Raw genomic sequence first — 56,518 nt, 5'->3', positions numbered from 1 at the left:
CAGGTCGGCGCCATGATGCAGGTTGTGTGATGGCAACGGTGATGGCAAGATCTTGCTTGCCTCGAGCCGTTCCATTCGGAACGCAGAGGAAACCCTGTCTGTCGTTGCGCCGCCCGGCTGGATGCGCCACGGGCTGCCCATGCGCCCGCGGCACTTCCCCGGCAGGAGCCGCGCGTTCGCGTCCTTGCCACGCCGCACCCCGCCGTCCGACAACCCAACCCACTGTCCCACCACGACCGGATCCCCCATGCAGGCCTACCGCGCCCTCGAAGCCACCTTCGCCCGCATCAGCGCCCTCGAGGACGCCTCCGGCATCCTCGGCTGGGATGCCCAGACCCTGATGCCGGACGGGGCGGCGGAGGGGCGCGGCGACCAGATCGCGGTGCTGCGCGGGCTCGCCCACGACCTCCTCACCGATCCCGCCACCGCCGACCGGCTCGCGGCGGCGGCGGAGGAGGGCGGGCTCGACGACTGGCAGCGGGCGAACCTCGCCGAGATGCGCCGGGCCTACATCCATGCCGCGGCGGTGCCGCGCGACCTCGTCGAGGCCAGCTCGCGGGCGGTATCGCGGTCCGAGATGACCTGGCGCGAGGCGCGCCGCACCTCCGATTTCGCCCTGCTGCGGCCCGACCTCGCCGAGGTGCTGCGGCTCCAGCGCGAGATCGGCCGGGCGAAGGGCGCTGCCTTGGGGCTCGCCCCCTACGACGCCCTCCTCGACAGCTACGATCCGGGCCTGCGCCAGGACGCGATCGACCCGCTCTTCGCGGTGCTCGAGGCCGAGTTGCCGGGACTGATCGCGCAAGCCCGGGCGCGCCAGGCGTCGGCCGGGCCGGCTCCGATCGCCGAGGGGCCGTTCCCGGTCGAGACCCAGCGCCAGGTTGGGCTCGCGCTGATGCGGGCGGCGGGGTTTGACTTCGCCCGGGGCCGGCTCGACGTCAGCCTGCATCCGTTCTGCGGCGGCGCCACCGACGACGTGCGCATCACCACCCGGTACGACGAGCAGGACTTCGCCCGCGCCCTGATGGGCGTGCTGCACGAGACCGGCCACGCCCTCTACGAGCAGGGCCGCCCCGCCGCCTGGCGCCGCCAGCCCGTGGGCGCCGCCCGCGGCATGAGCATGCACGAGAGCCAGTCGCTCACCCTGGAGATGCAGGCCGGCCGCAGCCGCGAGTTCGTTGCCTACCTGGCGCCGCTGGTGCGCGAGGCCTTCGGGGGCACCGGCCCGGCCTGGGAGGCCGACGCGCTCTACTGCACCTACACGCGGGTCGCCCCCGGCTTCATCCGGGTCGATGCCGACGAGTGCACCTATCCGGCCCATATCCTGCTGCGCTACCGGCTGGAGCGGGCCCTGATCCGCGGCGAGATGGAGATCGGCGACCTGCCGGGGGCCTTCAACGACGGGATGCACCGGCTCCTCGGCCTCACCGTGCCGGACGACGCGCGGGGCTGCCTGCAGGACATCCACTGGCCCGGCGGCGCCTGGGGCTATTTCCCGACCTACACCCTCGGGGCGATGATGGCGGCGCAGCTGTTCGAGTCCGCCTGCCGGGCCGAGCCGGCCTTGCGCCCCGGCCTCGCCCGCGGCGACTTCGCCCCGCTCGTCGGCTGGCTGCGCGCCAACGTGCACCGGAAGGGCAGCGCCCTCGGGACGCAGGAGATCCTGCAGGCCGCGACCGGGCGGCCGCTCTCGGCCGAGATCTTCCTCGGCCACCTGCGCCGGCGCTACCTCGATGCGTGACGGCACCGCGGCAGGTTGGGAATCGATGCCTGCGATCGGTTGTATTTGACGTAATCTCGGAAGATATGAGATACGATTCTCGCGCTTCCGGGATGTCTTCGATAAAATTTTTTAATTTCGACATAAAAGCATCATAATGATCGGTGTCCGACTAAGTTTAAACTTGCATCAATCTCTGTCGTCGTATGGGCGCCGCGTGAGATCCATTCGCGGTGCGTTCCATGCGCTTTCAATCCTTGCGCTTTACCCTGGGCGGCAAGCTCGGCATCGTCGTCGGGCTGCCGATCCTGGTCGCCGTCGGCATCGCCGCCTTCGCGGTCTCCCTCTCGCACAACGAGCAGGGCCGCACCGCCGCGGTGGAGGCGGCCTGGGAGGCGGCGCTCCACACCCGCACCCTGGCGCAGGGCATCGAGCACGTCGTGGTGACGGTGCAGGCGCTGGCGGCGTCCGAGGACGTCGCGGAGGCAAAGCAGAAATTCGGGGCCCTGCGCCGGGCGCTGTCGGCGGTCGAGGCCGAGCGCCCGGCCTTCTTCGCGGCGCTCAAGCCCTATCTCGATGAGGACGAAGCGCGAAAACTGTCGCTGACCTTGCAGGAATTCCTCGCCTACCAGCGCGATACGGCCGAACTCGGCCAGACGCTGTCGCCCAAGGCGGCGCAGATCCAGGCCGCCGACGCGGCGACGATTGCGAGCCGCGAGCGGATGGTGGCGCGGATCCTCACCCTCGGCGATGCGGTGCTGGCGCGCCTGCAGGAGCAGCGCGAGGATGTGCGGCAATCGCGCCGCCGCGAGGCGGTGGCCCTCGTCGCGGTGCCGGCCCTCGGGCTCCTCGTCGCCCTCGCCGGCGCGGCCTGGGTGAGCCTGGCCCAGGTGCAGCACCCGCTTCAGGCCCTGCGCCGCACCATGCAAGCCCTCACCGCGGGGGATCTGGCGGTCGCGGTGCCGTTCACCCGGCGGCGCGACGAGATCGGCGAGATGGCGGGGGCCATCGCGGTGTTCCAGGGCGCTCTGCGCGACCGGGAGACGGCGCAGGCCCTGGAGCGGGCTCGCATGGCGATCGAATCGCAGCGGGCCGAGCGGCTGGATGCGGCCTGCCGCGCCTTCGAGGCCCGGGCCTCGCAGGCCGCGGGAGCGCTCAACGCCTCGACCCGCGAGATGGAGCTGACCGCCGACGTGCTGTCGCGGGCCGCGCACGAGGTCGAGGAGCAGTCGGAGGCCGTCACCGGCGCCTCCGGGGTGGCGGCGCAGGCGGTCGGGGCGGTCGACGGCGCCTTCCGGCTGTTCGCGGACTCCGCCGCCGGCGTCGGCGATCGGGTCGGCCGGGCGAGCGAGATGGCGAGCGCGACCCTCGCCCGCAGCCGCTCGACCGCCGCGACGGTGGAGCGGCTGGTCGACGCCTCGGGCGAGATCGGCGAGGCCGCCGGCCTGATCCGCAGCATCGCCGGGCAGACCAACCTGCTCGCGCTCAATGCCGCGATCGAGGCGGCCCGGGCCGGAGCGGCGGGCCGCGGCTTCGCCGTGGTGGCCGCCGAGGTCAAGGCGCTCGCCGGCCAGACGGCGGCCGCGACCGACCGGATCGCCGCCCAGATCGCCGCGATCCAGGGCGCGACCCGCCACACCGCCGAGGAGATCGGCGCGATCATCGACGCGGTGGCGGAGACGAGCCGCCTCGCCGACGAGATCCGGGGCGCGATGCAGGACCAGGCGGCGGCGAGCCAGGGGATCGGCCGCAACATCGACCGCGCCGGTGCCGAGGCCCGCAGCGTCGCCGACAGCATCGACCAGGTCCGTGCCGCCTCGCTGGCGAGCGCCGCGCAGTCGGATCAGGTCCGGGCGGTGGCCGGGCTGCTGGCCCAGAACTCGGCGCTGCTCTCCGAATCGGTGGCGGCGTTCCTCGGGGAGGTGCGGGCGGCGTGAGGCCGGGCATCTCGACCCCGCAGGGAGGCGTCAGGCGGCCGGTGTTCCGGACTCGAGGCCCAGCAGCCGGCGCGCCTGCCGCACGCGCTCGTCGGTCAGCGCCGGATCGCCGTCCTCCATCGCGATGTAGCCGTAGATCTGCCGGTTGTCGAAATACTGCACGATGCCCGCCGCTCGGGCCCGCCGCGAGAAGATGACGTAGTCGAGGGCGTCCGTGCCGTCGGTATGGCCCAGGCGCGGGATCACGTCGGCCCGCACAAGGTAGGTGCAGCGGACCACCGGCATCTCGATCAGCCCGGTCACGTGCCGGAACAGCACCGGCTCGTAGAGGTCGCCGTCCTTGAAGTAGCCCGCCTCGTCGACCGCCGCGTGGTAGTTCGAGAAAAGCTGCGCCGGCTCGACGTGGCGCAGGAGCGGCGCCACGATCGGCAGGCCCGTCGCGACGAGGTTGCGCAGCGTGCACGGGCGGATGAGGTTGTCGCACTCGGCCGTGAAGTAATAGGCGCAGCCATGCCGGGTGGTCGCGGTCAGGCCCAGATCCTTCGCCCGACCCAGATTCTTCGCCGGATCGCACGCCTCGGCGCCGTCCTGGTCGATCGCCGCGTAGTCCCCGCCTACCCGCGCGAGCCAGGCATCCAGGATGTCCCGCGTCCGGTCGGAACCGTCGACGATGCGCACATACAGCACGATCGCCGATTTCGGATAGTCGAGCGCGTCGATGCAGTCGAGGAACAGCGGCAGCACCGTGTCCCGGTTCCCGGCCAGGATCGCCAGCAGCACGCGGGGCTCGGGCTCGGGCAGGGCGGCATCGAGGGAACGCGGGATCGTGAGCGCGTGGTCGCCGTTGGCCGACGCCGCCATGCCGCGATCGAGCCGGTCCAAGGCGAAGCGGGCATTCGCCAGGAACCGCGCACGCTGGTCGTCCGGCACCGCGCCGGAGGCCAGGGCGCGCAGGCCGGCATCGAGGCTGTCGCGGACGTCGCCGGACCAGTAGGCGTTGATGGCGTATTCGTCGAGCGCGCCGTACTCGTAGATCCAGCGCTCCAGGAACAGGCCCCGCCCCGGCATCGGCATGGCGGCGGCGGCCTTGGCGTAGCCGGTGCCGCGCCGGTGCTCGGCATGCATCCGGCAGGCGGCGCTCGCGGCGTGCGGCGCCTCGGCGCGCCGGGGCCGCAGCGCCATCGCCCGCTCCAGGGGCGCCAGCACCTCGGCCAGGGGCCGCCCGGCCAGCAGCCTATGCCGCCCGGCCTCCAGCAGCGATACGTAGACCTCCTCGCGCGCGAAGCCCTGGTCCGCCCGCTCCAGGAACCGCGCGATCGCGGCGTCCGTCTCGCCGCGATCGCGATGGCGCTGGGCGAGGTGGAAGGTGTAGCGCGCGGCCAGCAGCGGGGTGGGCGCGTCCGCCAGGGCGCGCGCGATCACCACCGGGTCGAGCCGGTCGGTGCCCGGCGCCCGCCCCCATTCCGGGCCGGCGCGCAGGACCGGGCCCGGCAGGTGCGCGAGGGTCCCGGCTTCCTCGCAGCCGAGGGATTCGTGGATCGCCCCGTCGTAGCGCCAGGGCAAGGCGCTGCGCAGGAGCTGCAGGCGGCGGCAGAGCGAGGCTCCGGAGGCGACGCCGAGGGTGTAGCCGTCGGCGGTCAGCGCCGGCAGCGCGTAGCCCGGCGGCGCGTCGAGCCGGTCCCCGGCCTCGACGACGAGGCTGTAGCGGCCGTGCCGGCGGGCGAGGTCCAGCGCCTCGCTGCGGGTCTCGGCGAAGCCGCGCCACGGGCGCTCGGACAGGGTGCCGGGCAGGTCGGCCAGCGCCCGCCGGACGATGTCCTGCGTGCCGTCGGTGGAGCCGGTATCGACGACGACCCAGGCGTCGATCAGCGGGCGCAGGCTCTCGAGGCAGGCGCGGATGATCGGCGCCTCGTTCCGGACGACCATGCAGAGGCACACGATCCGGCCGGAATCCGGATCGTCGGCAGGACGGTCCGGTCCGTCCCGCGGCGGTCCTGGGGGTACGGCGACGGCGTCGTGGGACGGGGCGGTCCTCTCGTCGGGCACCCCGGCAGCGGACGACACTCCCCGGGAGGGTGAGGGCAGTGCCAGAATGGCGTCGCAGGCCTTGGCGACGCCGTTCTCGGCCCGCATCAGCCCCTGCACCTCGCGGCAGGCCGCCGCCACCGCGGGCGAGTGCAGCAGCGCCTCCACCGCCCGCCGCGCCCGCTGCGGGGTGAAGCGCCAGCGCGCGAGCGAGGTCCCGACCCCGAGCCGCACCACCCGCTCGGCCTCGTCGGCATGGTCGAAGGCCACCGGCACGATCAGCTGCGGGCAGCCCGCCGCCAGAGCCTGCGCCACCGTGCCGACCCCGCCATGGTGGACCAGGGCCGCGCAGGCCGGCAGCAGCCGGCTCAAGGGGGCATAAGGCACGTGCAGGATGCCCGGCGGCAGGTCGACGGGGATCTCCCCGGCCCGGCCGGCGAGGAGGAGGCCGCGGCGCCCGGTGAGCCGGCAGATCTCGACGGCGGTGGCGAAGAAGCGTTGCGCGCCCGCCATCGCCGAGCCGTAGGTGAAGACCAGCGGCGGCGGACCGTCGCGCAGGAAGGCGGCGAGATCGGACGCGAGGTCCCCGGCATCGCCGAAGGTGTCGGCGAGGGGAAACCCGGTCTGCGTCACCTGGGCCGGCCAGTCGGGCTGGGGCGGGGCGTACCAGTCGGGCACCGCGAGCAGGACCCGCTCGGGGCTGTGCCACCAGTGGCGCAGGCGCTTGACCGGGTCGAGGCCCAGGCCGGCCCGGAAGGCATTGAGCGGCGGCAGCGCGGCGGGGCCGAGGACGAAGCGATCGGCGCCGCGGCCGAGGGCGTGGCGCCAGCGCGCCGGCATCAGGCGGGGGAGCGGCAGACCCGGCAGGCGGGGCGGGGCGAGGCGGCTCTCGAGCAGCATCGGCATCAGGTGAAGGGTGGTGAGGGACAGGCCGAGGCGCTCCTGCGCCACGCGGGCACCCAGCGCCAGGGTCGAGGCGACGACGAGGTCGGCGGGCGTCGCCTCCGCCTCCAGCCAGCGATAGGTCGGCTCGGTCGCCTCCGCGACGGCGGCGAGCATCGCCCTCGCGCCGCGGACCGGCCGCCACAGGGCCGGCTGGGCGACAGCCCGGGCGAAATCGCCCGGCGTGCCGAGGGGGTGGAAGGCGAGGCCGGCGCGATCCGCCAGCGGCCAGTACGGTCCCGGCGCCGCGACCTGCACCCGGTATCCCCGTTCCTGGAGCGCCGCCGCGATGGCGATCATCGGCAGGATATCGCCATGTGTGCCCAGAGCCGCGAGAAATACGCGCCGCCTCACGTCGCCCGACCTGCCCGTCCCGAGAAAGGATGCGGGACGCCCCGCATCGTCGGAGCCGCACGCCTGAGGCCGTGTCTCGCCATCTCCCTGGGAGAGTCTTGCTTCCCGGGAAGGCCTTGCGCTCGGCGATGCCTTGCCACCCGTATCTCTGGGCGCTTGCACCGGACGACGCAAGGAGAATTTCAGATCTGAGGGGGGAAATTAGGTGACAACAATGATGCTTGTGTGATTATTGATTTTATCAAAACAATTATATATTTGATACGATTCTCGCAATTGCATCTTATAATAATGTTGTAAAAATATAGATTGAGGGATTTCGTGATCGATCCTGAAGCAATTTATTATTCTGGCGATCCCACAATGCCGTCCATGGGGTGCCAGGGCCGATCCATAGGTCGCGGGGGCGTGCGGCCTGGATGGACACCGGCTCTCCGGAGCGACCGTGATCGCCTCGCATTGCAAAGGATATCATCGACGCAAGTCTGCGCTGCTCGAGGCGGAGATCGGTCGATGCCGCGACGATGTTTCGCCCACGAGGGACGGCGAATCGGGCGAAGAACGGATGCGAGTTCCGATGGGTCCGTTCCGGGCTCGGCGAAGCACGTGATCCCTCTCCCGGATCGTACGGCGATACTGGGCAAGCCCGGCTCGCCTGGAGAGGGGAGGCGCGGCCCTTACTCGGACAGGCCCGTCCGAAAGCGCATGAAGCAGGCCTTCCCCGGGCTGCAGGCCGTCACGGGGCGCCCGCCGGTCCCGGATCGTCCGGAAGGTTGTCCTCAGGCCGCCGCCCGCCGGTCCTCCGTCTCCGGCCCGACCACCCGCACCGGTTGGCCCGGGCGGGCGAGCAGCGTGCCGCCCTTCGGCACCTCGGACCAGCCGGCGCGCAGGCCGTCGATCGGCTCGGAGACGACGGCGAGGCCGGTGCCGGTCTGGCGCCAGTACAGGCTCGGCGGGCGGCCGTCGCAGGCCCAGCGATAGGCGGTCAGGCTCTCGCCGTCGGTGAGCACGCCGGTGAAGCGCAAGGGCTCGTCGATGCCGGCCTCGCGCATCAGGCCGCGGGCGGTCGACACGCTCGCCGCCATGGCGCCGACGGGATCGTGCTCGAGGCCGTTCGCGAGGGCCAGCAGGAAGAGCGCCTCCGAATCGGTCGAGCCCTGGCGCGCCTCGTAGAGCCCGTCCGGGATCAGCGCCTCGAGCCTCCGGCGGATCCGGCCGTACCCGCCGATCTGGCCGTTATGCATGAACAGGTGGCGGCCGTGGGAGAAGGGGTGGCAGTTCGCCCGCGTGGTCGCCGTGCCGGTCGAGGCCCGGACATGGGCGAAGAAGGTGCGGGCGCGGATCTGCCGGGAGAGGCTGCGCAGGTTCTCGTCGGACCAGGCCGGCCGCACGTCGCGGTAGAGGCCCGGCTCCGGCCGCTCGCCGTACCAGCCGATGCCGAACCCGTCGCCGTTGGTCTCGGTCTGGGCCTCCGCTGCGTGCAGCGACTGGTGCACGAGGGAATGGGTCGGCGCACAGACCAGCTCGTCGAGATAGACCGGATCGCCGTGGTAGGCGAGGAAGCGGCACATCGGCTCTTCACCCCCCGCGGCGTGTGCCGGTCCCGCTCCGGGCCGTGCCTGATCCGCCGCCGTCATCGAAAAGTAACATTCTGCGCAGGACGGTGAACAGCCCGTTAATGCGCCGCGGCAGGCCAGGAGCGCTGCAGCATGCCCACCAGGCGGGCAATAGCCTAAGGGAACGGTCCGCCATGCGCGCGGCGCATCATCCGCCGCGCGAAGGTAGACCTATGGGCGGGATCAATGTCAGCATTGAGTCGTTGATGCTCACGCAGGCGTGTTCGCGTAGCCGGCTTGCGTCCGCGTTCCCCGGTTGGCGTGTCACGCCGGGCCCGATCCCCGTTCCGTCGGTTCTCCTCGTCCCCGCCCGGGAGGCGATGGCGCGATTCGTCGGGCGGCCGGTCGATCAGCATTCGTCCCGAGCATTCACGAGGACCCGGGCATTCAGACACCAACAGTCGAAGACTGACAGGAGGCTTCATGGGCAGAGCAGCACCCACCGCGCCGATCGCCGTCGTGGTGGAGGACGATGAATCCGTAAGGGACTTCGCCGCGGCGATCCTGGAGGAGACCGACCTCGCGGTCATCACCTGCGACAGCGCCGCCGGCGCCCTGGCGGTGATGCGCGAGCACGGCTCCGAGGTCGCGCTGCTGTTCACGGAGATGCAGCTCTCCGGCGAGATGGACGGTGCCGCCCTGGCCCGTACCGTCGAGCGGGACTGGCCGGACGTGCGGCTGGTGGTGACATCGCGGCCGGGGGCGGCGAAGGCCGTGCCGGACCATGCCGTCTACATGCAGAAGCCCTGGCGGCCCCTCGACGTGCTGGTCGAGGCCGAGCGCGCGGCCACCGGCGCCGCGGCCTGACCAAACGCGAAGAGCCCGTACGCCTCGCGGCGTCGGGCTCGACGATTCGGGATGGGCCCCGCCGCACGTGCGGACGGGGCTCAGCCGGGTGCTTACGCGTTGGCGGCCGGAGCGGCGGCCGGGGCCGGGGCCGACGGGGCCATGCCGGGACGGCGGGGAGCGCCGACGCGGGGCTTGGGCTTCGGCGCAGCGATCAGACCCTCGCGGATCGCGGTCTTGCGGGCCTGCTTGCGGGCGCGGCGCACGGCCTCCGCCTTCTCGCGGGCCTTGCGCACCGACGGCTTCTCGTAAGCCTTGCGCTGCTTCATCTCGCGGAAGATGCCCTCGCGCTGCATCTTCTTCTTGAGGACGCGGAGAGCCTGATCGACGTTGTTGTCCCGAACGAGTACCTGCAAGGGTGTATGTCCTCTTGTCTAAATCCGAAATCGTGGCCGACCTTGCGCGGAACGCGCCCGGATGGCTGCCTGCCCGGCAAACCGAAATGCACCCCACGCCCCGGACCTGGAAGGACCGGGAGGGGCCTAGATCGCATCGCGGTCGCACCGGAGCCCGGCGCAAGCTGTCGGCGCACGGTATGCGCCTGATCGCGGCCTTACACCACTCCGCTACGACTTCCAACCGGGGAGTGGCCGCCTGACCGAAATTTGAGCGGCTGCGGGCCTCGAACGGGCCTCGGTGTCGGGGCCTCCGGCCGGGATGCCGCCGCATCTAGGCGACGGCTTGGCGCAATCAAGCGTTGGCCTGGATGAAGCTGCGCACCTGCGGGTAGGTCTGCGCCTCCCACTTGCGGCCGGAGAAGACGCCGTAATGGCCGACGCCGGGCTGCAGGTGGTGGCGCTTGCGGAAGGGTTTCAGGCCGCTGCAGAGGTCGTGCGCCGCCACCGTCTGGCCGACGGAGCAGATGTCGTCGCGCTCGCCCTCGACCGTCATCAGGGCGGTCCTGCGGATCGCCCGTGTGTCGATGGGATTGCCGCGGAAGGTCAGCGCGTTCCGCGCCAGGGTCGCGTCCTGGAACACGGTCTTGACCGTCTCGAGATAGAATTCCGCCGCGAGGTCGAGCACCGCGAAATACTCGTCGTAGAAGGTCTCGATCTGTGCCGCCTTGGCCTGGGCCTCCTTCGCCTGGGCGCCCTCGCCCTCGGCGAGGTGCCAGTAGAGGTCGAGATGGCCGTGCATGTGGCGCGCGGCGTTCATCGACATGAAGGCGCCGACCTGCATGAAGCCCGGATAGACCCGGCGCCCGGCCCCGGCATGGCGGCGCGGCACGGTGGCGATCAGGTTGCGCTCGAACCACGCGATCGGGCGGGAGGTGGCGAGCTCGTTCACCTTGGTCGGGTTGACCCGGGTGTCGACCGGGCCGGCCATCAGGGTCATGCTCGCCGGATGCGCCGCGTTGCGGCTCTCGGCCATCACCGCCGCCGCGGCGAGCGCCTGCACGCAGGGCTGGCACACCGCGACGATGTGGGCGCCCTCGCCGATCGTCTCCAGGAACTGCATCAGGTGGGCGACGTAATCGTCGAAGCCGAAGCGGCCGGCGCTCAGCGGCACGTCGCGGGCATTGTGCCAGTCGGTGATGTAGACGTCGTGGTCGCTGAGGAGGGTGCGCACGGTCCCGCGCAGGAGCGTGCCGAAATGACCCGACAGGGGTGCGACAACCAGCACCCGCGGCTGCTCGCGGACGACGTCCTTGCGGAAGCGCAGCAGGGTGCCGAAGGGGGTCGAGAGCACCGGCTCCTCGGTCACCGACACCTCGCGGTTGCCGACCCGCACCGCGTCGATCCCGTAGGAGGGCCGGGCATGGGTGAGGCCGGCCCGCATCATCATCCGGGCCGCGGCCGAGACCCAGGTCGCCGGCGCGCCGTAGCCGGCCCGGATCCAGGGCGACGTGCCGTCGTGGAGCACGCGGCCCCAGGCGCGGGTGGCGCTGGCGATGTCCGACTGGACCTCGAAGGCATCATAGAGCATCGGCCCGGGCACTCCCTCACGGACACGCGCTGGATGCGGCCCGCCGGCAAGCGTAAGGCACGGCTTCGTCCTGCCGCGACCGGACTTTCGGCGGAACGCGACGGCAGCCGTCCTCGATCCCGGCGAGATGCGACCCTCGTGCCAAATCGATTTCGCACGCGGCCGAGTCTGCTTCGGCCGACTTGTGCGAAGATTGCGCCCGAACGACCCCGGGCCGTCTCCCGGCGGCACGAGTCTTGGATCGCGAGGGCGCAAACCCAGGGGAAGACGGGCCGCGCTGCCGGCCGGGGAGGACGGGATGGCCGAGGCGACGCTGACGATCTCAAGCCGCAACTATTCGTCCTGGTCGCTGCGGGGCTGGCTGCTCTGCCGCATGGCGGGGCTCGACCTCGACCTGGAGGTCCTGTCCGGCGACCCGGCGAGCCGGGCCGAACTCCTGCACCTCACGCCCTCGTTCCTGGTGCCGCGGCTGACCCACGGGGCGGTGCGGGTCTGGGACGTGCTCGCCATCGCCCAGTACCTCACCGAGGTCCGGCCGCAGGCCGGCCTCCTGCCCGACGACCTCGCCACCCGGTCCTGGTCGCGCTCGATCTCGGGCGAGATGCATGGCGGCTTCATCAACCTGCGCTCGGCCCTGCCGATGAACCTGCGCGCCCGCTACGCCGACTTCACGGTCTGGGGCGGCGCCCAGGCCGACATCGCCCGGGTGATCGAGATCTGGCAGGAGGCGCTGAAAGCTCATGGCGGGCCGTTCCTGTTCGGCGAGCGGCCGGTGGTGGCGGATGCGATGTACGCCCCCGTCTGTACCCGCTTCGTTACCTACGGCGTCGCCCTGCCGCCCGATTGCGCCGCCTACCGCGACACGATCATGGACTGGGACCTGATGCGCGACTGGATCGCCGCGGCGGCCGACGAGCCGGAGGAGATCGAGGAGCTGGACATGGAGTTTTGACGTTTCGGAGTTTTGCCGTTTCGGAGTTTTGAAGACGTTCTTCGGTTTCACGACCGTGATTCAAACCCGTCTCGTCGTTCCGGGGTCGCGAAACGGGGCCCGGTATCCAGAATCGCAGGATATCCGGAATGGAGCGGGATGCGTTCCGCCTCGTCCGGCACCGCCTGCGGTTCCGGCTCCCGGGCTCTCGCCTGCGGCGAGGCCCGGGATGACCCTGTGCGGCGTGGCACGAAGTGCCGGACCTGTTCGCGCGACGATCCGCGCCGTCAGATCAGACCCGCCAGCCGCAAGCCCACCCCCGCCGCCGCACAAGCCCCGAGCACCGGGATCATTCCGACCCGGAAGCGGAACACTGCGACGGCCGCGGCGAGCGCCAGGGCCAGCGCGAAGGGATCGACGCTGGTCAGCACCGGTACGTCGAACCTCACCGGCCCGAAGGCCACCGGGCGCAGGCTCCGAAACAGCGTGTGGAGCGCGAACCAGACTGCGAGGTTCAGGATCACGCCGACCACCGCCGCGGTGATCGCCGAAAGGGCACCGGCGAGCGCCCGGTTGCCGCGCAGGCGCTCGACGTAAGGAGCGCCGACGAAGATCCACAGGAAGCACGGCGCGAAGGTGACCCAGGTGGTGAGCAGCCCGCCCAGCGTGCCGGCGACGAGCGGCGGCAGCGTGCCGGGCGCCCGGAAGGCGGCGAGGAAGCCGACGAACTGCGTCACCATGATCAGCGGCCCGGGCGTGGTCTCGGCCATGCCGAGCCCGTCGAGCATCTCGCCGGGCCGCATCCAGCCATACTGCTCCACCGCCGCCTGCGCCACGTAGGCCAGCGCCGCGTAGGCGCCGCCGAAGGTCACCAGCGCCATCTTGGAGAAGAACACCGCGATCCGCGAGAAGACGTCGCCCGGCCCGAGGACCAGGAGGAGCCCGGCGACGGGCACGAGCCAGATCGCCGCCCAGACGAGCAGGGTCGCGAGGCTGTCGCGCCAGGCTGCCCGCTCGCGCGGCAGGGCGTCGTCGCCGAACAGGTAGGGACCGTCGGTCGCCCCCGCCGCATGCCCCCCGCCGGGGCGGAAATCCGGATGCCCGGCCCGGCCGCCGAGGAACCCGACGAGGCCCGCCGCCACGACGATGAGCGGGAACGGCACGTCGAGAAAAAAGATGCCTACGAAAGCGGCAGCGGCGAGCCCGGCCATCACCCGGCCGCGCAGGGCGCGGCGGCCGATGCGCTGCACCGCCTCGATCACGATGGCGAGCACCGCCGCCTTGAGGCCGAAGAACAGCCCGGCGACCGGGCCGGCCTGCCCGTAGAGGACGTAGATCCAGCTCAGGGCCATGATGGCGAGAAGCCCCGGCAGCACGAACAGCCCGCCGGCGAGAAGGCCGCCCCGGGGCCCGTGCATCAGCCAGCCGACATAGGTCGCGAGCTGCTGCGCCTCCGGGCCGGGCAGGAGCGTGCAGAAATTGAGGGCATGCAGGAAGCGGTTCTCGGAGATCCAGCGCCGCTCCTCGACCAGGACCCGATGCATCACGGCGATCTGCCCGGCCGGCCCGCCGAAGGACAGGGCGGCGACCCGCAGCCAGACCGGGAGGGCCTCGGCCAGGGTGACGGGCCGGGGCGGTGCCTGCCGAAGCGCCGCGGGCTCGATCGTCGTCACGGGGCGGGTCTCCTGATGGGGTGCGCCGCAGCGTAGCGCGATCGGTCGCGTTGTGCGACAGAACCCAGCGATTACATCCGGGACGCGGGCGCCGCCGGCCTCGCGCCGCGAAGACACACGCCGTCAGGTCCCGCTTGAGCAAGTCCAAAGCCCTCCTCACCCCCGAGCGCCGCGAGGACGACCCCGACGCCTCGATCCGGCCGCTCAGCCTCGCCGATTTCACCGGCCAGAAAGCGGCGCGCGCCAACCTCCAGGTGTTCATCGACGCCGCCAAGAAGACCGGCCAGGCCCTCGACCACGTGCTGTTCGTCGGGCCTCCCGGTCTCGGCAAGACCACGCTGGCGCAGATCGTCGCCCGCGAACTCGGGGTGAACTTCCGCTCGACCTCCGGCCCGGTGATCGCCAAGGCCGGCGACCTCGCCGCGCAGCTCACCAATCTCGAAGAGCGCGACGTCCTGTTCATCGACGAGATCCACCGCCTCAACCCGGCGGTGGAGGAGATCCTCTATCCGGCGATGGAGGATTACCAGCTGGACCTCATCATCGGCGAGGGCCCGGCCGCCCGCTCGGTGAAGATCGAATTGCCCAAGTTCACGCTGGTGGCCGCCACCACAAGGGCGGGGCTCCTCACCACCCCCTTGCGCGACCGGTTCGGCATTCCGGTCCGGCTCGAATTCTACGACATCGACGAACTCGAACTGATCGTCAGCCGCGGCGCCCGGGTGCTCGGCATCGGCATGGCGCCGGACGGCGCCAACGAGATCGCCAAGCGCGCGCGGGGCACGCCCCGCATCGCCGGGCGGCTCCTGCGGCGGGTGCGCGACTTCGCCATCGTGGAGGACGCCCCGACCATCACCCGGGCCATCGCCGACCGGGCGCTCCGGCTCCTCGACGTCGATCCCGCCGGCCTCGACACGATGGACCGGAAGTACCTCAGCATCATCGCCCATTCGTTCAACGGCGGGCCGGTCGGGGTCGAGACGATCGCGGCGGCGCTCTCCGAGCCGCGCGACGCGATCGAGGAGATCATCGAGCCCTACCTGATCCAGAAGGGCTTCGTGCAGCGCACGCCGCGGGGCCGGGTGCTGACGGCCCACGCCTTCCGCCATCTCGGCCTGCCGGAGCCGAACCGCGACGCGACGGTGCAGTTCGGCCTGTTCACCGGGGACGAGGATGCGTGAGGAGGGGAGGGGGTACCGCCCCTTCACCCGCCGCCGCGTGCTCCAGGGGGCCGGCGCCGTCGCGCTTTCCGGGATCGGCACCGGCGCCTACGCCACCGGCATCGAGCCGTTCCGGCAGGTCGTGACGCGCTACGCGATCGAGCCGAATCCCGCCGCGCCCTGGCCGGCGGCGCTGACGTTGCGCATCGCCGTCCTCACCGACATCCATGCCTGCGACCCCTGGATGGGCGTCGAGCGCATCGCCGGCATCGTCGACGCCACCAACGCGCTCCAGGCCGACCTGGTGGTGCTGGTCGGCGACTTCGTGGCCGGCCAGCGCTACGTCACCCGCTATGTCCCGGCTGCCGAATGGGCGCCGGTCCTGGGCCGGCTCGCGGCGCCTCTCGGCGTCTACGCGGTGCTCGGCAACCACGATTGGTGGGAGGACAAGGACGCCCAGAAGCGCGGCGCCGGACCGACCATCGCCGGCACGGCGCTGACGGGCAACGGCATCCGGGTCCTGTCGAACGAGGCCGTGCCGCTCGCGACCCGTGCCGGCCCGGTCTGGCTCGCCGGGCTCGAGGACCAGCTCGCCCTGCTGCCGGGCCGCCGCCGCTACGGCCACAGGCGGGTCGGCCTGCACGACCTGCCCGCCACCCTGGCGGCCGTGCCGGACGGCGCTCCGATGATCCTCTTGGCCCACGAGCCCGACATCTTCGCCGAGGTGCCGGCCCGGGTGGCGCTTACCCTGTCGGGCCACACCCATGGCGGGCAGGTGCGGCTGTTCGGCTGGTCGCCGGTGGTGCCCTCGCGCTATCCCGGCCGCTATGCCTACGGCCATGTCCGCGAGGCGGGCGACCTCGTGATCTCCGGGGGATTGGGCCTCAGCATCGCGCCGATCCGCCTCGGGGTGCCGCCGGAGATCGTAGTGGTGGAGCTGGGGAGATGACACGGTCACCTCACCGAGAGCACGGTACACGATACGGCAGGCTGCCCAATGCTCTCGGCCGTCGTTCCCGCACCGCGCAACCTGCCGTGTCGTGTATTGTGGACTGAGAGGACGGAATCCGCGTGACCGAGACCATGCCCCCGGACGCCCACGCCCTGCCGGTGCGCGTCTACTACGAGGACACGGACTTCTCCGGCTTCGTCTACCACGCGAGCTACCTGCGCTTCATGGAGCGGGGGCGCACGGAATTGCTGCGCGGGCTCGCCGGCGACCAGTCCGACCTGCACCGGGAGGCCGACGGCCTGGTCTTCGTGGTGCGGCGGATGAGCCTCGACTACCTCAAGCCCGCCCGCATGGACGATGCGCTGACGGTGCTGACCGCGACCCGCGAGTTGCGCGGCGCCTCGATGCATCTCGACCAGGAGGTCCGCCGCGGCGACGAGACCCTGGTGCGGGCGGAGGTGGTGGTGGCCTGCGTGCGGGAGGGGCGGGCGGTGCGCCTGCCGGAGGCCCTGCGCCGCACGCTCACCCGACGTTGAGCGAGGATGCTCACCATTCCTTAACCCTGCCGGGGGCTTAACTCGCGACGGCGGAACGCTCCGGTCCGGAGCTTCGGCCCATACTTTCGACAGATTCGGGCGCGATCGACACACGATACGAAAAGCCCCGATCCCGGTTGGAGTGCCCGAGGGCCGTCGAACGGCCCGGGACGCGAGGACGACTGCATGAATCCCGCCGATGCCGCCCAGGCGATGCCCGTGGCCGAGATCACGATGTTCGGTCTGTTCTGGCAGGCCCATTTCGTCGTCAAGGTGGTGATGCTCGGCCTGCTCGGCTCCTCGATCTGGTGCTGGTCGATCATCGTCGACAAGACGCTGCTGTTCCGCCGCACCAAGACGGAGATGGACGCCTTCGAGGAGGAGTTCTGGTCCGGCCGGCCGCTGGAGGAGCTGTACCGCGCCTACAACGACAAGCCGGCCAGCGGCCTCGCCGCCCTGTTCGTCGCGGCGATGCGCGAGTGGCGCCGCTCCTACGAGGGCTCGGGCCGCTCGATCCGCAGCCTCGGCCAGCGCATCGACAAGGTGCTCGACGTGACGATCCAGCGCGAGGTCGAGCGGCTGGAGTCGCGCCTGCTGTTCCTGGCCTCGATCGGCTCGGCCGGTCCGTATATCGGCCTGTTCGGCACGGTGTTCGGCATCATGACGGCCTTCACCTCGATCGCCGCCTCGAAGAACACCTCGCTGGCGGTCGTGGCACCCGGCATCGCCGAGGCCCTGTTCGCCACCGCGATCGGCCTGTTCGCGGCGATCCCCGCCGTGCTCGCCTACAACAAGCTCCAGGCCTCGGTCGCCAAGGCGCAAGGCCGCCTCGAAGGCTTCGCCGACGAGTTCTCGGCCATCCTGTCGCGCCAGATCGACGAGCGCATGGCCCTCGCGGCCTGACCCGCGACCCTTGAAGAAGGATTGAGCCAGATGGGCATGGCCTCCGGAGCGGCACAGGGCGGCGGGCGCCGTCGGCGCGGCCGGCGGAGCGGCGGCGCGATCAACGAGATCAACATGACGCCGTTCATCGACGTCGTGCTGGTGCTCCTGATCATCTTCATGGTCGCCGCGCCGATGATGACGGTGGGCGTGCCCCTCGACCTGCCGCAGACCAAGGCCGCCCCGCTCAACCAGGATTCGAAGCCGGTCACCCTCTCGATCCGCCAGACCGGCCAGGTCTTCCTCGGCGAGGATGAGCTCTCCGACGACGCGATCGTCGCCAAGCTCTCGGCCACCGCCAAGGATGGGTTCGAGGAGCGGGTCTTCGTGCGCGGCGACAAGCGGGTCGATTACGGCCGCGTCGCCCAGGTGATGGCGATCGTGACGGGCGGCGGCTTCAAGAAGGTCGCCCTCGTGACCGAGCCCGACCAGCGTTAGTAGGGCGGGGTTCTCCGGTGGCGTTTCCCTTCGACAGGTCCGAGCCCGGCGTCTGGGTCTCGGCCGGCGCGCACGTGGTGCTGATCGGGCTGGCGTTGTTCGCCGCCGCCTCGCACGTGCTGCCGCAGGCCGAGGAGGGCGTGCCGGTCGAGGTCATCACCGAGAACCAGTTTTCGGAACTGACCAAGGGCCAGCGCGACGGCGAGGCTCCGGCCAAGAGCCCGCGCGCCGACCGGGTCGCCGACAAGCAGCAGGAGAACGATCCCGGCGAGGCCAAGGCCAACGTGCCGACGCCGCCGACGCGCCCGCCCGACATCAAGGTCGCCAACGCCGAGGAGATGCCGGCGCCGCCCCTGCGCCCGGCCCTCGAGCAGCCCGAGCCCGCGCCGATGCCGCCGGCCCGGCCCGACGCCGCCAAGGCTGACGCCGCGAAGGCCGATGCCGAGAAGGCCGCTGCGGCCGCCGCCGCCGCGAAGGCCAAGGCGGAGGCGGAGGCGCGTGCCGAGGCCAAGGCGGAAGCCGAGCGCGAGGCCAAGGAAGCAGCGAAGGAAGCCGCCAAGGAAGCCGCCAAGGAAGCAGCCAAGGCGGCTGCCAGGGCCGCAGCCGAGAAGGCCGCCGTTGCCGCCGCGAAGGCGACCGCCGAGAAAGCTGCGGCCGAGAAGGCGGAAGCCGAGGCGATCCGGCGCGAGGAACTGGCCGAGGCCAAGGCTGCGGCCGAGAAGGCCGCTGCCGAGAAAACCGCCGCGAAGGCACGCGCCGAGGCCAAGGCGCGTGCGGAGGCCGAGGCGAAGGCAAAGGCAGAAGCCAAGGCGGAAGCAGAGGCGGAAGCCAAGGCGGAAGCCGAGGCGAAGGCCAAGGCGGTCGCCGACGCCAGGGCCAAGGCCGAGGCGAAGGCGCGCGCCGAGGCCAAGGCCGAAGCCGAAGCGCGCAAAGCCGAGGCGGAAGCGAAGGCCCAGGCCGAAGCCGAGGCGAAGGCGCAAGCCAAGGCGGAGGCCGAAGCCAAGGCTCACGCCGCCGCGGAGGCCAAGGCGAAGGCTGAGGCGGCTGCGAAAGCCAAGGCCGTGGCCGAGGCGAAGGCCAAGGCGGCTGCCGAGGCCAAGGCCCGGCACCAGGCCGAGCTCGCCGCCAAGTTCAATTCCGGCTCGATCCGCGACATGCTGGCGGCGCACGGCCCGTCGCAATCGACCGGCGCCACCGGTCGCGAGGTGCAGCGCACCGCGGCTTTGGGGGCGGCCAGCGGCACGTCGCAGCGCCTCAACCCGAGCCAGCGCGACGCCCTGGTCGGGCTGCTGCAGCAGCAGATCGAGCGCTGCTACTCGGCGCCGCCCGGCGCCGCGCAGGGGATCGTGCTGCCGCAGCTCGACATCCGCCTGAACCCCGACGGCTCGCTCACCACCGATCCGCGCATCCTGCGCGCCGGCGGCAGCACGGTCGATCGCTCGATCGCCGAAGCCGCGGTGCGGGCGGTGCGGCGCTGCGCGCCCTTCCGCATCCCGTCCCAGTTCGCCCCGTTCTACAACGACTGGCGGATCATCAACGCGGAGTTCGAGCTGCCGCGGGCTTGAAACAGCCCCCGGCCGCCTGCCTCACCCCACGATGGACGACCTCTCCATGCATTCCCCCTCGCGATTGCGTTCCGCGCTCGCCGCGTTCCTGTGGTTGTGCCTCGCCGCCGGCTTGGTCTCGGGGCTGACATCGCCCGCGCAGGCGCAGCTCAACCTGCGCATCGGCCCCGGCGGCGCCTTCCAGCCGATGCCGATCGCCATCGCCGACTTCTCGGGCGATCCGAGCCTCGGCCCGACCCTGTCGGGCATCGTGACCAGCAACCTGAAGCGCTCGGGCTACTTCACGCCGGTCGAGAAGGCCCGCTTCCCCGAGAACCCGAACTTCGACGCGGCCCCGAATTTCTCCGCCTGGAAGGATACCGGGGTGCAGGGCCTGGTCACCGGCCGGGTCACTCGCGACGGATCGGGCCGGCTGAAGGCCGAGTTCCGGCTCTGGGACGTGCTCTCCGGCCAGCAGATGATCGGTCAGCAATATGCCGGCGACGGCGCCAATGCGCGCCGGATGGGCCACCTGATCTCGGACGCGGTCTACACCAACATCACTGGCATCGGCGGCTTCTTCGACACCCGCGTCGCCTTCGTCGACGAATCCGGCTCGAAGGAGCACCGCCGCAAGCGCCTCGCCATCATGGACCAGGACGGCGCCAACGTGCGCTACCTCACCAGCGGCGAGGCCTCGGTGGTGGCGCCGCGCTACTCGCCCTCGACGCAGGACATCACCTACATGGCGCAGGTCACCGGCCAGCAGCCGCGGGTGCAGGTGATCAACCTGTCGACCGGTGCCCGGCAGGTGATCCCGACCAATGCCGAGATGAGCACCAGCCCGCGCTTCTCGCCGGACGGGCGCCGCCTGGTGATGAGCGACCAGGACGGCGGCAATGCCAGCATCTACGTGATGGACCTCGCCTCCAAGGCCCAGACCCGGATCACCAACGCCAACGCCATCGACACCTCGCCGTCCTTCTCGCCGGACGGGCGCGAGATCGTGTTCGAATCCGATCGCGGCGGCCAGCAGCAGGTCTACGTCATGGGCGCCGACGGCTCGAACCCGCGCCGCCTGACCTTCGGCGACGGCTCGGCCTCGCAGCCGGCCTGGTCGCCGCGGGGCGACTACATCGCCTTCACCCGCCAGCGGAAGGGCTCCTTCGCGATCTGCATCATGAAGCCCGACGGCACCGGCGAGCGGGTGCTGACCGAGGGCTTCCACAACGAGGGCCCGACCTGGGCGCCGAACGGCCAGTACGTGATGTTCTTCCGCGATCCCGGCGGCCAGGCCGGCGGCAAGCTCTACATGGTCGACATCACCGGCAAGGTCGAGCAACCCGTTCCGACCCCGTCCTATGCGTCCGACCCGACCTGGTCGCCGCTGATCGACGCGCAGAAGTGAGGCGTGATGCCAACGGTCGTTGAAAACGACCGTTGGTTCCATTCTTGAGTTCTCGCCGGGTCTTCATCTTGGCATCGAAAACTTGAGACGGATCAACGTCGATACGCCGGCATCTCAGGTCGTAGGTCCGCTTGGCGGACTATCATTCCCAGCCTGATCTAGTCTTGTCACGTCTCTCCTGTTGCCGAATCGCCCTAGACGAAAGCGCCCGCTTTCGGCGATCTGATGCGAACGGAGGGGGGGATTTTTCATGCCTAACATCAACGTTGGCTTCAGTTATAAGAATCCAGACTTCACGCCGATCGCTCAAGGAAATTTCGTCCTGGACGATCAGACCGGCGTCATCAGCGGTGTCAGCGGGACGATCGACGGCCAGTCGATCCTCGGATTGTCGACGTTTCGGGGTGCGGAAAATCGACTTTACCTGGAGCCGTACTTCGCGCGAGGACTGACCGTCGTCTCGGACTGGAGTGCGACTCCGAACGGGGTCTCCTTCACTGCCGGCGCCGCGCAATACAATCTCAGCGGGACGGGGCGCGGATTCGGTGTCCAGGGGCAGGTGGGCGATACGCTCTATGCCAGTGACGGGACGGCGCGAACGGTCGACTTCTACACCGATTCCGTGACGACGACTCAGCCGGTCTGTTTCGCCGACGGGACCTGCATCCGCACGGAGCGGGGCGACGTCGCCGTCGAGGACCTGCGGATCGGGGATCTGGCGGTCACCGCCTCGGGCGCCCTGCGGCGGATCACCTGGATCGGTCATCGCCGCCTCGCCGCGGGAGACCGTTCTCTTCCCCACGACCAGCAGCCGATCCGCATCCGCCGGAACGCCTTCGGCCCCGGTCTGCCCGCCCGCGACCTGCGCCTGTCGCCCGGCCATCCGGTTCTGGTCGAGGCGGGAGCGGACGGGGAGGGCGGCCATCTCGTGCCGATCATGTGCCTGATCAACGGCACCGGCATCGCCCGCGAGCCGGCGGCGTCGGTCACCTACTGGCACGTCGAGCTCGACGCCCACGACATCCTACTCGCCGAGGGCCTGCCCGCCGAGAGCTACCTCGACTGGGGCGACCGGCCGTTCTTCACCGAAGGCTCCGACCACGCCCTGCACAACCCCGATTTCGTCGTGCCGGGTCTCACCGCCCGCTGCCGGCCGGTGGCCGTGGACGGGCCGGTGGTCGAGGCCGAGCGGGCGCGCCTAGCGGCGTTGTTCCAGGCCGAACTGACCGCTCACTGCGCCTGGGACGGACATCTCGGCATGGCCGCCGCATGACCATGGCCGCCGCTTAAAATAGACACGGCTCCCGGAAACGAGTTCCGGGAGCCGTGTCACCGATGGGACGCGTGGGACCGGGCCAGGGCCCGTCCCACGCGGATGCGCTACTCCAGGCTCAGCGCCACGAACCGCACCTCGCCCTCCTTGTTGGCGACGAGGAGCAGGGCCGACTTGCGACCGTCCTTCTTGATCTGGTCGATGCGGCGGGTGACGTCGGCCGGCGAATTCACCGCCTCCTGGCCCACCTCGACGATCACGTCGCCGGGTTGGATGCGCTTGTCGGCGGCATTGGAGTTGGGGTCGACCCGCGTGACCAGCACGCCCTTGACGCTGTCCTTCACCCCGAAGCGCTTGCGCGACTCGTCGGAGAGGCCCGAGAGGTTGAGGCCGAGCGCCTGACGGGTGACGTCGGCCTCCGGCTGCGGCCGGTTGAGGGCCGCCTGCTGCTGCGGCTTGTCGCTGTCCTCGAGGCGCCCGAGGGTGACCTGCTTGGTCTGCTCCTGGCCCTTGCGGATCGTGGTGACGTCCACGACCTTGCCGACCGGGGTCGAGGCGACGATGCGCGGCAGGTCGCTCGAGCTCTTGACCTCGACGCCGTTGAACTTGGTGATCACGTCGCCGACCTCGAGGCCGGCGGTCCGGGCCGGGCCCTTGTCGTCGACGCCGGCGATCAGCGCGCCGCGGCCGCCACCCTTGAGGCCGAGGGCTTCCGCCGTGGTGTCGTCGACGTTCTGGATCCGCACGCCGAGCCAGCCGCGACGCACCTCGCCGAACTGGCGCAGCTGGTCGATCACCGGGCCGGCGGTGGCGGTGGGGACGGCAAACCCGATACCGACCGAGCCGCCGGTCGGCGACAGGATCGCCGTGTTGATGCCGATCACCTCGCCGTTCATGTTGAACAGCGGACCGCCCGAATTGCCCTTGTTGATGGCCGCGTCGGTCTGGATGTAATTGTCGTAGGGGCCGGACTCGATGTTGCGGCCCCGGGCCGAGACGATGCCGGCCGAGACCGAGCCGCCGAGGCCGAACGGGTTGCCGATCGCGATCACCCAGTCGCCCGGCCGCATCTTCTCGGAATCGCCGAGCGGCACCGCCTTCAGCGGCCGGTCCGGATCGGGCTTCACCCGCAGCACCGCGAGATCGATCTTCGAATCCTTGCCGATGATCTCGGCCTTCAGCTTGCGGCCGTCGTGCAGGATCACCTGGATGTCGTTGGCGTCGCCGATGACGTGGTTGTTGGTGACCACGATGCCCGACGAATCGATGATGAAGCCGGAGCCGAGCGAGTTCGAGCGGCGCGGCGCCCGCGGCGCGCTCTCGGCTCCGCCGCCGCCCTGGCCGCGGCGGTTGAAAAATTCTTCGAACAGATCCTCGAACGGGGTGCCCGGCGGCAGCTGCGGCAGTGTGCGGCTGCGCGCCTCCACGGTGGTGGAGGCCGAGATGTTCACCACCGCATCCGTCACCTGATCGGCGAGGTCGGCCAGCGATTCGGGCCCCTTGGCCAGGGCGACGCTCGGCAGGGCCGCGGTGCCGACGGAGAGCGCGAGCAGCGCTCCCGCGAGGGCGGGCAGGCGCCGTCTCGCGAAGGCGGGGTTACGGCGCGAGGAAGCGGCCATCGTGTGAACCTCGTACGGCAGGGGCGTCTTTAAGCAAGGTGACCGGGCGGGCGGGAGCGAGAGCTGCCGCGGCGCCCGGACAGCCCCCCTAAGATCGTCTCCCGGCGGACCGGTTCAAGCCCCAGGAGAGTACGGGCCCGGGCGTCAGGCGAGGAGCAGGCGCACGACGCCGACGACGACGACGCCGGCCGCGGCCGAGAGGAGGCCGACGATGCGCATCCGCTCCATCGGGCTCTGCGCGGCCTCCTGCATCGCCCGGCGCATCGCCCCCGGGAAAGCGGCGCAGAGCAGACCCTCGATGGCCAGCGCGAGGCCGAGGGCGGCGACGAGATCCTTCACGGCCGCAAGCGGACGGTCATCGCCGCCATCCCTGTTCCCCCCTGCGGTCGCATCTTATTCGTCTCCGCGGCACCGGCCGGACAGCCTGTCCGCCGTCACAACAAGGCGCCCCGCCGGGGCGGGGCGCTCGGGTCTCGTCAATCTGGCGCGCGGGCCCCGTGCGGCCGGGCTCAACCCGGTCGCACGGGGCCCGGACGGGGCTACTGACCGGTCGCCGGCGCGGGTGCCGGCGCAACCGGGGCCGGGCGCGCCCGCCCTTGCGGATCGTTGAAGTAGCGGAAGAACTCCGAGCCGGGGCTGATCACCAGCCGCGTGTCGTTCCCGACCAGACCCTTCTCGTAGGCCTGCATCGAGCGGTAGAAGGCGAAGAAGTCCGGGTCCTGCCCGAAGGCGTCGGCGAGGATGCGGTTGCGGTCCGCCTCGCCCTGGCCGCGGAGCTGGTCGGCCTTCTGGTTCGCTTCCGCCAGGAGCACGGTCACGTCGCGGTCGGCCCTGGCCCGGATGGTGGCCGCCACCTGGGCGCCGTTGGCGCGCAGGTCCGCCGCCTCGCGCTCGCGCTCGGTCCGCATCCGCTGGTAGACCGCTTGCGAGTTCGCCGCCGGCAGGTCGACGCGGGTCAGGCGCAGGTCGACGATCTCGATGCCGAGATTCTTCGCCTGCCGGTTCACCTCCTCCTGGATGCGGTTCATCAGGCCCTCGCGCTGGGTGCGCACGATAGCGTCCCGCGAAGCGCTGGCGAGCACGTTGCGCATCGCCGCGTTGGTGAAGCTGGACAGGCGCTGGTTGGCGACCTGGATGTTGTTCACCGACTGGTAGAAGCGCAGCGGATCGACGATCTTGTAGCGGGCGAAGGCGTCGACCTCGAGGTTCTGGCGGTCGGCCGAGAGCACGGTCTGCACCGGCAGGTCGAGGTCGAGCAGGCGCTTGTCGAACAGCACCACGCTCTCGAAGAACGGCACCTTGAAGTAGAGGCCGGGCTTGTCGGTGCCGGCCTGGTTCAGCACGGTGCGCACGCGGCCGAACTGGAGGACCAGTGCCTGCTGGGTCTGGCTCACGGTGAAGGCCGAGGCGTAGATCAGCACCAGGACGAGGATGCCGAGGACGACGAGGCCGGTGCGAAGCGCGTTGCTATTCATCGCGCGCTCCCCTGGACCGGGTTGCCCGGACGGCCGGTATTGGCGAAGTCCTGCAGCGGCAGGACCGGGACCACGCCGGAAGCGGCCGCACCGGCGCCCCCGGCAGTGCCCTGGTCGATGATCACCTTGTTCACGCCGCCCAGAACCTTCTCCATGGTGTCGAGGAACATGCGCTCGCGGGAGACCGCGGGCGCCAGCTTGTAGGATTCGTAGACTTCGCGGAAGCGCTGGGCTTGGCCGGTCGCCTCGGCGGTGGCCTGGGACTTGAAGGCCTCGGCCTGCTGCAGCACCTGCGAGGACCGGCCGCGGGCCTCGGGCACCACGCGGCTGGCATAGGTCTCGGCCTCGTTGCGGGCGCGGGCCGCGTCCTGCTGGGCCGCGTTCACGTCGACGAAGGCCTGGCGCACCTCGGGGGGCGGGCTGACGCCCTGGAGCTGGACCACGTTGATCAGCACGCCGGCGCCGTAGGAGTCGAGCGCCTTCTGGATGATCTGCTGCACCTCCTGTGCCACGCTCGACTGCTCGGTGGTGAGGATCGCCTGGATCTGGCGCCGGCCCACCACCTCGCGCATGGCGCTCTCGGCGACCGACTTGATGGTGCCCTCGGGGTTCTGGAGGTTGAACACGAAGTCCTCGGCCTTGGCCGGGTTCACGCGCCACTGCACGTCGAAATCGATGTCGACGATGTTGTCGTCGCCGGTGAGCATCAGGCTCTCCTCGGGCACGTCCCGGGACCGCTGGGCGCCGACGCCCGAACGGTAGCCGATCTGGATGCTGCGCGACTCGCCGACATTCGGCTTCACCACCGCGCCGACCGGATAGGGGAAGTTCCAGCGCAGGCCCTCGCCGGACTGGCCGGTATAGCGGCCGAACACCGTGTTGATGCCGACCTGGCTCGGCAGCACCGTGTACCAGCCGGTCATCAGCCACAGCACCAGCACGACCAGGACCGCCAGGGCCGCGCCCTTGGCGCCGACCGAGCCGCCGGGCATCAGGTTGCGCAGCCGGTCCTGGCTGCGGCGCAGCAGGTCCTCGAGGTCCGGCGGCTGGTTGCCGCCTCCCGAGCCGCCGCCGCCCCAGGGACCGCCCCCACCGCCGCCGGAGCCGCCGCCCCAGGGGCCGCCACCGCCGCCATTGCCGCCGCGGTTACCCCAGGGACCGCCCCCATTGCCGCCGCCACCGCCGCTGCCGCCGCTCTGATTGCTCCAAGGCATGCTCGCCCACGTCCTTTCCCGGCCGGCACGCCCCGCGCTGTCTCTCGCGTCCCGCGCGGCACTCGCATTGCACTGGCACTCGCTCCCTCAGCGATATCGGCTGAGCCCCACGCGAAAGCAACCTCCGGCCCGGACCCAATTCTCAAGGTTTCGGCCCAGCTGCGGGAGTTCCATCGCCGCACCCGGATTCCTGAGATGGTTTCCTCGTCTCAGACGTGTCGCGCGGGAGCGATGAACGGCAGGGACGCACCAGCGTCACGAACCGGACATCGTGCTCGTCCTCGGGGCCGGCCGGCCGCGTCTCGGAGGCGACCTCGCGGAAATCGGGCGGGATCGCGGGGAAGCGCGCATCGCCCTCGGGCGAGGCCATGACCTCGGTCAGCTGGATCCGGTCGGCATGCGGCAGCGCCAGCGCGTAGATCTCGGCGCCGCCCGCCACCATCACCTCCTCGGCGTCGCCGGCGAGCCGCATCGCGTCGTCCCAGCCGGCCGCCCGCTCGGTGCCGGGGGCGGACCAGGCGGCGTCGCGGGTCATGACGATCACCCGCCGCCCCGGCAGCGGCCGGCCGATCGAGTCCCAGGTCTTGCGCCCCATCACCACCGGCTTGCCCATGGTGAGGGCGCGAAAGCGCCGCAGGTCGCCGCGCAGGCGCCAGATCAGCGCGTTGTCGCGGCCGATGACGCCGTTCTGCGCCACTGCGACGATCAGGGTGACGAGGGGCGAGCTCATCCCTACACCGCCACCGGTGCCCGGATCGCCGGATGCGGGTCGTAGCCCTCGATGGCGATGTCGTCGTAGCGGAACTCGAACAGCGAGCGCACGGAAGGGTCGAGGCGCAGGCGCGGCAGCGGGCGGATGTCGCGGGCGAGCTGCTCGCGGGCCTGATGGATGTGGTTGGAATAGAGGTGCGCGTCGCCGAGCGTGTGGACGAAGTCGCCGGGGACGAGGTCGAGCACCTGCGCCATCATGTGGGTGAGGAGCGCGTAGGAGGCGATGTTGAACGGCACGCCCAGGAAGACGTCGGCCGAGCGCTGGTAGAGCTGGAGCGAGAGCCGCCCGTCGGCGACGTAGAACTGGAACAGGCAGTGGCAGGGGGCGAGCGCCATGCGGTCGAGGTCGGCCGGGTTCCAGGCCGAGACGACGAGGCGGCGCGAATCGGGGTTCCGGCGGATCTCGTCGAGCACCCAGGCGATCTGGTCGACGCTGCCGCCGTCGGGCTTGGCCCAGGAGCGCCATTGCCGGCCGTAGACGGGGCCGAGGTCGCCGTGCTCGTCGGCCCATTCGTCCCAGATCGTCACGCCGTTCGCCTGCAGGTAGGCGACGTTGGTGTCCCCGGCGAGGAACCACAGGAGCTCGTGGATGATCGACTTCAGGTGCAGCCGCTTCGTCGTCACGAGGGGGAAGCCCTCCGCGAGGTCGAACCGCATCTGGTGGCCGAAGACCGACAGGGTGCCGGTGCCGGTGCGGTCGTGCTTCTCGACCCCGTCGTCGAGGATGCGCTGCAGGAGGGCGTGGTAGGGGCGCATGGCGGACATCCTCCGCGTGAACAGGGCGTGCGGGCGCCGCGCGGCGTCCGGTCGGCCTCGTTATGTCGATGCCCGGGTGGAGAAAGGGTTCCCACCGGGACGGCCGCCCACGATAGCGCGTCCCCGGCGCCGGGGAGAGCGCCGGCGCGGAGGAATCAGACGGTACTCCACACCCGCGCCAGCACCACGGCGCCGTTGCTCGCGGCGTGAAGCGCGATGCAGGGCCACAGGCTGCCGCTCCACAGCCGCATCGCGCCGAGCGCCACCCCGAGCGGCAGGACCGAGACCGGCTGCAGCAGCCCGTTCTCGGCGTGGCAGAGCGCGAAGACCGCCGCGCTGACCGCGACCGTGGCAGCCGGGGCGAGGTGCCGGCGCAGCCGCCCGAACAGGTCGCCGCGAAACAGCATCTCCTCGGCGAGCGGCGCCAGCACCACCAGCCACAGGATCCAGGTCCACAGCACCCCGCCGGTGAGAAGCGGCGACAGGCGCCAGGTGCGGGTCGGAATCTGGCCGGTGAGCAGCAGGAGCCCGGCGGTGCCGGCGACCTGGAGCGGCGGCCAGAGCAGGAGCAGCAAGACGGCGCGCCGGGGCAGGGCCGGCGAGGCGAAGCCGAGGGGCTTGCCGGGTCGCCGCCGGGCCGCCAGGACCAGGAGCGCGAGGGCGGCGTGCGGCAGGACCGTCAGGGCCAGCGCCGCCCGCTCGCGACCGCTCAGGGACGCGAAGGGCCAGGACGCGAAGGGCAGGGGTGCGACGGGCATGAGGCCCGGCGGCAGGGCGGGGAGCCGGCTCGCGGCGGCGACCGCGCCGAAGACCAGCCCGAACGCCGCCACCTGCAGCCCCAGCGCCCGCAGGATCGCGGCGGCGATGCCGAGCCAGGGACGGGGTTCGGAGCCCCCGGATCCGGGCTTCCGCGCAACGGTTCGCGAAACGGACACAGAATGGCGCGGGGCGGGCTTCAAAAGCGGCACGGGACCCTCTATATTCGCCTTGCCGGTCGCGAGGCCGGCTATGGCGATAAACGTTCTTCGGAATAAACCTATCGGACCCGGGGGCGGTACCCGGCGCCTCCACCCAAGCCCGGAACGGCCCGTTCGGTTCGGGCTTCGGCGGGGGCGAAATAGGATCGACGAGGGCGTAAAGGTAGAGCTTTCGCTCGGCATGGTTCCGCCGTTATCGGGCCAATGCAATAGTTGCCAACGACAACTTTGCTCCGGTGGCGGTGGCCGCGTAAGCGGTCCCCAAGACCAAACGAAGTCCTAGCGGGTAGCACCGCATAGGCGGGGTTCGGAGGCACCTGGCAACAGAAGCCTCCACTCGAATTCCCACTCCCGCGAGCGATGCGGCGCCAGGCAACGGTTGATGGCAGACGATCTGATTCGCTACGATCTCCTGGTGCAGGATGCCCTGCGCAACGTCGTGCGCAAGGTCCTGGGCGATGCGGCGCGCGACGGCCTGGCCGGCGAGCACCACTTCTACGTCTCGTTCCGGACCGACTATCCCGGCGTGCGGATCTCGCAGCGCCTGCGCGAGAAATACCCGCAGGACATGACGATCGTCCTGCAGCACCAGTTCTGGGATCTCGGCGTCACCGAGCACACCTTCGAGGTCGGCCTGTCCTTCTCCGGCGTGCCGGAGCGGCTGCTGGTGCCGTTCGAGGCGGTGACCGGCTTCTTCGACCCTTCGGTGCAGTTCGGCCTCAAGTTCGAGCTGAACGACGGCACGGCGACCACCGAGGACGCGGCGCCGGCCGGTACGACCCCCTTGCGGGCGATCCGCGGCGCCGGCTCGGAGCCGAGCGAGGCCCTGCCGAAGGTGCCCGCCCTCGGCAGCAACCTGCCGAAGATCGTCCCCGCCGCCAAGGCCGAAGCGAAGCCGCACGGCAAGGACCAAGGCAAGGACACCGCCAAGGACGCCTCCGCCAAGGACGAGGCGGGTGCCGAGGCGAAGACCGACGAGGCCGCCGAGCGCAATGACGTTCCGCAGGAAGGCGCCTCGGTGGTCAGCCTGGACGCGTTCCGCAAGAAGAGCTGAACGCGGCGCGAAAGCGTCCTATCGGCCGACGGCGCGAGTCTGCCGATCCTCGACCGTCATCCCCTCCCTGTCGTCCCGGGGCTCGCCGCAGGCGAGGGCCCGGGATCCATGATTACGGCCGACCTGCCCGGATGAGGCGAACGGCGTTCCGGCCTCGCCCGCCGCTGTCGGCGGTCTGGACCCAGGATGCCGCCGCGCGACCCCGTTGCGACGTGGAGGTCGTGCGTTCCGGTCGGCGCAAGGCGTCTCACCCCCGCGCCGTCACCCGCATCCGCAACCCGTCCTTCGGCCGCAGCGTCACCCGGTGCAGCGGCACCACCGGTCCGGCCTCCGGCGACCGGTCGAGGCGCACCGCGTGGAGCACGTGGGCGAGCACCAGGGTCGCCTCCATCACGGAAAAGCTCGCCCCGATGCAGACCCGCGGGCCGGCCCCGAACGGTAGGTAGGCGTAGCGGTCGATCCGGGCGCGGTTCTCCGGCAGGAAGCGCTCGGGCAGGAAGGCGTCGGGCTCGTCCCAGAGCCGGCGGTGGCGGTGCAGCACGTAAGGGGCCACCGTCACCAGCGAGCCGCGCGGGATCTTGATCCGGCCGATCCGGTCCTCGGCGAGCGCCTGCCGGCTCATGAACGGCACCGGCGGGAACAGGCGCATCGCCTCCTCCAGGGCCGCCTTGGTGTGGGGCAGCGCGTCCATCCCCGGGGCCGGGCTCTCCGAGAAGGCCGCATCGACCTCCTCCTCCACGACCATGCGTGCCGCTCCGTCCTGGGACAGGCAGTAGAGCGTCCAGGTCAGCGCGTTGGCGGTGGTCTCGTGGCCGGCGCCGATGAAGGTGACGATGTTCGCCCGCACCTCGATGTCCGACAGGCCCCGGCCGGTCTCCGGGTCCTGCGCCTTGAGCAGCAGGGTCAGGAGGTCGTGCGGCGCCTGCGCCCCCGACGTGACCAGGACGCGGCGGCGCTCGATCAACTCGTCCACCACCTCGGCGAAGAAGCGGAGCGCCGGCCGCGCCTTGAGGCGGCCGATCCGCGGCAGCCAGTCCGGCATGCCGAACACGTCGAGGGGATCGATCGGCCCGAGCGCCTCGAAGTAGCGGGTGATGGCGCGCCCGAGCGCGTCGGGTTCGCGGGCCAGCCCGTGGGTGAAGATGGTTCGCTCCAGCACGTCGAGGGTGACGCGGGTCATCTCGAGGGCCGCGTCGACGCTCTGGCCGTCCCGGCGCTTCAGCCGGCGGGCGAGGCGGGCGGCCGCCTCCGACATCGACGCCTCGAAGCCGGCGACGTGGCGGGGCGAGAAGATCGGCGCGAGGGTGCGCCGTTGCAGGCGCCACTCGTCGCCCTCGGCGGTGAGCAGCCCGTTGCCGAGGCCCGGCGCCAGCACCCGGCGCTGGAGGTCGTCCTTGCGGTAATTGGCGGCGTTGTCGACCAGCACGTGGCGGATCGCCGCCGGCTCGCTCACCACCGTGATCCGGCCGAGCGCGCCCTCGCCGGTGACGATCGGCTGCTCGAAATGCTCCGCGTACCAGGTGGTCAGCGGGTTGGCGCGGGCGGCGCGCAGGAAGGCGAACAGCCCCATCGGCTCGGTCCGCGGGCGGGGCACGGTGGGACGAAAGGGGGCGGCCGGGGCCGCCGCGGGCGCAAGCATCCGGACTCCTTCGAGGAACGGGCGCGGTTCGGCGAGGGTGATTCGAGGTCCGTGAGGGCATCGCGCAATCGCCGCTCTTGGCTTAAGTAGGCGCCGTTTCGCACCGCCAAAGAGGCCAAGATGTCGCCGACCGAGAAAGCCACCCGCACGGAATCCGATACGTTCGGGCCGATCGAAGTCCCGGCTCACCGCTACTGGGGTGCCCAGACCCAGCGCTCGATCCAGAATTTCCGCATCGGCACCGAGCGGATGCCGGCGCCGCTCGTCCACGCGCTCGGGCTCGTCAAGCAGGCCGCGGCGCTCGTGAACCGAGACCTCGGCGTCCTGGATCCGAAGCTGGCGGACGCCATCGCGGCGTCGGCCGCCGAGGTAGTCGAGGGCCGGTACGACGACGAGTTCCCGCTGGTGGTCTGGCAGACCGGCTCCGGCACCCAGTCGAACATGAACGCCAACGAGGTCATCGGCAGCCTCGCCAACGAGCGCCTCGGCGGCCAGCGCGGCGGTAAGTCCCCGGTCCACCCGAACGACCACGTCAATCGCGGCCAGTCCTCGAACGACGTCTTCCCGACCGCGATGCACATCGCGGTGGCCCGCGAGATCAACGACCGGCTGATGCCGGCGCTCCGGCACCTGCACGGCGCCCTCGACGCCAAGGCGAAGGACTTCGCCGAGATCGTCAAGATCGGCCGCACCCACCTGCAGGACGCGACCCCGGTCACGCTCGGCCAGGAATTCTCCGGCTACGCCGCCCAGGTGGCGCTCGGCGGCGCCCGCGTCGGCGCGACGCTTCCCGGCGTGCTGGCCCTGGCGCAAGGCGGCACGGCGGTGGGCACCGGCCTCAACGCGCATCCCGAATTCGCCGACAAGTTCGCCGCCAAGGTGGCGGAGCTGACCGGGTTGCCCTTCACCTCGGCCGACAACAAGTTCGAGGCGCTGGCGACCCACGACGCCCTGGTCTTCACGCAGGGCGCGTTGAACGCGCTCGCGAGCGGCCTGTTCAAGATCGCCAACGACATCCGCCTGATGGGCTCGGGCCCGCGCTCCGGCCTCGGCGAGATCTCGCTGCCCGAGAACGAGCCCGGCTCCTCGATCATGCCCGGCAAGGTCAACCCGACCCAGGCCGAGGCGATGACGATGGTGTGCTGCCAGGTGGTCGGCAACGGCACCACCGTGTCGATGGCCGGCAGCCAGGGGCACCTGGAGCTCAACGTCTACAAGCCGGTGATCGCCAACGCGGTGCTGCAATCGGTGCGGCTCCTCGCCGACGCCGCGGTGAGCTTCGCCGACAATTGCGTCGTCGGCATCAAGCCGAACCGCGACCGCATCGCCGACCTGATGAGCCGCTCGCTGATGCTCGTCACGGCGCTCGCGCCCTCGATCGGCTACGACAAGGCCGCCGAGATCGCCAAGACCGCGCACAAGAACGGCACCACGCTGAAGCAGGAGGCCCTGCGCCTCGGCTACGTCACCGAGGCGCAGTTCGACGCGGTGGTGCGCCCGGAGGACATGCTGGCGCCGAGCGCCGAATAACTCCAAGCTGACGTGCCCCGCGCAGCGTATCGCCGCGCGGGGCGTTCTCATGATCGCGGGGGCGCGGAGGATCGGGTCATGGCCGAGATCATCAACCTGAAGCAGGTCCGCAAGGCCCGCGAGCGGGCCGCCAAGGAGGCTCAGGCGACCGAGAACCGAGTCGTCTTCGGCCGGCCGAAGGCGGCCAAGACCCGCGAGGAGGCCCGCAAGAGCCTGGAGGCCGCCCGGCACGAGGGCCACCGGCTGAAGACCCCCGACAGCGAGGCGTGAGCCTGAAGGACGGTCCACCCTCCGGCCCGCTGCCGGACGGTGGGCTCCTCAAGCGCTCCCTCGTCATCGCCGGGCACCGCACCAGCGTCTCCCTCGAGGCGGCGTTCTGGGAGGCGTTGCGCCGGCTCGCGGCCGCACGGGGGCTGTCGGTCCAGGCGCTGGTCGGGCGGATCGACGCGGACAGGGGCGAGCAGAACCTGTCCTCGGCGATCCGGGTGTACGTGCTGCGGGCGGTGTGGCCGGGGGAGGGGGCGGGCGAGCAGACGGAGTACTGACCTCGCGCGACGCTGTTCACACGCTCCGCGTCATTTCGGGATCGCGCAGCGGAGCCCTGAATCCAGACACTCAAGTCTATCAGAAAAACGGCAGTCAGGATTCATCCTGACCCTGATCCATCCGCGGTTCTGGATCCCGGGCTCCGCTGCGCGGGCCCGGGATGACGCGGAGAGGGTCGGGAACGGGATACGAAAACTCAGGTCGCGTTCTCACGCCGGCCAAGCAAACGTCGCGAAGCCCGGCTTCTCGACCTCCACCGCCCGCCCTCCGGCCCGCACAACCTCCCCCGCCGCCAGCGCCTCGCCGAGGCGGTCGATGCGCAAGCTCGCGAGCCCGCGCGACCCGGCCCCGCTGCCGGTCTGGCCGAGGCTGCGCTCGCCGGCCGTCACGGTCTCGCCCGCGGGGGCCGCCTCTCCGTCGCGATAGGCGAGGGGCACGATGCGGGTCCGGGCGGTGCCGCGATGCTGCATGCGCGACACCACCTCCTGGCCGATGTAGCAGCCCTTCTTGAAGTCGACCCCGCCGAGCTGGTCCATCAGGGCCTCGTGCGGGAAGGCGTCGCCGAACGCGAAGTCGGCGCCGCCCTCCGGCACGCCGAGGGCGATGCGGTGGGCGGCGTAAGCCTCCGCCTCGGCATCGGCCGCCGGAATCTCCGGGGCGTAGAGGCGCCGGCCGAGAGCGGCGAGGCGGCCGTCGCGCAGGGCAGAGGAGGGGGCGTCCTCGCCCCAGCCCGCCGCCACCGCGAGCGGCAGCGCCTCGACCGCCACCCGGGCCCGCAACTTGTAGAGCGTCAGGCGCTTGGCGAGATCCGGCGCTCGATCGCGGGCAACGTCGAGGCGGTAGCCGTCGGGGGCGCGGCTGACCAGGAAGTCGAACAGGATCTTGCCCTGTGGGGAGAGCAGCGCACCGAGCCGCGCTTCGCCCTCGGGCAGCGTCTCGACGTTGCAGGTCACGAGACCCTGGAGGAAGCTCGACGCATCGGGGCCGGTGACCGCCACGATGGCACGGTCCGGCAGGAGGGCAAGCGGCATCGGGGGTCCTTTGCTTGAACCGCGGGCAGGGCTGACATAAGCCGCCTGCGCCCGGCCCTCAATCGGGGCCTGCGCGAACACGGATTGCGGACGAGGGGACCCCCGACGATGAGCCAGAGCTTCGACCTCCTCCTGCGCGGCGGCACCGTGGTCAACCACGATGGCGAGGGACTGGCCGATATCGGCGTGACGGCCGGGCGCGTCGCCGCGATCGGCGACCTGTCGCAATCCTCCGCCGGCCGCACCCTCGATTGCCGCGGCCTCCACCTCCTGCCCGGGGTGATCGACAGCCAGGTGCATTTCCGCGAGCCGGGCCTCGACCACAAGGAGGACCTGGAGACCGGGTCGCGCGCCGCCGTGATGGGCGGTGTCACCACGGTGTTCGAGATGCCCAACACCGTGCCGCAGACGACGAGCCCCGACGCCCTCGACGACAAGCTGAAGCGCGCCCATCATCGGATGCATTGCGACTTCGCCTTCTGGGTCGGCGGCACGCACGAGAATGCCAAGGACGTGGCCGAGCTGGAGCGCATGCCGGGGGCGGCCGGCATCAAGGTGTTCATCGGATCCTCCACCGGCTCGCTCCTCGTCGAGGACGATGCCGGCATCACCGAGATCCTGAAGCGCACCCGCCGCCGCTCGGCCTTCCACGCCGAGGACGAGGCGATGCTGCGCGACCGCAAGGGCCTGCGGGTGCCGGGGGACCCGTCGTCGCACCCGGTCTGGCGCTCGCCGGAAGCGGCGCTGAAGGCCACCGAGCGCCTGGTGCGCATCGCCCGCGAGACGGGCGCCCGCATCCACATCCTGCACATCTCCACCAGGGAGGAGATGCGGTATCTGGCCGGGCACAAGGACGTCGCGACCTGCGAGCTGACGCCGCACCACCTGACGCTGGACGGCGACGAGGCCTATGCGCGCCTCGGCACGATCGTCCAGATGAACCCGCCGGTGCGCGACGTGAGCCATCGCGACGGGCTGTGGTGGGGCCTGTCGCAGGGCGTGGCCGACGTGCTCGGCTCCGACCACGCGCCGCACACGCTCGAGGAGAAGCGGAAGCCCTATCCCGAGTCGCCGTCCGGCATGACCGGCGTGCAGACCTTGGTGCCGGTGATGCTCGACCACGTCGCCGCGGGCCGGCTCTCGCTGCAACGCTTCGTCGACCTCACCAGCGCCGGCCCGAAGCGCATCTTCGGCATCGCCCGAAAGGGGCGCCTGGCAGTGGGCTACGACGCCGACGTGACCGTGGTCGACCTCAAGCGCCGCGAGACCATCACCAACGCCTGGATCGCGTCGAAATGCGGCTGGACGCCCCATGACGGCCGCCAGGTCACCGGCTGGCCGGTCGGCACGGTGGTGCGCGGCCGGGCGGTGATGTGGGAGGGAAGCCTCACCGAGCCGTCGCGGGGCGAGGCGGTGCGGTTCGAGGAGGGCTTCCCGGCGCGAGGGTGAGACGCCACGGCCGGGCGCGTGAACCCTCTCCCGCAGAGGGGGGGGAGGGTTCGGGCGCGGGCATTCCAAGGCTTCATCCTCCCCACCACCCTTGGCTCCGGCGCACTTCTCGTATAGGAGCGCCCGGAATTGGAGGTCCGGACGCGTCCGCGTGCCGGCCATTGCCACGTTGGCGGCCCTCGCGGCCGGCCCGGAAGCCCGATGCAGACCGTCCTGATCGTCGTCCACCTGATCATCGTCCTCGCCCTGATCGGCGTGGTGCTGCTGCAGCGCTCCGAGGGCGGCCTCGGCCTCGGCGGCGGGGGCGGCACGCAGGGCTTCATGACCGGCCGTGGCCAGGCCAACGCGCTGACCCGCGCCACCGCGATCCTGGCGGCCCTGTTCTTCACCACCAGCATGATCCTGGCGATCATGTCGCACCGGGGAGCGGGGCCACGCTCGATCTTCGACGGTGCCGGCAGCCGGGCCCCGGCGGGCCAGACCGGCGCCCCGCCGGCCGGCAACGTGCTGGACCAGCTGCGTCAGCAGCAGGGCGACGCACCGGCGGCGCAGACGCCGGCAGCTCCTGCTCCGGCGGCCCCCGCTGCACCGTCCGCCCCCGCGGCGCCCCAGTCCCGCTGATTCGTCCAAAGACCGGCGGCGCTTCCGCGCCGCCTTCCAGTTCCGAAAAAACCTGTGAATCCGGCCGGCCCCGCCGCCCGGACATGACCCCGTTGAGCTGGCGGCGTTTGGCAACCCGGCCACGCCTGTGTATGGAGCAAGTCCCATGACGCGGTATGTTTTCATCACCGGCGGCGTGGTCTCCTCGCTCGGCAAGGGTCTCGCTTCCGCCGCCCTCGCGGCCCTGCTCCAGGCCCGCGGCTACAAGGTCCGCCTGCGCAAGCTGGACCCCTACCTCAACGTCGATCCGGGCACGATGAGCCCGACGCAGCACGGCGAGGTCTTCGTCACCGACGACGGCGCCGAGACCGATCTCGATCTCGGCCATTACGAGCGCTTCACCGGCGTGCCGGCGACGCGGGCCGACAACATCACCACCGGCCGGATCTACCTCGACATCATCACCAAGGAGCGGCGGGGCGACTATCTCGGCGCCACCATCCAGGTGATCCCGCACGTCACCAACGCCATCAAGGAATTCGTCCTCGACGGCAACGACGCCTACGATTTCGTGCTGGTCGAGATCGGCGGCACCGTCGGCGACATCGAGGGCCTGCCGTTCTTCGAGGCGATCCGCCAGCTCGGCCAGGAACTGCCGCGGGGCACCTGCGCCTACGTCCACCTGACGCTCCTGCCCTACATCCCGTCGGCGGGCGAACTGAAGACCAAGCCGACCCAGCACTCGGTGGCGGAACTCCGCTCGATCGGCATCCAGCCCGACATCCTGCTCTGCCGCTGCGACCGCGCGATCCCCCGCGAGGAGCGCCGCAAGCTCGCCCAGTTCTGCAACGTGCGCGAATCGGCGGTGATCGAGGCCCGGGACGTCGGCACGATCTACGAGGTGCCGCTCTCCTACAAGGAGGAGGGCCTGGACCGCGAGGTGCTGGCGCATTTCGGCCTCGAGACCGGCCCCGAGCCGAAGCTCGACCGCTGGCACGACATCGTCGGCCGGATCAAGAGCCCCGAGGGCGAGGTCTCGATCGCCATCGTGGGCAAGTACACGGGCCTGAAGGACGCCTACAAGTCGCTGATCGAGGCGCTGAATCACGGCGGCATCGCCAACCGGGTCAAGGTCAACCTGGAGTGGATCGAGTCCGAGGTGTTCGAGCGCGAGGACCCGGCCCCGTTCCTGGAAGGCCTCAACGGCATCCTGGTGCCGGGCGGCTTCGGCCAGCGCGGGGCGGAAGGGAAGATCCGCGCCGCCCGCTACGCCCGCGAGCGCAAGATCCCGTATTTCGGCATCTGCTTCGGCATGCAGATGGCGGTGGTCGAGGCGGCCCGCTCGCTCGCCGGCATCCCGGACGCCAACTCGACCGAGTTCGGCCCGACGCCGGAGCCGGTGGTCGGCCTGCTGACCGAGTGGATGCGCGGCAACGAGCTCGAGCGCCGGGTGGCCGAGGGCGATCTCGGCGGCACGATGCGGCTCGGCTCCTACACGGCGGCGCTCGCGCCCGAGTCGCAGATCGCCAGGATCTACGGCGGCACCCGCATCGCCGAGCGTCACCGCCACCGCTACGAGGTCAACATGGCCTATCGCGAGCGGCTGGAGGCCAACGGCATGCGCTTCGCCGGCCTGTCGCCGGACGGGCTCCTGCCCGAGACCGTCGAGGTGGTGGGCCATCCGTGGTTCATCGGCGTGCAGTTCCACCCGGAGCTGAAGTCGCGGCCGTTCGAGCCGCACCCGCTGTTCCAGAGCTTCGTCGCCGCGGCGATCGAGCAGAGCCGGCTGGTCTGATCCGCCTTCCGGAGAGCGGGCAACGGATCCTCAGCCCGCGCGGCGCGTGCGCGAAGGCTGGTTCCGCATTGCGAAGCGATCGGTCGGACATCGTTCGCGGGTCCTGGCGCCGTCCGGACCAACATAGGTTAGGGAATGAGTCCGGCACGGCGGCGAGCGCCGCCGTTCCGTGGCGACAGCGATACCAACCCACGGTATAGGAGCCCCAATGAGCCGGCTGCCCGGCAAGAAGGGGCGCGGGCCGAGGGAGAGGTTTTTCGTGATGCGTGAGATTCCCCTGGCGGCGATCCGGGCCCGCGCCTACGACATCTGGGAGCGCAACCACCGCCCGGACGGGTTCGAGATCCAGTTCTGGCTGCTCGCCGAGCGCGAGTTGCGCGCCGAGCAGGAGAACCGGCGCGACGCCATGGCGGCCCGATCCGAGGACGCGCCCGACACCGAGGCTGCGGCGGTCGAGACCGTCGAAGGATAGGGGATCGGTCTCAGCGCGCCGCCAGACGGGCGCCCGCCCGCAGGAAACGCTGCGGATCGACCGGCTCGCCGTCGATGCGGGTCTCGTAATGCAGGTGGGTCCCGGTCGAGCGGCCGGTGGAGCCGATCCGGCCGACCATCTGACCCGCCGCCACCGACTGGCCCGGCACCACCGTGATCGCCGAGAGATGGGCGTAGCGGGTGACGAGGCCGTGGCCGTGATCGACCTCGACCATGTTGCCGTAGCCGCCGGCGTAATCCGCCTGGGTCACCGTGCCGGCGGCGGTCGCCCGCGCCGGGGCGCCGTATTCGGAGCGCAGGTCGATGCCGGTATGGAGCGCGAGGCCGCGGGTGAACGGGTCGGCCCGGTAGCCGAAGGTGCTCGACAGGCCGCCGTCGGCGGCCACCGGCCGCCGCAGCGGCAGCGACCCGACGATCCGTCTCAGGCTGTCGCGCTCGCCGAGGTCGCGCTGCGCCTGCAGCACGGCACTCTCGAACGGGCCCGACCCGGCCGGAACCAGCGGTCCGCCGATCCCGCCGATGCGGGCGGTGGCGAAGCGCCGCGCGTCGAGGCCGGTCTCGGCCATCACCCCGCGCAGGCGCGCCGCCTCGCTGCGGCCGTCGGCGGCGAGCCGGCCGACTGCCCGGCTCTGGCGCGCCTCGAACCCGTCGAGGGCGTGTTCGAGCATCGCCATCCGGGTCGACAGACCGGGGGAGAGGGCAGGGGACAGCGCGAGGGACGGCGCTGGCGCGACGTCGTCGGCCTCCGTGCGCAGGCCGAGGGATTCGGGGGTCGGGGGCATCTGCGCGGGCAGAGGTGCCGGTGCGGACCTGGCGTCCCGGGACGGCCAGCCGCCGGCGGGCGCCGGGCCATCCTCGCCCGCCGCGGCACCGGCCTGCTCGACGAGCCCTGCGATCATCGCCTGGCGGCCCTCCAGGGCGACCTGACGGCCGGCGATGTCGGCGAGCCGCGTCTCGACCCCGTCCTGCTCCAGGAGCTTCTGCGTCGCCACCCGGTCGAGCCGGGCCCGCAGGGCGCTGATACGCTCCTCGTAGGCGTATTGCATCGCGCCCTGGCGCTCCATGAACCGGGCGAGCGCCGCATCGCGAAAAACGATGAACCAGGTCGCCGCGCTGGCCCACAGGCAGAGCCCCGCGAAGGCGATGCCGGCCAGCACCAGGGTCCGGCGCCGAACCACCCAGACCCTGTCCTGATCGCCGGATCGGCGCGCGGGCGGCGTGAGGGAGGAGACGAGGGACGAGAGGCGGGAAGCGAGCATCGGGACGGTCCGTAACCTGATACCGACCGTCGCGGGTTAAGGTTAAGGATGTTTCAAGGGCGGATCTCGATCGATGTCCCGGTGCGGTCTGTGCCCTCCACTGCGTCATCCCGGGCCCGCGACGGCGGAGCCCGGAATCCGGAACCGCTGAGGGATCGGCAAAAGCCGGACCGTATTCCGCTGCGGTCTACACCGCCTGCGCGTCTGGATTCCGGCTCCGCCGTCGCGGAGCCGGAATGACGGGTGCGTGCCGGATCCGCCCGGCGAATGAACCAAGCTTACCCTGCGCGCCTCACAGCGCCCGTGCCGCCGCCAGCACCGCGTCGGCGTGGCCGGGCACCTTCACCTTCTGCCAGACCTTCGCGATCGTGCCGTCGCGGTCGATCAGGAAGGTCGTGCGCTCGACACCCATGTACTTGCGCCCGTACATGCTCTTCTCGACCCAGACCCCGTAGGCCTCGAGCATCGCCTTGGCCTCGTCCGAGGCGAGCGGGAATTCGAGCCCGTACTTCTCCCGGAACTTGTCGTGGCTCTTCATCGGGTCGGGCGAGACGCCGATCACCGCGGTATCGGCCTCGGCGAAGGCACCGCGCAGCCCGTTGAAGGCCTGGGCCTCCAGGGTGCAGCCGCTGGTATCGTCCTTGGGGTAGAAGTACAGCACGGCCTTGCGGCCCTTGAAGCCGGCGAGGCTCAGGGTCTCGCCGCCGGTCGCCGGCAGGGAGAAATCGGGGGCGGGGTCGCCCGGGTTCAGCGCCATCGTGCCTTCCTTTCGGCCGATTGATGGTGTGCCTCTGGGTGAGGGGACCCGCTGGGCGGGGGCCTCGACGCACCCGACGGATTAGCGGCAGGACGTTACCCTCCGGTCACCGGATCGGGCAAACATGGACCGGGGCACCGGCCCCGACACGGCGCCGAGCGGGGCGCACGGAGTAGCGACGCGCGCGTGACGACGGACCGAGCGACACCAGTCATGGATCCAGGCCTCGATCCCGGCCGAGATCCGGGCATCGAGCGGACGCTGCAAGCCCCGCCGTTCCGCGCGACGGAGGGACCGGGGCCGTGTGCCTCGCGGATCAAGGCCGCCCCCCGGTCGCTGCTGCGGACCTGCCTGCGCGGGGTGCTGTGGCTCAAGCTCGCCGCCGTCGTGCTGCTCTGCCTCGGCCTCGGGCTCGCCTACCTGCGCCTGTCGAGCGGCCCGGTCAGCTTCGCCTGGCTCGAGCCCCGGGTGGCGGCGGGGATTGCCGAGCGGCTCGGCCCGGGCTGGAGCGTGTCCCTGCACGACAGCGCTATCGAGATCGACCGCGACGGGGCGCTGGCGTTGCGCACCACCGGCCTCGACATCCGCAACCCGGAGGGTGACCTCGTGGTGCGGGCTCCCCTCGCGGTCGTCGCCATCGACCTGTGGTCGCTGCTCGGCCTGTCGGTCCAGGCCCGCTCGGTCGAGTTCCGCGACCTGCAGCTGCGCGCCCTCCTGCACCACGACGGCTCGATCGCCTTCGCGGCCTCCAACGACCCCTCCGAGGTGAAGCCGCACACCCCGCCGGCGGTGGCGGCGGCCCGCGGCACCGTCTCGCCGGTCTCCGCCACCGTGGCGTCGATCCTGAGCCTCGTGCTCGACCCGTCGGGCGTGATCGGCAGCCTCGACCGGGCCCGCCTGACCAATGCCCGCCTGACGCTCCTCGACGAATCCGGCGCCGAGCGCGTGGTCTTTCCGCGCGTCGACGGGTTGTTCAACCGCGACGCGACCCGGCCGGCCCGGGTGTTCGAGATGCGCATCGTCGGCCCGCACGGGCCGTGGCGCTTCGGCGGCGACGTCGAGCAGGCGCCGGACGGCGGCCGCCACGGCGTGCTCACCCTCGACGACCTGCCGGCCCCCGACCTGCTGCTGCTCTCCGGCCAGTCGCGCCTGCCGCTCACTACCGACCTGAAGCTCTCCGGCCGGGCCCAGGTGGCGATGCACGGCGCGCGCCTCGACGGGATGACCCTGCGGCTCGCCACCAGCGAGGGCAACCTCCTGATCGAGGAGAAGGACTTCAACCCGGTCACGATCGAGGCGCTGACCGTCGATGCCGCCTGGGACGAATCCCGCCGGGCGCTGAAGGTCGCGTCCCTCGATTATCGCGGAGCCGGCAACCGGGTCCGCCTTGCCGGCGAGTGGGTGGCGGCGCCGGACGGCACCGGCGCGGGCTGGACCGCGACCCTGTCGGGTGCCGACGCCGTCCTGCGCGGGGCGACGGCCGGCGACGCTCCCGTGAAGATCGCCCAGGTCGAGGCCCGCCTCTCGGGCCGCGACGACGGCGTGCAGATCGACCGCCTCGCGCTCACGGGCGATGCCGTCCGCGGCACGATCAGCGGCACGCTCGGCACGCGGGCCGACGAGGGCGGCCTGACCTTGCACATCACCGCCGAGCGCACCGACGGGCGCGCCGCCCTGCGGCTCTGGCCGGAGAACGTCGCGCCGCCGATCCGCACCTACCTCGTCGACAACCTGCGGGCCGGGCGGCTCGACAGCCTCGACATCGTGGTCGACATGAGCATGGCCGAGTTCGCCGCCGCCACCCGCGGCGAGCCGATGCCCGACCAGGCGGTGCGGATCGCCTTCGCGGTGAGCGAGGGCGGGCTGACGATCTCCCCCGACGCGCCGCCGCTCTCCCGCGCCCGGGTCTCGGGGCTCGTCACCGGGCGCAACACCGCGATCCGCGGCGCCGCCGCCGAGATCCGGATGCCGGACGGGCGGGCCCTGAACCTCCAGGACGGCTCCTTCGTCATCAAGGATGCGGTGCCGCACGACGTCTCGGCCCAGATCGGCCTTCGCCTCACCGGCGGCGCCGACGCGCTCGCCTCGCTGCTCCAGACCAAGCTGTTCCGCTCGCTCTCGGGCACCGAGCTCGATCCCGCGACGTTGCGCGGCCAGGCCGACCTGCGCATCGACTTCCCGCTCTCCCTCGAGGCGGTGCCCGACATCGCCGACCTGCCGGTGACCCTGAGCGGCTCCCTCACCGACATCGCCGCCGAGCGCCTGGTCGGCAAGGAGAAGCTCGAGAACGGCCGCTTCGCGGTCGCCTACGACCGCAACGGCTTCAGCCTCAAGGGCGACGGGCGGCTCGCCGGCGCACCGCTGACCGTCGACCTGCACCAGCCGAAGGCCGGCGCGCCGGGCGAGGCTCTTGTGACCATGACCCTCGACGACGCGGCCCGGGCCCGCAAAGGCCTGCCGACGGCGCCCCAGCTCGCCGGCCCGGTCAATGCCCGCTTCGTCGTGCCGATCGGCCGCCCGGGCAAGAACCCGATCCGGGTCGAGGCCGACCTCGCCCGGGCGAGCGTCGACGGGCTCCTGCCGGGCTGGACCAAGCCCGCCGGCAAGCCGGGCCGGCTCACGCTGAACCTCACCGATACCGGCCAGGGCAGCGAGCTGCGCGACATCGCGCTCGATTCCGGTCCGGTGCAGCTGCGCGGCAGCGCCTCGCTCAACGCCGAGGGCGGCTTCGAAGCGGCCGACCTCACCAGCCTCAAGCTCTCGCCGGGGGACGACATCCGCGCCCGGGTCGAGCGCACCGGCGCCAACGGCTACCGGATCAGCGCGAAGGGCGGCGTCGCCGATGCGCGGCCGTTCCTGCGCGCGATGACGGCACCGCCGCGCAAGGGCGGCAAGGATGGCTCTTCCCGCGACGTCGAGGCCGATCTCAGCTTCGCGATCCTGACCGGCTTCAACGAGGAGGCGCTGACCAATGCCAGCCTGAAGCTGTCGTTGCGCGGCGACGACCTCCGCCAGGCCCGGATCCAGGGCCGCCTGCGCTCGGCCGGGGTCACCCTGGAGGTGGCGAAGGCCGACCGCACCACGCCGCCGGTGCTCAACGCCGAGACCACCGACGCCGGCGCGGCCCTGCGCTTCCTCGACATCTACAAGCGCATGCAGGGCGGGTCCCTCTCGCTGCAGATGACCATGAACGACGGGCCGCAATCGGGCCTGCTGCAGGTCCGCTCCTTCGCCCTGCGCAACGAGCCGGCGCTCGGCCGGATCATGGCCCAGGGCGAGACCGAGGACCGGCGCAGCGACGCCAACGACGTCGGCTTCGACCGCCTGCGCGCGGCCTTCCAGCGCAACGGCACCCGGATCGCCTTCTCGGAAGCGGCGATCTCCGGCCCGGCGATGGGCTTCACGCTCGGCGGCTGGATCGACACGGCCAAGGACCGCACCGACGTCGCCGGTACCTTCGTGCCGCTTTACGGCCTCAACAACGTGGTGTCGCAGGTGCCGATCTTCGGCCCGCTGCTCGGCGGCGGCCACAACGAGGGCCTGTTCGGCATCAACTTCCGGGTCGCCGGCGCGATGAGTGCGCCCAACATCAGCGTCAACCCGCTCTCGGCGATCGCCCCGGGCTTCCTGCGCAAGCTCTTCGGCGCCGGCGGCGGCGATCCCAACGCGCCGCCCGCCGGCCGCATGGACCGGTGAGCCGCGACCCCGCAGAGCGCGGCATTTCGGGGTGGACAGGGCCGGGGCGAGCCCGTATGACGAACCCCGTCGCGGGCGTAGTTCAGTGGTAGAACGTCAGCTTCCCAAGCTGAATGTCGTCGGTTCGATCCCGATCGCCCGCTCCACATAACCCGTCGAAGCGTCAGCTTTTTCGACGCTCTGCCGCTGATCTCGCGGGCCCCATGGTCCCCATCGCGGTCCTCATGCCCGTTCAGGCGCTGTTCTTCACCGCGCGATGGGCCGGGCGCAGCTCCGCCCCTGTCAGCGATTGTCCGACTGCGCCTCGCGAGTAGCGCGCCGTCGTCGTCTCATCCGTGTGCGCCGCTGGTGCGCGGATCGCGTCCAGATCGGCCCCGGCCATCACCTCGCCGCGCGCCTCGCTCTCCGGGCCGAGCAAATGCGCCGACGGCAAGAAGACCGTATCGCGGGCGACGCACGCCGCTTTCCGGCCGGTGTCAGGCGACCGTGGAGCCGTTCGACGAACTCCCGCTGATCCGGCACGAGCCGCAACGTCGTGCCAGCGAGGATGGCCTCCGTGGCCGGCAGCGACTGAACGAACCGTATCAGGCCGTTTTGGCGGGCAGGCGGAAGAGGTCGATGAAGGACCGCGCCAGATCGATCTCGCCCGTGAAGGCGAGGGTGCCGCCCGCGCCGTCCCTGGCGAGGGGGGCCTTGCCGTAGATCGTCCGGCGCATCGCCATCGTGTCGCCGGTGAAGGCGAGGTCGGTGGCCTCCACGATGCCCCGGCTCACGAGGATCTCGCCGCCGGCCACCCGCGCGACGAAATCCTCGCCGGGAAAATGGAACGCGGCCGACACCGGCAACGCCACCGCCCGCGCGGGGTCGACCAGGGCCTGGAGCGACATCATCGCGGAGGCCGCCGACATGAACAGGCTCACGTCGTGCCGCGGCGACCGGGCGGCCCAGCGGCCCAGGCCGCGCATCAGCGGTGCGGCCTCGCGGCCCCACTCCGTCAGGTCGTAGACCTGGACGTTCGCCGGCGACGGCAGCCGGTAGCGCCGGACGATGCCCGCCGCCTCCAGGCTGTCCAGGCGCTGCGCCAGGACGTTGGCGCTGATGCCCGGAAGGTTCACCTTGATCTCACCGAAGCGCCGGGGACCGAAGACCAGCTCGCGCATGATCAGGAGCGACCAGCGCTCTCCGATGAACTCCAGGGCGAGGGCGGTCCCGCAGGCATCGTCGTACCGGCGTTCCCGTGGCCCGGATCCCATGGTGGTTATTTTTACTGACTCCATGGTTGCTTTATATAACCGACGCTGCCAGCCTGGGACAAGCGGCGCCGCGCCGGGGCGGACGCGCACGATGTCACGGAGGTGAGGTCCGATGCCGATCGTCGAGGGAACACCCATCTGGTTCGAGCTGAACGCGACCGACCAGGACGCCGCGCAGGCCTTCTACGAGGCCGTCGCCGGCTGGCACGTCGCGCCGTCCCCCATGCCCGAGCATGGCGGCTACCGGATCGCCGAGGCCGACGGGACCCCGGTCGCCGGCATCCGCGGGTCGACCCCCGGGGCGCCCGGCCTCACCGGCTGGGCCGTCTACCTCGCGACCGGCGACGTCGATGCCGTGGCCTCCCGCGTCGTCGCGCTCGGCGGGCAGGTCCCGTTCGGGCCCGTCGACATCCCCCATGTCGGCCGTTTCGCGATGGCGTGCGATCCGCAGGGCGTGGCCTTCGCCGTGATGAACCCCGCCAGACCCGGCGCGAGCCGGGCCTTCGGCCCCGTCCCCCTCGGGACCGAGCGGACCCTCGGCCACGGCGTCTGGATCGAGCTCGCCACCCCCGATCCCGCGGCGGCCATCGCGTTCTACGGCGCGCTGTTCGGCTGGGAGAAGCTCGGGGCGATGCCCATGGGCGGTTCGGGCGAGTACGCCTTCATCGGCCGCGGGGACCTGCGCCCCGGCGCGGTGATGTCGAGCGCGGCCACCGGCGCGCCGGCGCGGTGGACCTGGTACGTCCACGTGGCCGACATCGACCTCGCGGTCGCGGCGGTCCGGGACAGGGGCGGCACGGTGCTCCAGGGGCCCGATCCGATCCCCGGCGGCAGCTACTCGGCCACCATCGCCGATCCGGCGGGCAACCGGATCGGCCTCGCCGGTCCGCGTCTGGCGGCATGACGGGAGGGCGGCGATGACGAGCGAGAAGCTGACGACCTGCCTGTGGTTCGACCACGGCGAGGCCCGCAAGGCCGCGGAGTTCTATGCCGGCACCTTTCCGGACAGCCATGTCGGCACCCCCATGACGGCCCCGTCGGATTACCCCGGCGGATCCGAGGGCGGGGAGCTGACGGTCGCGTTCACCGTCCTCGGCCGCCCGTTCGTCGGCCTGAACGGCGGCCCGGCCTTCAAGGCCAACCAGGCGGTCAGCTTCATGGTGCTGACCGAGGATCAGGCGGAGACCGACCGCTACTGGAACGCCATCGTGGACGGCGGCGGCGCCGAGAGCCAGTGCGGCTGGTGCACGGATCGCTGGGGCTTCTCCTGGCAGATCACCCCCCGGGCGCTGCTGCGCGCCAACAGCCATCCCGACAGGGCCGCCGCCCGGCGCGCGTTCGCCGCGATGATGACCATGCGCAAGATCGACATCGCCCGGATCGAGGCCGCCATCAGGGGAGAATCCGCTCATGCGTAAGATCACTGGCTCCCTGTTCCAGTCGCTCGACGGCGTGATCCAGGCCCCGGGCGGCCCGGAGGAGGACCAGACCGGGTTCACCCATGGCGGCTGGACCTTCCCGTATTTCGATGCCTCGCTCGGCGGGTCGATGGGGCGGCTGTTCGAGGGAGAGTACGAACTGCTGCTCGGGCGCCGGACCTACGAGATCTTCGCCGCCTACTGGCCGCATAACGGGGATCAGCCGATCGGCGCGACCTTCAACACCGTGCGCAAGCACGTCGTGACCTCGTCCGACCGGGCGCTCGGCTGGGCCAACAGCCGGCGTCTCGCCGGCGACCCCGTTGCGGCGGTCACCCGCCTGAAGGAGAGCGAGGGTCCGGATCTCCTCATCCAGGGAAGCAGCAGGCTCTACCCGGCGCTGCTCCCGGCGGGCCTCGTCGACCGGATCGTCCTGATCACCTTCCCGGTCATGCTCGGTCGCGGCAAGCGCTGGTACCCGGACGATCCATCGGCGGCCCGGGCGTGGCGGCTCGTCGAGCAGGCCCACGCGCCGACGGGCGTCCACTTCGCGGCCTTCGAGCGGGACGGGGCGATCCGGACCGGCAGCTTCGCCATGAAGCCGCCGAGCGAGGACGAGCTGGCGCTCCGCCGGCGCCAGGCGGCCGGCGACTGGTAGGGGCCGGCCCGACCGGTTGCCCGCCGAGGCCGCGGACGTGATACTGGCTTGACCGTGCCAGCAAGAACCTGGCCGTGCCAACAAGAAACCGATGCGGCGGAGGAAGCCAGATGCGAGTCTTAAACCTGTTGCGGGGGGCGGCCGCGGGCGCGGCCCTGTCGCTGATTGCCCTCGCGGCGGTCGCCGCAGACTATCCGGCACCCCGGGAGGGGGACTGGACGGTCAAGGACTTCAAGTTCCACACCGGCGAGGTCCTGCCGGAGCTGCGCCTGCACTACACCACGGTCGGAGACCCGAAGGGCGAGCCGGTCGTCGTCCTGCACGGCACCACCGGTTCGGCCGCCAGCATGCTGACGCCCGGCTTCGCCGGCGAGTTGTTCGGCCCCGGCCAGCCCCTCGACGCGGCCAAGTACTACATCGTCCTTCCGGACGCGATCGGCCACGGCAAGTCGTCCAAGCCGTCGGACGGATTGAGGACGAGGTTTCCGCGCTACAATTACGACGACATGGCCGAGGCGCAGTACCGGCTGCTCAAGGAGCATCTCGGCCTCAAGCACGTCCGTCTGGTCATCGGCAACTCGATGGGCGGCATGCATGCCTGGGTCATGGGCGTGAAGCATCCCGAGTTCATGGACGCCCTCGTCCCCATGGCGTCGCAGCCGAGCGAGATGGCGAGCCGCAACTGGATGACGCGCCGGCTCCTGATCGAGACCATCCGGCGCGACCCGGGCTACGCCAACGGCGAGTACACGACCCAGCCGGCCTCGCTACGGGCCGCCAACGTCTTCTTCGCCCTCGCCACCAGCGGCGGCACGCTGGCGTTGCAGAAGCAGGCGCCGACCGGCGCCCTGGCCGACAAGCTCGTGGATGCCCGGCTGGCGGCGCCGTTCAACGCCGATGCCAACGACTACATCTACCAGTGGGACTCGTCGCGCGGCTACGATCCCTCTCCGGGGCTCGAGAAGATCGACGCCTCCGTCCTGGCGATCAACTCCGCCGACGACGAGCGCAACCCGCCCGAGACCGGGATCATGGAGCGGGAGATGAAGCGGTTGAAGAACGGGCGCCTGTACCTGATCCCGGCCAGCACCGAGACCTCCGGCCACGGCACCACGGGCTTCGCCCGGTTCTACAAGCAGCAGCTCCAGGACTTCCTGCAGGCCGCGCCGAAACGCGCCATGTAGGTCTCCCTGGGAGGGCGCCGCGATCGGCAGGGCGGGGCGTCCGGGGCCGGCGTCCGCCCTCCGGCTGGACCGCCCGCGCGAAGCGGGGCAGAAGCGCCGCGATGTGCGGGACGGACAGGCCGGGAGGAGGCGCGATGATGCGGCGGGCGGTGTTGTCCGCGGTGCTGGCTCTGTGCACCGGCGGCAGCCTGATCGAGCCGGCGCTGAGCCAGGGGCGGACCCGCCTCCTGGCGGAGGGCGGCCGCGTCGCCGTGCGGCTGACGCCCGAGGAGCGCGGCCGCATCGGCGTCGCGACGGCCCACCTCGCGCCGCAGCCGCACAAGGTCGAGATCCTGGCCTATGGCAGCGTCCTCGATCCGGCCCGCATCACCGATCTGACGAACAGCTACGCCGGGGCGGTCGCCGCCCTGCGGACCGCCCGGGCCCGGGCGGAGGTCTCGGCCGGCGCCCTGCGCCGGGCCCGGAGCCTCGGCCCCACCGTCGTCGCCGGTGCCCAGCTCGAGACGGTCGAGGGTAGCGTCCACACCGACGAGGCGGCGGTCGCGGCCGCCGAGTCGCAGGTGCGGACCCTCGCCGCCACCGCGCAGCAGGAATGGGGGCCGGTGCTGGGCCGGGCGATCGTCGAGCGGGCGCCCCTCGTCACCCGGCTGATCGAGCGGGCGGACCTGCTGGTGCAGGTGACGCTGCCGTCGGGCGAGGCCTTGAGGGCGCCCCCGGCCACGGCCTTCGCCGAGGTGCCGCCGCAGAGCGAGCGGGTGACGATGCGCCTCGTCTCGCCGGCGACGCGGGCCGACCAGCGCATCCAGGGCGTGAGCTACTACTATCTCGTGGCCGGCGACGGCGGCCTCCTGCCCGGCATGAGCGTGCAGGCCTTCCTGACCTCGCCGCAGGAGAGCGTCGGCATCGCCGTGCCGGAGAGCGCCGTGGTCCACTGGCAGGGACGTGCCTGGATCTATCGCGGCGTCGGCGACGAGACCTTCGCCCGCCATCCGCTCAAGCCGGATGCGCCGATCTCCGCCGACCGCTACGTGGTCGACGACCTCGGCGGGGAGGCGGACGTCGTCGTGACCGGGCCGCAGGCCGTGCTCACCGAGGAGCTGAAGGGCCAGGTCCAGGCCTCCGGCGACGCGGACGACGACTGAGCGCCCCGAATGCACGACGAGGATCCGCGGCCGGCCGACGGGCCGGTCCCTGCCGGGGCGCCGTCCGGCCTTCAGGCCGCCCTGGTGGCCTTCGCCGTGCGCCGGCCGGGCGTCGTCGTCGCCCTCGCGCTCGCCCTCGTCGTCTACGGCCTGGCCGCGCTGGGATCGGCCAAGACCGGCACCATCAAGTACGACGTCTTCCCGGAATTCGCCCCGCCCGCCGTGACGGTGCAGACCGAGGCGCCCGGCCTCAACCCGGAGCAGGTCGAGGTGCTGGTCACCCAGGCCGTCGAGGGGGCGGTCAGCGGCCTGCCCGGCCTCGCCGCCCTGCGCTCGAATTCGATCCAGGGGGTCTCGGTGGTGACCGCGACCTTCCGCTCCGGCACCGACATCTACCGGGCGCGCCAGCTCGTCGGCGAGCGGCTGGCCGGGCTCGCCGGCCGGCTGCCCCAGGGCGTGGCCGCGCCGACCATGACGGCGCTCACCTCCTCGACGAGCGCGATCCTGCTCGTCGGCCTGACCTCGGAGACGCGCTCGCTCATGGACCTGCGCAGCGTGGCGGATTGGCGGGTGCGCCTGCGCCTCCTCGCGGTGCCCGGTGTGGGCGAGGTCCTGGTCTACGGCGGCGACGTGCGCTCGATCCGCATCCAGGTCCGGCCGCAGGACCTCGTCCGCTTCCGCATCGGCCTCAACGACGTGCTCGCCGCCGGCCGCAAGGCGACCGGCGTGCGCGGCGCCGGCTTCATCGACACGGTCAACCAGCGCATCACCCTGCAGACCGAGGGGCAGTCGGTGACCCCGGCGGCGGTGGCCCGCACGGTGCTGATCAACGAGGGCGGCGCCAGCGTGGTGCTGGGCGACGTCGCCGACGTGGTGGCCGGCCCGGAGCCGGCGATCAGCGCCGCCCTGGTCGACGGGCAGCCCGGCATCCTGATGATGATCGGCGCGCAATACGGCGCCAACACCGTCGAGGCCGCGTCCGGGGTCGAGGCGGCCCTGGCCGAATTGCAGCCCGGCCTCGCCCGGGAGGGGATCACGCTCCGCACCGACCTGTTCCGCCCGGCCGGCTTCGTCGCCCAGGCCACCGGCCACGTCCTCCAGGCCCTGGCGCTCGGCGGCATCCTGGTCGTCGTGGTCCTGGTGGTCTTCCTGTTCGACTGGCGCACCGCGCTGATCAGCGCCGCGGCGATCCCGCTCTCGCTGATCGGCGCGGTCCTGGTGCTCGGGGCGTTCGGCTTCAGCCTCAACACCATGACGCTCGGCGGGCTCGCCATCGCGATCGGCGAGGTGGTCGACGACGCGGTGATCGGCGTCGAGAACGCGATGCGGCGCCTGCGCGAGAACCGGCGCCGCGCCGTTCCCCGGCCGGAGCCCCGGGTCGTGCTGGACGCCATCCTGGAGGTCCGGGTCTCGGTCGCCTACGCGACCGTCGCGGTGCTGCTGGTCTTCCTGCCGGTGCTGGCGCTCTCCGGCGTGCCCGGCCGGCTGTTCGGCCCCCTGGCCACCGCCTACATCCTGGCGGTGCTGGCCTCCCTCGTCGTGGCGCTCACCGTCACGCCGGCCCTCGCGCGCCTGCTGCTCGCCGGACGGAAGGCCCTGCCGGCACGCGAGCCGCCGGTCACCCGGGCGGTGCGGGGCGTCTACGTCCGGCTCCTGCGGGTTCTGATGCGCCACCCCGTCCTCGTCGGGGGCGCGGGGCTGCTCGCGGTCTTAGGGAGCGCCGTGCCGGTGCCGTCCTTCGGCGGCGCGTTCCTGCCCGACCTCAAGGAGGGGCACTTCATCCTGCACATGGCGACCGCCCCCGGCACCTCCCTGCGGGAGACCCTGCGGATCGGGCGCCACGTCACGGCCGGCCTCAAGGCGATCCCCGAGGTGCGGGCGGTCGCCCAGCAGGTCGGCCGGGCCGAGGCCGGCTACGACCTCGGCGGCACGCACGAGAGCGAGATCCATATCGATCTGGCGTCCGGCCTCGACGGCGAGGCCCAGGAGCGGGCCGAGGCCGCGATCCGCGCCCTGATGGCGGCGACGCCCGGCGCGACCTTCTCGCTGAAGACCTTCCTCACCGAGCGGATCGAGGAGGTGGTGTCGGGCTTCACCGCCCCGGTGGTGGTGAGCGTCTACGGCTCGGATCTCGACCGGATCGAGGCGGCGGCCCGGGACGTGGCGCGGGAACTCGCCGAGATCCGCGGCGCCACCGGCATCCAGCTCCGGTCGCCGGCCGGCCTGCCGCAGATCAACGTGGCCTTGCGCCCCGCCGACCTGCGCCACTGGGGCCTCGACGCGATCGAGGTGCTGGACCTCGCCCGCACGGCCTTCCAGGGCGACACGGTCGGACAGTCCTACGAGGGCAACGCGGTGTTCAACGTCGTGGTCGTCCTCGATCCGGCCGCCCGCGCGCGGCTCTCCGGCCTCGGCGACCTGCCCCTGCGCACGCCCGGCGGCAGCTTCATCCGCCTGTCGCAGGTCGCGGACGTCTACGAGACCGTGGGGCGCTACGCCATCGCGCATCACGGCGGCCAGCGGGTCCGGGTGGTGACGGCCAATGTCGAGGGCCGGGACCTTGCCTCGTTCACGCAGGCGGTGGAGCGCAAGATCGCCCGGGAGGTCAAGCTCCCGCCCGGCGTCTTCGTCGCCGTCGGCGGGGCGGCGGAGGCGCAAGGACAGGCCCGCCGCGACCTGGCGCTCCATGCCGGGCTCGCGGGGTTCGGGATCCTGCTGCTGCTGGCCTGCGTCACCGGGTCGGCGGCCAATCTCGGGCTGATCCTCGTCAACGTGCCCTTCGCCTTCGTCGGCGGGGTGCTGGCCGTCGCCGCGACCGGCGGCCTCGTCTCCCTCGGGGTGATCGTCGGCTTCGTGACGCTGTTCGGCATCTCGTTGCGCAACACGATCATGATGGTCGCCCATTACGAGCATCTGGTGCTCGTCGAGGGGCGGGGCTGGAACGCCGCCACGGCGATCGAGGGAGCCGCCGACCGCCTGGTGCCGATCCTGATGACCTCGCTGGTCACCGGCCTCGGCCTCCTGCCCCTGGCGCTCGGGGCCGGCGAGCCGGGCCGCGAGATCGAGGGGCCGATGGCGATCGTGATCCTGGGCGGGCTCGCCAGCTCGACGCTCCTGAACCTCACGGTCCTGCCCGTCCTGGCGCAGCGCGCCGCGCGGTTCTCCCGGTCCGGGACCCGCTGATCCCGACGGCCCCGTCGACCTCGGGCCTGCTCGAGATCGACGTCGATGCGGCAGCATCCCGGGCCGTCGGCAGGAGGGCGGGGATCACCCGGGCCAGGCCCGCTCCCGCGCGGCATCCAGAGCGGACAGGACCGGGCCGGCGATCCGCTCCGCCGCCGGGCGCCACGCCGCCGCCGCCTCGCGCTTCTCCGCCCCGTCCGGCACGAAGGCGGCGCCGGTCTTGGCGTGGCGGCCGGACGCCGCCCGCATGGCGGAGAAGCCCGGCAGCGCCGGGTCGAGCCCGAAATGCGTCGCGAAGACGGGCCAGAGACCGTCCGGCAGGTCGTCGTAGCGCAGCACGCGCCCGCGTCCGGGGGCGCGGGCGAGGCCGTCGAGGGCGGCCTGCCCGTAGGCCGCCATCGCGGTGAGCTGGTAGGCCTTCCGGTCCATCGCGAAGACCGTCTCCCGGGGAAGCCCGAGCCGCTCCGGCGGGATCGAGCCCGGCGCCGTGTCGGCCCCGCCCCGGCGCATCTGCGAGGCCAGGATCTCCACGGGATCGCGATACAGGAACACCCACGGCACGCCGGGGAAGACCCGCTGGATCCACGGCAGTTCCAGGATGTCCGCGGCCATGAACTTGACGAAGAACTTCTCTTCGCCCGGGAAGCGTGGACGGCCGAGCGCGTGGACGATGCCGGCGAGCCAGGCATCGGCCCGCTCCGGCGCGACGGCGGCGTGGCGCGGGGCCTCCAGCACCGCCCGCACCGGCCCCGGCTCGGAGGCGACGATGTGGCGGGGATCGGCGCCGAGCGCCTGCGCGGCGAGCGTCGAGCCGCAGCGCGCCATGTGGAAGACGAACCCGCTCGGCGTCAGGCCGGGGGAGAGCGCCCCGAGGTCGTCGGCCAGGGTGCGCTGGCGAAAGGCCAGGTTGAAGGGATAGCCGATCGCCCGGGCGATCGTCTCGTAGAAGAACGGATCGGTGAGGCGGTGCTCGCCGAGATGGCACCAATCCACCGTCATCGCGCCGTCGACCCAGCCGGCGCGGAACGGCGTCCACCCTTCGAGCAGGCTCACGGTGCCACCTCGTGCCGCGCGAGGGGGATCATCGGGGTGGGATGCATCAGGAAGCCGGCCCGGTTGTCGTCCATCAGCCGCTCGAGCGCGGCGGCGTCGACGGTCAGGCCGCGGGCGGCGGCCTCGGCGACCGCCGCGCGCACCAGCGCGGCCGGGTCCTCGATCGGCCGCAGCCGCGCGGCGAGGGCGGCATCCTTCGCCAACAGCCGGATCAGGGCGCCGAGCCCGTCGGCAGATCCGGTCATGGCGGGTCCGGTCGTGTCCGGGCCGGTCATGCGGCGTCCTCCATCGCGGTCGCGAACAGGGCCGAGAGCGCGGGCGTGACCTGGGCGTCGAGGACGAGGTGCACCCGCTCCCCCGGCCCCGGATTCTCGACCGCGTGCAGATCGGACAGGCGCAGGTACCAGCAGGTGCCCGCCGCCATCGGGACGCGCCGGCCGTTCAGGCGGAACGCGACGCCGTCATGGGTGATCACCGGCACGTGCAGGCGCACCGCCCCGTCCTCGAAGCTGAGCTCGGGGTCGCGGTGCTCCTTGATCCGCGAGCCCGGCCCGAGGCGCATCAGCCGCACCGAGAGGAGGGGGCTGCCGAACTGCGCCAGGGCGGCCCGGATCGCCGGACAGGCGTCCAGGAACGGCGTGTCGACGTAGTCGCGCGCCGCGGGGTCGGACTGGATCATCATGATCGGATGCCGCGCGTCGGCCGGGGCGCGCAGCGGGATCACGCTCCAGTCGCCGTCGTAGTTGCGGCGCACGAAGTGGTCGATCCAGGCGCCCCCGGCGAGGGCCGCGCAGTCCGCCGCCATCGCGGCGGCGTCGAAGGCGAGCGGCAGGCGCAGGGCGTCCGGCACCGCGGCGGCGTCGAGGCGCGGACGCCAGACCATCGGCAGGGTGACGCCGTCGCCCCCGGTGACGAAGCGGAAGCCGAGGCGCCGGTAGAGCCGCTGCGCCGCCTCGTTCTCCGCCCGGACCGAGAGCCGCACCGGCAGGCCCGCCGCCTCCGCCTCGCCGATCACGGCGGCGATCAGGCCCGAGCCGATCCCGCGGCCGCGATGCTCGGGCAGGAGCGCGAGGTCGACCAGGGCGATGGCCTCCGGGCCGACCGCCGTGACGATCCGCCCGAGCGGGACGCCGTCGCGCTCGACGATGTCGAAGCGCCCCCCCGGATGGGCCGCCTGGTGGCCGGCATCCTGCGCGGCGCATTGCTGGCGCAGCAGCAGGTCCGTGAGGGCCGGGTCGAACCCGGCGAAAAGCCCGTCCTGCGCGGTCTGGAGCAGCCGGAGGCGGAGATCCGCATCCGCCGCGTCTTCCGGCCGGCGCAGGGTTGCCGGCCTCTCCTGGGGCGCCTCCATCAGTTTCGTGCCGGAGTGAGGCCGTTCACGCAGATGATGTAGTTCATGACCAGATAGGGCTGGAGGTTCGCATGGGGCGCCGAGGCGCCGGCCGTCGACATGGTGTTCGGGCTCAAACGCACCGCCCCGGCCACGATGGTCGGGACGTAGCTCGGAGCGGTCGGCTGCGTCGAGGAGGTGTCGACCGTTTGCGCCAGGAATGCGTTGGACGGGTCGGAGAGGGTGCCGGGCGTGTTCACCGCCGTGATGGCGTGAGTGTGCGACGGCATCTGCACCTGGGTCAGGGTCATGGTCTCGACCCCGCCGGTCGCGCCGATCGGATAGGTCGAGAGGCCGATCCCCTGACCCTGGCCGACCGGCACCCGACTGCGCAGGTCGGGCAATTTGAACGTTTGC

The 56,518-nt window shown here is 71.7% G+C and carries 49 protein-coding genes, 1 tRNA gene and 1 other RNA gene (1 of these 51 only partly in view); 29 read left to right on the top strand and 22 right to left on the bottom strand.

What is annotated here, in order from left to right:
* Positions 1-247: 247 nt before the first annotated feature.
* Entirely contained in the window at positions 248-1,738 is a 1,491-nt protein-coding gene (locus G4G93_RS19865; protein WP_165086566.1) for a carboxypeptidase M32, read from the top strand.
* A 221-nt stretch (positions 1,739-1,959) separates the two neighbouring features.
* Positions 1,960-3,654: a methyl-accepting chemotaxis protein gene (locus G4G93_RS19860; RefSeq protein ID WP_165086565.1), complete on the top strand. Its 1,695-nt coding sequence runs from the start codon at positions 1,960-1,962 to the stop codon at positions 3,652-3,654.
* A 30-nt stretch (positions 3,655-3,684) separates the two neighbouring features.
* Here the strand turns inward: G4G93_RS19860 and G4G93_RS36005 are convergent, their stop codons facing one another.
* Positions 3,685-6,975 carry a nucleotide disphospho-sugar-binding domain-containing protein gene (locus G4G93_RS36005; RefSeq protein WP_312892133.1) on the bottom strand — a complete coding sequence of 1,097 codons (3,291 nt, stop codon included), beginning with the start codon at positions 6,973-6,975 and terminating at the stop codon, positions 3,685-3,687.
* Positions 6,976-7,754: 779 nt separating this feature from the next.
* On the bottom strand, positions 7,755-8,546 hold the full coding sequence (locus G4G93_RS19845) for a class II glutamine amidotransferase (RefSeq protein WP_165086564.1): 792 nt from the start codon (positions 8,544-8,546) through the stop codon (positions 7,755-7,757).
* A 468-nt stretch (positions 8,547-9,014) separates the two neighbouring features.
* On the opposite strand from G4G93_RS19845, the gene G4G93_RS19840 reads away from it, so the two are divergent.
* Positions 9,015-9,398: a response regulator gene (locus G4G93_RS19840; RefSeq protein WP_165086563.1), complete on the top strand. Its 384-nt coding sequence runs from the start codon at positions 9,015-9,017 to the stop codon at positions 9,396-9,398.
* 92 nt (positions 9,399-9,490) lie between these two features.
* Here the strand turns inward: G4G93_RS19840 and rpsU are convergent, their stop codons facing one another.
* Positions 9,491-9,793 carry a 30S ribosomal protein S21 gene (gene rpsU, locus G4G93_RS19835; RefSeq protein ID WP_165086561.1) on the bottom strand — a complete coding sequence of 101 codons (303 nt, stop codon included), beginning with the start codon at positions 9,791-9,793 and terminating at the stop codon, positions 9,491-9,493.
* 334 nt (positions 9,794-10,127) lie between these two features.
* A complete protein-coding gene (locus tag G4G93_RS19830; protein WP_165086560.1) occupies positions 10,128-11,363 on the bottom strand; it encodes a polyhydroxyalkanoate depolymerase in 1,236 nt (411 codons plus the stop codon).
* Positions 11,364-11,661: 298 nt separating this feature from the next.
* On the opposite strand from G4G93_RS19830, the gene G4G93_RS19825 reads away from it, so the two are divergent.
* A complete protein-coding gene (locus G4G93_RS19825) occupies positions 11,662-12,315 on the top strand; it encodes a glutathione S-transferase (protein WP_165086558.1) in 654 nt (217 codons plus the stop codon).
* A 266-nt stretch (positions 12,316-12,581) separates the two neighbouring features.
* Here G4G93_RS19825 and chrA read toward each other — a convergent pair whose 3' ends face one another.
* Positions 12,582-13,967 carry a chromate efflux transporter gene (gene chrA, locus G4G93_RS19820; protein WP_165086557.1) on the bottom strand — a complete coding sequence of 462 codons (1,386 nt, stop codon included), beginning with the start codon at positions 13,965-13,967 and terminating at the stop codon, positions 12,582-12,584.
* A 134-nt stretch (positions 13,968-14,101) separates the two neighbouring features.
* Here chrA and ruvB point away from each other — a divergent pair, with 134 nt between their 5' ends.
* The 8 genes from ruvB (at position 14,102) to G4G93_RS19780 (ending at position 22,220) form a co-directional block, all read left to right on the top strand.
* Positions 14,102-15,148 carry a Holliday junction branch migration DNA helicase RuvB gene (ruvB, locus tag G4G93_RS19815; protein WP_165086556.1) on the top strand — a complete coding sequence of 349 codons (1,047 nt, stop codon included), beginning with the start codon at positions 14,102-14,104 and terminating at the stop codon, positions 15,146-15,148.
* Positions 15,141-16,076, top strand: a complete 936-nt coding sequence (locus tag G4G93_RS19810; protein ID WP_165086555.1) for a metallophosphoesterase — start codon at positions 15,141-15,143, stop codon at positions 16,074-16,076. Before ruvB ends, G4G93_RS19810 begins: the two co-directional genes overlap by 8 nt.
* 134 nt (positions 16,077-16,210) lie before the next feature.
* A complete protein-coding gene (gene ybgC / locus G4G93_RS19805) occupies positions 16,211-16,615 on the top strand; it encodes a tol-pal system-associated acyl-CoA thioesterase (RefSeq protein ID WP_165086622.1) in 405 nt (134 codons plus the stop codon).
* 186 nt (positions 16,616-16,801) lie between these two features.
* Positions 16,802-17,518, top strand: a complete 717-nt coding sequence (tolQ, locus tag G4G93_RS19800; RefSeq protein ID WP_165086554.1) for a protein TolQ — start codon at positions 16,802-16,804, stop codon at positions 17,516-17,518.
* Positions 17,519-17,548: 30 nt separating this feature from the next.
* A complete protein-coding gene (locus G4G93_RS19795; protein WP_165086553.1) occupies positions 17,549-17,995 on the top strand; it encodes a biopolymer transporter ExbD in 447 nt (148 codons plus the stop codon).
* 80 nt (positions 17,996-18,075) lie between these two features.
* A complete protein-coding gene (tolA, locus tag G4G93_RS19790; protein ID WP_206289901.1) occupies positions 18,076-19,560 on the top strand; it encodes a cell envelope integrity protein TolA in 1,485 nt (494 codons plus the stop codon).
* A 46-nt stretch (positions 19,561-19,606) separates the two neighbouring features.
* Complete coding sequence (gene tolB / locus G4G93_RS19785; RefSeq protein WP_165086551.1) at positions 19,607-20,947, top strand: Tol-Pal system beta propeller repeat protein TolB; 1,341 nt, start codon at positions 19,607-19,609, stop codon at positions 20,945-20,947.
* A gap of 559 nt (positions 20,948-21,506) precedes the next feature.
* Positions 21,507-22,220, top strand: a complete 714-nt coding sequence (locus G4G93_RS19780; RefSeq protein WP_312892132.1) for a Hint domain-containing protein — start codon at positions 21,507-21,509, stop codon at positions 22,218-22,220.
* 107 nt (positions 22,221-22,327) lie between these two features.
* On the opposite strand, the gene G4G93_RS19775 is transcribed toward G4G93_RS19780, so the two are convergent.
* The 7 genes from G4G93_RS19775 to G4G93_RS36430 all read right to left on the bottom strand — a co-directional run bounded on the left by G4G93_RS19775 (position 22,328) and on the right by G4G93_RS36430 (position 28,990).
* Positions 22,328-23,839: a DegQ family serine endoprotease gene (locus G4G93_RS19775; protein WP_165086549.1), complete on the bottom strand. Its 1,512-nt coding sequence runs from the start codon at positions 23,837-23,839 to the stop codon at positions 22,328-22,330.
* 144 nt (positions 23,840-23,983) lie between these two features.
* Positions 23,984-24,178 carry a DUF2065 domain-containing protein gene (locus G4G93_RS19770; RefSeq protein ID WP_165086548.1) on the bottom strand — a complete coding sequence of 65 codons (195 nt, stop codon included), beginning with the start codon at positions 24,176-24,178 and terminating at the stop codon, positions 23,984-23,986.
* Between the two features lie 200 nt (positions 24,179-24,378).
* Positions 24,379-25,314, bottom strand: coding sequence for a protease modulator HflC (hflC, locus tag G4G93_RS19765; RefSeq protein ID WP_165086547.1), 936 nt, complete (start codon positions 25,312-25,314; stop codon positions 24,379-24,381).
* The gene (gene hflK, locus G4G93_RS19760; protein ID WP_165086546.1) at positions 25,311-26,528 is read right to left on the bottom strand and encodes an FtsH protease activity modulator HflK; all 1,218 of its coding nucleotides are present in this window, start codon (positions 26,526-26,528) and stop codon (positions 25,311-25,313) included. The genes hflC and hflK overlap by 4 nt, the downstream gene beginning before the upstream one ends.
* Before the next feature lie 142 nt (positions 26,529-26,670).
* Positions 26,671-27,258 (bottom strand): dihydrofolate reductase, encoded by a 588-nt coding sequence (locus G4G93_RS19755; RefSeq protein ID WP_165086545.1) that lies wholly within the window; start codon positions 27,256-27,258, stop codon positions 26,671-26,673.
* A gap of 2 nt (positions 27,259-27,260) precedes the next feature.
* Entirely contained in the window at positions 27,261-28,055 is a 795-nt protein-coding gene (locus G4G93_RS19750; RefSeq protein WP_165086544.1) for a thymidylate synthase, read from the bottom strand.
* Between the two features lie 155 nt (positions 28,056-28,210).
* Positions 28,211-28,990 carry a CPBP family intramembrane glutamic endopeptidase gene (locus G4G93_RS36430; protein WP_165086543.1) on the bottom strand — a complete coding sequence of 260 codons (780 nt, stop codon included), beginning with the start codon at positions 28,988-28,990 and terminating at the stop codon, positions 28,211-28,213.
* A gap of 15 nt (positions 28,991-29,005) precedes the next feature.
* On the opposite strand from G4G93_RS36430, the gene ssrA reads away from it, so the two are divergent.
* Positions 29,006-29,370: a transfer-messenger RNA gene (gene ssrA / locus G4G93_RS19740) on the top strand.
* Positions 29,371-29,414: 44 nt separating this feature from the next.
* Complete coding sequence (locus G4G93_RS19735; protein ID WP_165086542.1) at positions 29,415-30,086, top strand: SspB family protein; 672 nt, start codon at positions 29,415-29,417, stop codon at positions 30,084-30,086.
* Positions 30,087-30,333: 247 nt separating this feature from the next.
* On the opposite strand, the gene G4G93_RS19730 is transcribed toward G4G93_RS19735, so the two are convergent.
* Positions 30,334-31,725, bottom strand: coding sequence for a cytochrome P450 (locus G4G93_RS19730; protein ID WP_165086541.1), 1,392 nt, complete (start codon positions 31,723-31,725; stop codon positions 30,334-30,336).
* Between the two features lie 120 nt (positions 31,726-31,845).
* On the opposite strand from G4G93_RS19730, the gene fumC reads away from it, so the two are divergent.
* The 3 genes from fumC to G4G93_RS19715 all read left to right on the top strand — a co-directional run bounded on the left by fumC (position 31,846) and on the right by G4G93_RS19715 (position 33,800).
* Positions 31,846-33,255, top strand: a complete 1,410-nt coding sequence (fumC, locus tag G4G93_RS19725; RefSeq protein WP_165086540.1) for a class II fumarate hydratase — start codon at positions 31,846-31,848, stop codon at positions 33,253-33,255.
* A gap of 78 nt (positions 33,256-33,333) precedes the next feature.
* Positions 33,334-33,525, top strand: coding sequence for a DUF4169 family protein (locus G4G93_RS19720; protein ID WP_165086539.1), 192 nt, complete (start codon positions 33,334-33,336; stop codon positions 33,523-33,525).
* On the top strand, positions 33,522-33,800 hold the full coding sequence (locus tag G4G93_RS19715; RefSeq protein WP_312892130.1) for a ribbon-helix-helix domain-containing protein: 279 nt from the start codon (positions 33,522-33,524) through the stop codon (positions 33,798-33,800). The genes G4G93_RS19720 and G4G93_RS19715 overlap by 4 nt, the downstream gene beginning before the upstream one ends.
* A gap of 210 nt (positions 33,801-34,010) precedes the next feature.
* On the opposite strand, the gene G4G93_RS19710 is transcribed toward G4G93_RS19715, so the two are convergent.
* The gene (locus tag G4G93_RS19710) at positions 34,011-34,832 is read right to left on the bottom strand and encodes a folate-binding protein YgfZ (protein WP_165086538.1); all 822 of its coding nucleotides are present in this window, start codon (positions 34,830-34,832) and stop codon (positions 34,011-34,013) included.
* Between the two features lie 108 nt (positions 34,833-34,940).
* On the opposite strand from G4G93_RS19710, the gene G4G93_RS19705 reads away from it, so the two are divergent.
* From G4G93_RS19705 to G4G93_RS19690, 4 genes are all read left to right on the top strand, one after another.
* Entirely contained in the window at positions 34,941-36,281 is a 1,341-nt protein-coding gene (locus tag G4G93_RS19705; RefSeq protein WP_165086537.1) for a dihydroorotase, read from the top strand.
* A 201-nt stretch (positions 36,282-36,482) separates the two neighbouring features.
* Positions 36,483-36,902 carry a preprotein translocase subunit SecG gene (gene secG / locus G4G93_RS19700; protein WP_165086536.1) on the top strand — a complete coding sequence of 140 codons (420 nt, stop codon included), beginning with the start codon at positions 36,483-36,485 and terminating at the stop codon, positions 36,900-36,902.
* Between the two features lie 145 nt (positions 36,903-37,047).
* The gene (locus G4G93_RS19695) at positions 37,048-38,676 is read left to right on the top strand and encodes a CTP synthase (protein WP_165086535.1); all 1,629 of its coding nucleotides are present in this window, start codon (positions 37,048-37,050) and stop codon (positions 38,674-38,676) included.
* Between the two features lie 262 nt (positions 38,677-38,938).
* Positions 38,939-39,148, top strand: a complete 210-nt coding sequence (locus G4G93_RS19690) for a DUF2934 domain-containing protein (RefSeq protein ID WP_165086534.1) — start codon at positions 38,939-38,941, stop codon at positions 39,146-39,148.
* Positions 39,149-39,158: 10 nt separating this feature from the next.
* Here the strand turns inward: G4G93_RS19690 and G4G93_RS19685 are convergent, their stop codons facing one another.
* A complete protein-coding gene (locus G4G93_RS19685) occupies positions 39,159-40,427 on the bottom strand; it encodes a M23 family metallopeptidase (protein WP_165086533.1) in 1,269 nt (422 codons plus the stop codon).
* Between the two features lie 292 nt (positions 40,428-40,719).
* Positions 40,720-41,184, bottom strand: coding sequence for a peroxiredoxin (locus G4G93_RS19680; protein WP_165086532.1), 465 nt, complete (start codon positions 41,182-41,184; stop codon positions 40,720-40,722).
* A 213-nt stretch (positions 41,185-41,397) separates the two neighbouring features.
* On the opposite strand from G4G93_RS19680, the gene G4G93_RS19675 reads away from it, so the two are divergent.
* Both G4G93_RS19675 and G4G93_RS19670 read left to right on the top strand, forming a co-directional pair.
* A complete protein-coding gene (locus G4G93_RS19675; protein ID WP_165086531.1) occupies positions 41,398-44,880 on the top strand; it encodes a DUF3971 domain-containing protein in 3,483 nt (1,160 codons plus the stop codon).
* Positions 44,881-44,951: 71 nt separating this feature from the next.
* Positions 44,952-45,026: transfer RNA gene (locus tag G4G93_RS19670), tRNA-Gly, on the top strand.
* An 86-nt stretch (positions 45,027-45,112) separates the two neighbouring features.
* Here the strand turns inward: G4G93_RS19670 and G4G93_RS19665 are convergent.
* Positions 45,113-45,313 carry a hypothetical protein gene (locus G4G93_RS19665; protein ID WP_206289887.1) on the bottom strand — a complete coding sequence of 67 codons (201 nt, stop codon included), beginning with the start codon at positions 45,311-45,313 and terminating at the stop codon, positions 45,113-45,115.
* A gap of 151 nt (positions 45,314-45,464) precedes the next feature.
* On the bottom strand, positions 45,465-46,133 hold the full coding sequence (locus G4G93_RS19660; RefSeq protein ID WP_246736891.1) for a winged helix-turn-helix transcriptional regulator: 669 nt from the start codon (positions 46,131-46,133) through the stop codon (positions 45,465-45,467).
* 112 nt (positions 46,134-46,245) lie between these two features.
* On the opposite strand from G4G93_RS19660, the gene G4G93_RS19655 reads away from it, so the two are divergent.
* The 6 genes from G4G93_RS19655 (at position 46,246) to G4G93_RS19630 (ending at position 53,718) form a co-directional block, all read left to right on the top strand.
* Positions 46,246-47,037, top strand: coding sequence for a VOC family protein (locus tag G4G93_RS19655; RefSeq protein ID WP_165086529.1), 792 nt, complete (start codon positions 46,246-46,248; stop codon positions 47,035-47,037).
* A gap of 13 nt (positions 47,038-47,050) precedes the next feature.
* A complete protein-coding gene (locus G4G93_RS19650) occupies positions 47,051-47,551 on the top strand; it encodes a VOC family protein (RefSeq protein ID WP_165086528.1) in 501 nt (166 codons plus the stop codon).
* Positions 47,544-48,209, top strand: coding sequence for a dihydrofolate reductase family protein (locus tag G4G93_RS19645; protein WP_165086526.1), 666 nt, complete (start codon positions 47,544-47,546; stop codon positions 48,207-48,209). Before G4G93_RS19650 ends, G4G93_RS19645 begins: the two co-directional genes overlap by 8 nt.
* 110 nt (positions 48,210-48,319) lie before the next feature.
* A complete protein-coding gene (locus tag G4G93_RS19640) occupies positions 48,320-49,393 on the top strand; it encodes an alpha/beta fold hydrolase (RefSeq protein ID WP_165086525.1) in 1,074 nt (357 codons plus the stop codon).
* 134 nt (positions 49,394-49,527) lie between these two features.
* Entirely contained in the window at positions 49,528-50,535 is a 1,008-nt protein-coding gene (locus G4G93_RS19635) for an efflux RND transporter periplasmic adaptor subunit (RefSeq protein ID WP_395412153.1), read from the top strand.
* A gap of 9 nt (positions 50,536-50,544) precedes the next feature.
* Positions 50,545-53,718 carry an efflux RND transporter permease subunit gene (locus tag G4G93_RS19630; protein WP_165086523.1) on the top strand — a complete coding sequence of 1,058 codons (3,174 nt, stop codon included), beginning with the start codon at positions 50,545-50,547 and terminating at the stop codon, positions 53,716-53,718.
* Between the two features lie 84 nt (positions 53,719-53,802).
* On the opposite strand, the gene G4G93_RS19625 is transcribed toward G4G93_RS19630, so the two are convergent.
* The 4 genes in view from G4G93_RS19625 to G4G93_RS19610 are tightly spaced (at most 26 nt apart) and all read right to left on the bottom strand, a layout consistent with a single transcriptional unit that may run on beyond the window.
* Positions 53,803-54,771: a sulfotransferase gene (locus G4G93_RS19625; RefSeq protein ID WP_246736890.1), complete on the bottom strand. Its 969-nt coding sequence runs from the start codon at positions 54,769-54,771 to the stop codon at positions 53,803-53,805.
* Positions 54,768-55,016 (bottom strand): hypothetical protein, encoded by a 249-nt coding sequence (locus G4G93_RS35995; protein ID WP_246736889.1) that lies wholly within the window; start codon positions 55,014-55,016, stop codon positions 54,768-54,770. The genes G4G93_RS19625 and G4G93_RS35995 overlap by 4 nt, the downstream gene beginning before the upstream one ends.
* Positions 55,017-55,042: 26 nt before the next feature.
* Positions 55,043-56,122 (bottom strand): GNAT family N-acetyltransferase, encoded by a 1,080-nt coding sequence (locus G4G93_RS35990; RefSeq protein ID WP_246736888.1) that lies wholly within the window; start codon positions 56,120-56,122, stop codon positions 55,043-55,045.
* Positions 56,122-56,518 carry the 3' portion of a phage tail protein gene (locus G4G93_RS19610; protein WP_165086522.1) on the bottom strand. It continues 149 nt past the right edge of the window, so 397 of the gene's 546 nt are visible here — the last part of the coding sequence; the start codon falls outside the window, past its right edge; its stop codon occupies positions 56,122-56,124. Before G4G93_RS19610 ends, G4G93_RS35990 begins: the two co-directional genes overlap by 1 nt.

The sequence above is a fragment of the Methylobacterium sp. DB0501 genome (assembly GCF_011043735.1).
Lineage (GTDB): Bacteria > Pseudomonadota > Alphaproteobacteria > Rhizobiales > Beijerinckiaceae > Methylobacterium > Methylobacterium alsaeris.
Note: the sequence above shows the minus strand (reverse complement) of the source record. Positions and strands in the feature narration are given on the sequence as shown.

Excerpts from the sequence above, each read along its gene's own strand:
- G4G93_RS19685 (WP_165086533.1), bottom strand. The coding sequence starts at position 40,427 with ATGCTCGCTTCCCGCCTCTCGTCCCTCGTCTCCTCCCTCACGCCGCCC.
- ybgC (WP_165086622.1), top strand. The coding sequence starts at position 16,211 with ATGCCCCCGGACGCCCACGCCCTGCCGGTGCGCGTCTACTACGAGGAC.
- fumC (WP_165086540.1), top strand. The coding sequence starts at position 31,846 with ATGTCGCCGACCGAGAAAGCCACCCGCACGGAATCCGATACGTTCGGG.
- G4G93_RS19730 (WP_165086541.1), bottom strand. The coding sequence starts at position 31,725 with ATGCTTGCGCCCGCGGCGGCCCCGGCCGCCCCCTTTCGTCCCACCGTG.
- G4G93_RS19680 (WP_165086532.1), bottom strand. The coding sequence starts at position 41,184 with ATGGCGCTGAACCCGGGCGACCCCGCCCCCGATTTCTCCCTGCCGGCG.
- secG (WP_165086536.1), top strand. The coding sequence starts at position 36,483 with ATGCAGACCGTCCTGATCGTCGTCCACCTGATCATCGTCCTCGCCCTG.
- G4G93_RS19830 (WP_165086560.1), bottom strand. The coding sequence starts at position 11,363 with ATGCTCTATGATGCCTTCGAGGTCCAGTCGGACATCGCCAGCGCCACC.
- G4G93_RS19705 (WP_165086537.1), top strand. The coding sequence starts at position 34,941 with ATGAGCCAGAGCTTCGACCTCCTCCTGCGCGGCGGCACCGTGGTCAAC.
- G4G93_RS19860 (WP_165086565.1), top strand. The coding sequence starts at position 1,960 with ATGCGCTTTCAATCCTTGCGCTTTACCCTGGGCGGCAAGCTCGGCATC.
- G4G93_RS19720 (WP_165086539.1), top strand. The coding sequence starts at position 33,334 with ATGGCCGAGATCATCAACCTGAAGCAGGTCCGCAAGGCCCGCGAGCGG.
- G4G93_RS19775 (WP_165086549.1), bottom strand. The coding sequence starts at position 23,839 with ATGGCCGCTTCCTCGCGCCGTAACCCCGCCTTCGCGAGACGGCGCCTG.
- G4G93_RS19840 (WP_165086563.1), top strand. The coding sequence starts at position 9,015 with ATGGGCAGAGCAGCACCCACCGCGCCGATCGCCGTCGTGGTGGAGGAC.
- G4G93_RS19710 (WP_165086538.1), bottom strand. The coding sequence starts at position 34,832 with ATGCCGCTTGCCCTCCTGCCGGACCGTGCCATCGTGGCGGTCACCGGC.
- G4G93_RS19660 (WP_246736891.1), bottom strand. The coding sequence starts at position 46,133 with ATGGGATCCGGGCCACGGGAACGCCGGTACGACGATGCCTGCGGGACC.
- G4G93_RS19845 (WP_165086564.1), bottom strand. The coding sequence starts at position 8,546 with ATGTGCCGCTTCCTCGCCTACCACGGCGATCCGGTCTATCTCGACGAG.
- G4G93_RS19750 (WP_165086544.1), bottom strand. The coding sequence starts at position 28,055 with ATGCGCCCCTACCACGCCCTCCTGCAGCGCATCCTCGACGACGGGGTC.
- G4G93_RS19675 (WP_165086531.1), top strand. The coding sequence starts at position 41,398 with ATGGATCCAGGCCTCGATCCCGGCCGAGATCCGGGCATCGAGCGGACG.
- G4G93_RS19795 (WP_165086553.1), top strand. The coding sequence starts at position 17,549 with ATGGGCATGGCCTCCGGAGCGGCACAGGGCGGCGGGCGCCGTCGGCGC.
- G4G93_RS19640 (WP_165086525.1), top strand. The coding sequence starts at position 48,320 with ATGCGAGTCTTAAACCTGTTGCGGGGGGCGGCCGCGGGCGCGGCCCTG.
- G4G93_RS19865 (WP_165086566.1), top strand. The coding sequence starts at position 248 with ATGCAGGCCTACCGCGCCCTCGAAGCCACCTTCGCCCGCATCAGCGCC.
- G4G93_RS19825 (WP_165086558.1), top strand. The coding sequence starts at position 11,662 with ATGGCCGAGGCGACGCTGACGATCTCAAGCCGCAACTATTCGTCCTGG.
- tolQ (WP_165086554.1), top strand. The coding sequence starts at position 16,802 with ATGAATCCCGCCGATGCCGCCCAGGCGATGCCCGTGGCCGAGATCACG.
- hflC (WP_165086547.1), bottom strand. The coding sequence starts at position 25,314 with ATGAATAGCAACGCGCTTCGCACCGGCCTCGTCGTCCTCGGCATCCTC.
- G4G93_RS19755 (WP_165086545.1), bottom strand. The coding sequence starts at position 27,258 with ATGAGCTCGCCCCTCGTCACCCTGATCGTCGCAGTGGCGCAGAACGGC.
- G4G93_RS19635 (WP_395412153.1), top strand. The coding sequence starts at position 49,528 with ATGATGCGGCGGGCGGTGTTGTCCGCGGTGCTGGCTCTGTGCACCGGC.
- G4G93_RS19645 (WP_165086526.1), top strand. The coding sequence starts at position 47,544 with ATGCGTAAGATCACTGGCTCCCTGTTCCAGTCGCTCGACGGCGTGATC.
- G4G93_RS19695 (WP_165086535.1), top strand. The coding sequence starts at position 37,048 with ATGACGCGGTATGTTTTCATCACCGGCGGCGTGGTCTCCTCGCTCGGC.
- G4G93_RS19655 (WP_165086529.1), top strand. The coding sequence starts at position 46,246 with ATGCCGATCGTCGAGGGAACACCCATCTGGTTCGAGCTGAACGCGACC.
- G4G93_RS19690 (WP_165086534.1), top strand. The coding sequence starts at position 38,939 with ATGCGTGAGATTCCCCTGGCGGCGATCCGGGCCCGCGCCTACGACATC.
- G4G93_RS19650 (WP_165086528.1), top strand. The coding sequence starts at position 47,051 with ATGACGAGCGAGAAGCTGACGACCTGCCTGTGGTTCGACCACGGCGAG.
- G4G93_RS19810 (WP_165086555.1), top strand. The coding sequence starts at position 15,141 with ATGCGTGAGGAGGGGAGGGGGTACCGCCCCTTCACCCGCCGCCGCGTG.
- G4G93_RS35995 (WP_246736889.1), bottom strand. The coding sequence starts at position 55,016 with ATGACCGGATCTGCCGACGGGCTCGGCGCCCTGATCCGGCTGTTGGCG.
- hflK (WP_165086546.1), bottom strand. The coding sequence starts at position 26,528 with ATGCCTTGGAGCAATCAGAGCGGCGGCAGCGGCGGTGGCGGCGGCAAT.
- G4G93_RS19630 (WP_165086523.1), top strand. The coding sequence starts at position 50,545 with ATGCACGACGAGGATCCGCGGCCGGCCGACGGGCCGGTCCCTGCCGGG.
- tolB (WP_165086551.1), top strand. The coding sequence starts at position 19,607 with ATGCATTCCCCCTCGCGATTGCGTTCCGCGCTCGCCGCGTTCCTGTGG.
- G4G93_RS19735 (WP_165086542.1), top strand. The coding sequence starts at position 29,415 with ATGGCAGACGATCTGATTCGCTACGATCTCCTGGTGCAGGATGCCCTG.
- G4G93_RS35990 (WP_246736888.1), bottom strand. The coding sequence starts at position 56,122 with ATGGAGGCGCCCCAGGAGAGGCCGGCAACCCTGCGCCGGCCGGAAGAC.